The sequence below is a fragment of the Hydrocarboniphaga daqingensis genome, from assembly GCF_900129825.1.
GTDB classification, from domain to species: domain Bacteria; phylum Pseudomonadota; class Gammaproteobacteria; order Nevskiales; family Nevskiaceae; genus Hydrocarboniphaga; species Hydrocarboniphaga daqingensis.
Map to the genome: position 1 here is coordinate 171,588 of NZ_FQWZ01000002.1, position 56,143 is coordinate 227,730.

The following is a 56,143-nucleotide window of genomic DNA, read 5'->3' on the forward strand; positions in this document are numbered from 1 at the left end:
CCGAGCTGGCCTGCGCGGCCGGTGGCTGCGATCAACTGGTCGGCCGCGTCGAGCACAGCGACTACCCGGAGTCGGTGCGCGCGCTGCCAAGCGTCGGCGATGCCTTCGCCATCAATGCCGAGCGCTTGCTGGCGCTGCGGCCGAGCCTGGTGCTGAGCTGGACCGGCGGCACCGCGCCCGCGACGGTCGCGCAGCTGCGACGTCTTGGCATGCGCGTCGTGGAGATCGACATCCGCAAGCTGGCCGATATCGAAGCGGCGCTGCGCCAGCTTGGCCGTGAGTTGGGCCACGAGGCGACGGCGGAAGCCGAAGCCCAGCGCTTCCACGATCGACTCGCGCAACTGGCCGTGCAGTATCGCGACCGCAAGCGGCTGCGCGTGTTCTTCCAGATCGAGGCCGAGCCGATGTTTACCGTCAACCGCGACAGCCCGATCAGCGAGGCGATCACGCTGTGCGGCGGCGACAACGTATTCGCCGATCTACCGCAGCTGTCCGGTGCGCTCGGCCGCGAAGCCGTGCTGGCGCGCGATCCCGATGTCGTCGTCTGGGGCCGGCAGGATCATTCCGAAGGCATCGAAGCGTTCTGGCGTCGCTGGCCGTCGATGCGCGCCACGCGCGGCGGCCATCTGTACGCGATCGACGCCGACACACTGAGCCGCGCGACACCACGGATGGCCAACGGCATCGCCGAGCTGTGTGCCGCAATGGACCGCGCCCGCCAGCAGCCGCCGTTCTGACGAGATTCAGCCCGTTGCGGCAAGCTGGGGACCCGCTTCCCCGGTCCCTGTCCAACGCATGGAAGGCTCGCTTCCGCTGACCACTTTCAAGGTGCTGACGCTGAACACCCATAAGGGGTTCACCGTCTTCAACCGCCGCTTCATGCTGCACGACTTGCGCGAGGCGGTACGCGGCGTCGGCGCCGACGTGGTGTTCCTGCAGGAAGTGCTGGGCCAGCACGAGCTGCATTCGTCGCGGCAACGTGACTGGCCGCAGTCGCCGCAGTACGAGTTCCTGGCCGACACGATCTGGGGCCATTACAGCTACGGTCGCAACGCGATCTACCCCGACGGCCATCATGGCAACGCGGTGTTGTCGAAGTTCCCGATTACCAGTTGGCAAAACCGCGACGTGTCGATCGCCGGGCCGGAACGGCGCGGCCTGCTGCATTGCGTGCTGCGCGTGCCGCAGCGCGACCTCGATGTGCACGTGATCTGCGCGCACCTGGGGCTGATGGAACAGCACCGGCGTCAGCAGCTGCAGCTGATGTGCAAGATGATCCATCAGCATGTGCCGGCGACCGCACCGCTGGTGATTGCCGGCGACTTCAACGACTGGCGCGTCCGTGCCGGCGACCTGCTGCGCGATTGTGGCCTGGTCGAAGCCTTCGCCTCGCACCACGGACGCGAAGCGCGCACGTTCCCGGCGCGCTGGCCGCTGCTGCGGCTCGACCGCATTTACACGCGTAACGTGCACACTGCGAAGCCCGTCGTGCTGCATCACAAGCCGTGGTCGCATCTATCGGACCACGCGGCGCTGGCACTGGACATCAGCGTGTGAGCACCGGCCGATGAGATCCGGTCACGCACAGCGCTGGGTCGACGGCAATCGCGTCGAGTTGCTCGAAAATGGCGAGGCCTACTATCCGCGCGTGCTCGATGCGATCATCGCGGCGCGCAAGGAAATCTTCGTCGAGACCTTCATCTTGTTCGACGACAAGATCGGGCAGCCGTTCCAGCAGGCGCTGATCGCCGCCGCGCAGCGCGGTGTCCGCATCGAGCTGACCGTCGACGGCTACGGATCCGCCGACTTGAGCGCCGCGTTCATCGGCGAGATGACCGCCGTGGGGATCGGCTTTCATGTCTATCGACCGCAACCGAAAGTGCTCGGCGTGCGCACCAACCTGTTTCGGCGCTTGCACCGCAAGCTGGTGGTGATCGACGGCGAGCTCGCGTTCGTCGGCGGCATCAATATCTCGCACGATCATGTTGCCGACTTTGGCCCAAGCTCGAAACAGGATTACGCGGTCGAAGTACAGGGCCCAGTGGTGCGCGACATCCATCGCTTCTGCGAGCTGTCGGTGGCCAAGCACGCGCTGAAGACCCACACGCGACACCATTGGTGGCGCCGCCATCGCAAGGCGCCGGTGGCGCCCGCGTTGGCGGCCGTCGGTCCGGTGCGCGCGCGCTTCGTCGTGCGCGACAACGATCGACATCCGGACGACATCGAGCGCGAGTATCGGCTGGCGATCAAGGCCGCGCGGCGGCGCATCATCATCGCCAATGCATACTTCTTCCCGGGATTCCGCTTGCTGCGCAACTTGCGCGACGCGGCGCGGCGCGGCGTCGACGTCACGCTGATTCTTCAGGGAAAGCCCGACATGTGGTACGTCAAATGGGTCGCCGAGAATCTGTACGAGTATCTGATGAAGGCCGGCGTCACGATCCACGAGTATTGCGAGCGACCGCTGCACGCCAAGGTCGCCGTCATCGACGATGACTGGGCCACAGTCGGGTCAAGCAATCTGGACCCGCTGAGCTTGTACTTGAACCTGGAATCAAACCTGCTGTTTCTTGACGGCGACTTCAACCATCACTTGGCGTCGCGCTTGCGCGAGCTGATGCAGAGCCGCTGCCGCCGCGTCGAATGGACGGCCTTGCCCAAGCGCGATCTGCGCCGGCAGCTGTTCAACTTCGTCATCTACCACTTGGGCCGACGCTTCCCGGCCTGGGTCGGCTGGCAGCCGGCCCATGCACCGCTGTCTTCACCCGACGCGGCATCGTCGATCGCCGAGTCAGCGGAGAATCCGCGCCCGCGATGAGCGGGGCTTAGCGTCGCGATCCGACGCCGCGCGCTAGCCGTGGCCGCTGTGTTCGGCGGCGATGGCGACAGCCGAGTCCAGCGTGCGGAACACGCGGCCATCTTCCATCTCGGCCATGCGGTCGGCGTAGCGGTAGATGCGGCTGTCGTGCGTGACGATGATCACCGTGCGGTCGGCGCTGCGGGCGACGTCGCGCAGTAGCTGCATCACCAGCGTGCCGTTTTCGCGGTCGAGTGCCGACGTCGGCTCGTCGCAGATCAGCAGCCGCGGCTCGTGTACCAGCGCGCGCGCGATGGCGACACGCTGCTGCTGGCCGCCCGACAGCTTGCTCGGCCTCTCGCCCGCCTTGTGGCCCAGGCCGACGCGTTCGAGCACGTCGCGCGCGCGCTTCAGCGCCACCGCATTGGACTTGCCCTGGATCAGCAGCGGGACGGACACGTTCTCGGCAGCGGTCAACGTCGGGATCAAGTTGAACTGCTGGAAGATGAAGCCGATGTTCTGCGCGCGGAAGCGCGTCAGCGCGGCAGGCTTCATCTGGTCGATGCGCTCGCCAAACACGCTGACCTGCCCACCGTCGGCATTCAGCGTGCCGGCCAGTACCGACAGCAGCGTGGTCTTGCCGCAGCCGGACGGGCCGACCAGCATCACCAGCTCGCCCAGCGGCGCGTCGAAGTCGGTGGTCTTGAGCACGTGCGTGCGGGCATCGCCCTCGCCGAAGTATTTGTCGACGCCGCGCATCTGCACCGCATCGCGAGTGACGGTGCTCATGCGCGGAACACGATCGCCGGCTCAAGCCGCGCGATTCTCAGGATGCCGCCCAGCGCGGCCACCGAACTGATCAGCAATACGATGCCGAGCACAATCGCCGGCACCTGCCACGGCATTGCGTACGGGATCTGCCGCGTGCTCAAGGCCATGCGGCCGAACGCGACCGTGATGCCGATGCCGATGCCGTAGCCGATCAAGCCCACCGCCACCGACTGGAACAGCAGCATCTTGCACAGCACCGGCGTCGGCGTGCCCATGGCCTTGAGCGCGCCGAGAAAGCGCGTGTTTTCGAGCACGAACGAATAGAACGTCTGCGCCGAGATCGCCATGCCGACGACCAAGCCGATGAACACGGTGATGCCCATCACCATCGGAATGCCGGTGTTGCGGAAGAACCAGCGGATCGTCGACCAGCGGAACTCTTCGCGCGTGAACGCCTTGAGCCCGGTGCCGGCTTCGATGCGGCGCGCCACGTCGGTGGGGCTCAGCCCAGCGGCCGGCTCGGCGAGCACGAAGGTCAGCATCTTGCGCGACTTGTAGGCGTAGGTGGACACCGCGCGGTCGTACGTGGTGTAGACGAAAGGCCCGCCGATGAACGGCCGCTGCACGTCGCAGATGCCGACGACTTCGACCTGGTTGTCGTTGATCTCCAGCAGATCGCCGACGCCGATCGGCTGGTCGCGGCCTTCGCTGAAACGCTCCACGGCGAACTCGTCGATGATCGCCGTGCCGGGCCGGCGCAGGTCATCGAGCGTGCCTTGAACGATGCGCCCCGGCGCGCCGGCCAGCGTGGTCGCGTCGAGGCCGACCAGCGTGATGAACTTGAAGTTGCTGTTGGTCGGGTCGCGCGCGACGACGATGCCCTGGTACAGCGGCGCGGCCCAGGCGACGCCGTCGACCGAGCGGATGCGGTCGGCGTCGGTGTCGCGCATTGGCTTGTTTTCGTTGACCTGCTCGACCTTGCTGTCGGCCACCCAGATGCTGGCGCTGATGTTGACCAGCGGCGAGTAGGTCCAGCTCATCAGTCCGCAGAACAGCGCCGACTGCTGCGCCATCAGCAAGGTGGCGAACGCCATGCCGCTGACCAGCATCATGTACTTGGACTGGTCGCCGAACAGCATTTTGAGTGCGACGAGGTACAAGGGACTCCGATTCCGCTGGTGCGGTGGTCTGGCAAAGGGAACAAGGCGACGGTGCCGCGTGTCGGCTCAGCAGCGCAAGCAAAAATCACGCGCGGCGGCACGGCCACGGCCACGACGCCGAGGAATATCGGCCCGCCGGCAGCGGCATCGACCGGCGGACTTGACGCTCGCCATTCGCTTCCCGTACGTTAATTGAACGGTCGATTAACAGACCGACGCCATGGACCATGCCCTTTGGAGAGGACCACCTCATGAGCACGTCGAGCATCTCGCTGAACACCTGGACCGACCGCAAGCGCCCGCTGTGGCTGCTCGGCGCCGTCATCGTCGGCTTTCCGCTGTATTCGTTCGCAGCCTACTGGGCCACCGGCTGGGGCCTGGTCTGGTGGCTGGCGCCGTTGTTCATCTATGGCCTGATCCCGGTGCTCGACCTGCTGATCGGCACCGATGTCGAGAATCCGCCGGAATCGCGCGTCGCCAGCCTGTCGCAGGAGCGCTACTACCGCTGGGCGATCTACGCCGCGGTGCCGATCCAGTACGGCAGCTTCATCGCCGGCACCTGGGTCGCCGTGACCCAGCCGCTGGCCTGGTGGGAGCTGACCGGCCTGGTGTTCAGTTGCGGCGCGATATCGGGCGCGGCGATCAACATCGGCCATGAACTCGGCCATGCGACTGACCCGCTCGACCGCTGGCTGGCCAAGATTGCGCTGGCGCCGGTGCTGTACGGGCACTTCTACACCGAGCACAACCGGGGCCATCACGTGCGCGTGGCCACGCCGGAAGACCCGGCATCGGCCCGCTTCGGCGAGACGTTCTGGGAATTCCTGCCGCGCTGCGTCGTCGGCTCGATCGCCTCGGCCTGGCGCATCGAAAAGCAGCGTCTGGAACGCCAGGGCAAGTCGGTCTGGCACTACAGCAACGACAACCTGCAGTCGTGGGCGATCAGCCTGGTGCTGTTCGCGGCGATGACCGCGTGGCTCGGCGTCTGGGCGCTGCCGTTCATGATCGCCCAGGCCGCCTACGGCGGCAGCCTGCTGGAAGTCGTCAACTACCTGGAGCACTACGGCCTGTGCCGGCAGAAGGGCGCCGACGGCCGCTACGAGCGCTGCCAGCCGCGCCACAGCTGGAACAGCAACCACATCGTCACCAATGTGTTCCTGTACCACCTGCAGCGTCATTCCGACCATCACGCCAACCCGACGCGTCCGTACCAGTCGCTGCGGCATTTCCCGGAAGCGCCGCAGCTGCCGTCGGGCTATGCCTCGATGGTGTTGCTGGCCTACTTCCCGCCGATCTGGTTCCGGCTGATGAACCCCAAGGTCGTCGCCCACTACAAGGGCGACATGCGCCTGGCCAACATCAAGCCGTCGATCCGCGACGAGGTGATCGCCCGCTACACGCCCGAGGTTTCGACAAAAGCCACCGCCGCAGCCTAGTCAGGCATAATCGCGACAGGGCGGCGCGACACCGCGCCGCCCTTTTTGCTGTCTCCCATCCTGTTCAACTACCTGTTTCCTATCATGAAGAAGTGGCGCTGCCTGGTTTGCGATTTCGTTTACGACGAAGAAAAAGGTCTGCCGTTCGAAGGCATTCCGGCGGGTACCCGCTGGGAAGACGTGCCGGATGACTGGACCTGCCCGGACTGCGGCGCCGGCAAGCTCGACTTTGTGATGGAAGAAATCTGATGACGACGGCCAGCTTGGCCAATGTCACGGTGCAGACACAGGCCAACGTCTACTTCGACGGCAAGTGCGTCAGCCACACGGTGTTGCTGGCTGACGGCACGCGCAAGTCGGTCGGCGTGATCCTGCCGTCGTCGCTGCTGTTCACGACCGGCGCACCCGAGACGATGGAGCTGATCGCCGGCCGCTGCCGCGTGCGGCTCAAGGGCCGCGAGACCTGGGTTGAATACCAGGGCGGCCAGTCGTTCGACGTGCCCGGCGACTCGGCGTTCGACATCGAAACGCTCGATACGCTGCACTACATCTGCCACTTCGGCTGATCCGGTGAACCAGCCGGCTGCAAGCTGGGTCGAGCGGCTCGGCCTGCAGCCGCATCCCGAAGGCGGGTACTTCCGCCGCATCTTTACCGACGCACGCACCGTTGCCACACCCGGTGGCGAACGCGCCGCCGCCTCGTCGATCCATTACCTGCTCGACACCGCGTCGCCACAGGGGCGTCTGCACCGCAACCGGTCGCGCATCCTGCATTACCTGCAGCACGGCGGCCCGGTGCGCTACTGGCTGCTGACCGCTGACGGCGTGCTGACGTCGACAACGCTGGGCGTGGCGGCCGGCGAGGCGCTGTTTCTCGATGTACCCGGCGGCGTCTGGAAGGCCAGCGAACTGGTCGACGGCGCCGATCACGCGCTGGTGTCCGAAGTCGTGCTGCCGGGTTTCGACTACGCCGACCACGAATTCATGAGCCTGTCGCAATTGGCAGGCGACCATGCAGCGCATCTGCCGACGCTGCGCCACCTGGTGCGACCGGCCGATTGACGGCGGCCCCGCGTGCCTATCAGTTGCGGAATGCTGTCGCTACAATGCGCGGCCATCCGTGCATCCGCATGCGCGGATCATCCTCATACCTGTTGCCTGCACCCGTTCCTGGAGTCCGTTGATGTCCGAATACCTGTTCACGTCCGAGTCCGTTTCCGAAGGTCATCCCGACAAGGTCGCCGACCAGATTTCTGACGCGGTGCTCGATGCGATCCTGGTCCAGGACAAGGCCGCCCGCGTCGCTTGCGAAACGCTGGTCAAGACCGGCGTCGCGATCGTCGCCGGCGAGATCACGACCAGTGCTTGGGTCGACCTCGAAGCGCTGGTGCGCAAGGTCATCACCGACATCGGCTACACCAGCAGTGACGTCGGCTTCGACGGCGCCACCTGCGGCGTGCTCAACCTGATCGGCAAGCAGTCGCCGGACATCGCGATGGGCGTGGACCGCAAGAACCCCGAGGAACAGGGCGCCGGCGACCAGGGCCTGATGTTCGGCTACGCCTGCGACGAGACCAAGGAGCTGATGCCGGCGCCGATCTACTACAGCCATCGCATCGTCGAGCAGCAGTCCAAGATCCGCAAAGCCAAGAAGTCCAAGCTGCCGTGGCTGCGCCCCGACGCCAAGAGCCAGGTCACGCTGCGCTACAAGGACGGCGTTGCCGTCGGCCTCGACGCGGTGGTGCTGTCGACGCAGCACGACCCGAGCGTGAAGCTCAAGGACCTGCGCGAAGGCGTGATGGAAGAAATCCTCAAGCCGGTGCTGCCGGCCAAGTGGATCAGCAAGAACACCAAGTTCCACATCAACCCGACCGGCAACTTCGTCATCGGCGGTCCGGTCGGTGACTGCGGCCTGACCGGCCGCAAGATCATCGTCGACAGCTACGGTGGCTGGGCACGTCACGGTGGCGGCGCGTTCTCGGGCAAGGACCCGTCCAAGGTCGACCGCAGCGCCGCTTACGCCGCGCGTTACGTCGCCAAGAACATCGTGGCCGCCGGCCTGGCCGAGAAGTGCGAAGTGCAGGTCAGCTACGCGATCGGCGTGGCCGAGCCGACGTCGATCTTCGTCACCAGCTTCGGTACCGGCAAGGTCAGCGACGCGAGCCTCGAAAAGCTGGTGCGCCAGCACTTCGATCTGCGTCCGTATGGCATCGTCAAGATGCTCGACCTGATCCACCCGATGTACCAGCTGACCGCGAGCTACGGCCACTTCGGCCGCAAGCCGTTCGAGATGACGGTCAACGGCGAAACCTTCACCGCGTTCTCGTGGGAAAAGACCGACCGTGCCGACGCGCTCAAGCAGGACGCCAAGGGCATGAAGTAAGGCCGGGCTCGCCCGACCGATCGCACGAAGGCCGCCCATGAGGCGGCCTTCGTCGTTTTGCGGCACGCGTCAGCGGTCTTCGACGTCGCGGCAACTGGCGCCCTTGCAGCCCTTGAGCGCATCAAGATCGCGCTTCATCGCCGCCATCGCGTCGGCGGCGCGGCGATAGTCGGCGTCTTGCAGCAGCGGCACCAGATTGACGCTCTGATACGGGTCGCGATCGAGGTCGTACAGCTCTTCGAAGTCGACATGCCAGCGCGCATCGTCGAGCACTTGCGGCCGGTTGCTGCGCTCGCGATACCACTGCACGTACAGCCAGTTGTCGCCGGGTGCCTGACGACGCACCGCCTTGTAGGCCGGATAGCTCAGGTTGCCGAGCGCGCCCAACTCAAAGCCAGCGAGCTTGCCGAGAAACTGCGTGGCCACTTCGGACAGCTGGTCATACAGCGGAAAGTCGGCCGCCAGCTCCATCGTCGTGGCTTCGATGTAGTGCTCGACCATGAACTGCCGACGTGACGCGGCATGCGCCGCATTGCCGTCGCCATCGATCAAAGCGCGCAAGCTGCGACCGTCGAATACATCGCTGTCGCGCAGCGGCCGGGCGCCGGCATAGTCGGCCAAGGTCGGCGCTAGGTCGTTGTTCAATGCGATCGCCGTTTGCTGCGCGGCCGTGCGGTAGCCACGCGGCGGGCGCGCCAACAAGGGCACGCGGATCGATTCTTCATACGGCAGCAGCTTGGAGTTCAATCCGTGCTCGCCGAAGAAGTAGCCGTTGTCGGACGTGAACAGCACCAGGCTGTCATCGAGCTGACCGTTGTCGCGTAACGCGTCGATCACGCGGCCGACGACATCATCGACGGCCAGCATCGCCGCCATGCGCATCTGGTGCTGGCGTTGCAGTGCACCGATATCGCCGTTGGCCACGCTCAGCGGCTGCAGCACTTTGACCAGGCGCGGATGCTTGTCGTCATCGATGCGGTTGAACGACGGTCGCGTCGCCAGGTACGCCAGCGTGTCGGGCAAACGGCGGTCGCACCAGGGGCCGGGCTGCACAGGCGCGACGTACTGCGGCAGATATGCACGCACCAGGCATTCATGGCGTGGTGCCGGGCGGATGTATTCGCGAAACGTCGCGCGATAACCCAGGGCCGGATCGTCGCGAAAGCTCTGCGTTTCGATATGCGGCGCCACTGGCTTGAGCGTCAGATAGAACGGCTTGCCGCTGCCGCGCGCATCGCGCAGAAACTGCAGCGCCCAGTCGCCGAGTTGATCGGTCTGATAGCCGGCGCCGGTGCGAGGGTCGGCGTGGATCTCGCGCAACTCGGTGCGGCCGCTGGCGGCGATCGACTGGTTCACCCGGTAGTCGAACAGGTCGTAGGTGCTCGGATCGAGCAGGCCGTACCACTGGTCATAGCCTCGCGGCACGTGCGCCGCGTCGGAGAACATGCCGTAGCCGTTTAAATACTTGCCGATATGGCCAGTGAAGTAGCCGGCTTGCTGCATCAGCACGCCGAGCGCGCGGTCCTCACGGTTTTCGGCCGCCAGATACCAGTACGCGACGCCCTTGGTGACGCTGAGGATGCCGTGATTCTGCGGATACTGGCCGGTGAAGTACGTCGCGCGCGACGGGCAGCACACCGCGTCGCTGACATAGCTGTTGTCGAAGCGCACGCCCGCGTCGGCGATGTGGCGCTGGATGTTCGGCAGCCAGCCGCTGCGCAGCATCAAGTCGAACGTGGGCTGGTCGAGGTCGTCGACCATGATCACCAGCAGATTCGGCCGCACCCCGGCCGGCGTCGCCGCGACCGGCGACAGCGCCGGCTGGTGCAGCGGGTGCGGTCCGGTCTTGATGAACACTGCGGCAGCAACCAGCAGCGACAGCAAGCTCAGCAGCAGCACCGTCCCGCGCCGCCGCCGAGGTTGGCGCTGCGGGCCGTGTCGGGTTTCTTCCATGAATCACCTCCGTTGCCTGCCACGCTACAAGCAACATCCCGACCAGCACCGCAGCGCCGAGCCGTCAGCAGCGCACCCAGGTCACTTCGCTGCCGCCGCCGTCGCGCGCCAGCGTGCGCGCGATGACGAACAGCAGGTCGGACAAACGGTTCAAGTAGCGCGGTGTCGCCGGGTTCAGTGGATCACGCTGATGCAGCGCCCACACCTGGCGCTCGGCACGACGCGCGACGGCACGTGCGACATGGCAGTGCGCCGCTGCCGCGTTGCCGCCTGGCAGCACGAATTCCTTCAGCGGCGGCAGATCGGCGTTGAACGACTCCAGCGCCGCATCGAGCCGCGCCAGATCCTCGTCGTGCACCAGCACGCTACCTGGAATCGCCAGCTCACCGCCGAGGTTGAACAGCGTGTGCTGCTCGCGCTGCAGCGTGCTGCGCACGGCCGCGGGTAAGGCCTGCGTCAGCAACACGCCGATCTGCGAATTCAGCTCGTCGATGTCGCCCATCGCGTGAACGCGCGCATCGCTCTTGTCGATGCGATCGCCGTTGGCCAAGCCGGTGCTGCCCTGGTCGCCGGTGCGGGTGACGATCTTGCTCAGTCGGTTGCCCATGTTCGCTCCGTTGCGCGGCGGCGCGTGTCAGTACGCATAACGCAGCGTCGCATAGTAGCTACGCTCCGGCTGACGATAGGTGTCGGCCGTTTCGTAGTCTTTGTCGAACAGGTTTTCGACACGTAGCTGCAGCGAGCAGCGACGCGTCAGCTCGGCGCCGGCCGTCAGATTCAGCAGCGTGTAGCCGCCGAGCCGCACGCCGCCGAAGTCCTGACGCGCGCCACTGGCCAGCACGTCGACCCCGGCCTGATAGCGGCCCATGCGACGGCTCAGCTTCAGCGCCGCCGAGCGGCGCGCGCGGCGCAGCAAGGTGTCGCCGGTGGCGCGGTCTTCCGGGTCTTGGTGAATGCCGCTCAAGTACGCCGACCACTGCTGCAGCGTCAGCTGATAGCTCAGCTCGACGCCGGTGTTGCGATAGCGGTCGACATTGACTGACGTGCAATTGAAGTCGGCGTCGCACAGCGTGTTGATCAAGTCGTCGACGTCGCTGCGAAACACGCGCAGATCGGCACGCTGATGCGCGCCCAGGCGCTGCTGCACACCCAGCTCGTAGTTGCGCGCTTTTTCAGGGTCCAGATCGGGGTTGCCACCGAAGCCGAAGCGGTCGGTCGCATCGGGCGCGCGAAAGCCGGTGCCGGCCGACGCCAGCAAGCGCGTGCCGTCACGCCAGTCATAGCCGTAGTCGAGGCTGCCATCGACGCGGCCGCCAAAGCCTTCGTAGTCGGTGAGGCTGCCGCCGATCACCGCACGATGACGGCCCGCCTGCCATTCGTCTTGCGCGCGCAGCGCAACGATGTCTCGACGCTGGTCGATCGCCGTGCCGAAGTTCAGCGCTTCGACGTCTTCGCGCGCGAGGTTGAGGCCGGTGCTGATCCGATGCGCATCGAGTGCGTAGACCAGCGCGGCATCGAGCGCGTGACGGCGCGTCTCGACGCGATCGTCGCTCTGCTTCTGGTCGATGCGGTCGAGCGTGCGCGTCGCTTGCAGCGTGCTGCTGACGCGCTCGCCCAGCGGCAGCGTCACGTCTAGGGCGCCGGTCTGATTGCGGTACTGCTGCGACACGACGGCGCGGTTGAAGTCGGCGTCGAAGCCGTAGTACTCGACGTCGCCGCGCGCATCCCACCAGCGCGCACCGAGCGTCGCCGCACCGAGCTGATAACGCGCATCGGCGTTGACGCTGTCGCGCTGATAGCCAGTGTCGTCGTCAAAGCCTTTTAGCGCCGGGAAGCCGTCGACCTTTTCATGCTCGGCCTGCAGCGTGGCGCTGAGGCGCTCGCCGTTGTAGCGGCCGCGCGCGGCGCCGGCGATCGTGCCGAAGCTGCCGCCGCGCAGGGTGCCGCCAACGCTGCTGCCATCGGCCGCAGCGCTGCCGCGCGTGATCACGTTGATCACGCCGCCGATCGCATCGGAGCCATACAGCGTCGCGCGCGGCCCTTTGACCACTTCGATGCGCTCGATGCTCTCGGGCGCGATGTTCTGCAAGGCCGCGCCGCCCGACGTCGCCGGGTTGACGCGCACGCCGTCGACCAGCACCAGCGTGTGATTGGACTCGCCACCACGAATGAACACCGACGTCACTTGGCCCGGACCGCCGTTGCGGCCGAGTTCCACGCCGGCAAAAAACCGCAGCAGCTCGGCCAGATCACCGGCCTGGGCCAGCTCGATCTGGTCACGCGTGATGATCTGCACCGGCGCCAGCACATCGCCGAGCGCGGTGGGCTGGCCGGTGGCGGTGACGACGACGGTGTCGAGCAGCGTCGGCGGCGCGTCGGGATCGGCGGCGCTGGCAGGCGACCAAGGCAGAACGGACAGCAGCGCGGCGCAAACCGCAGGCACAACGACAGCGGCCCCGTTTCGGCGGGGCAGTTTGAACATCTTCATATTGGATAAAACTCCCAACGGCGCACGTCCCCGCGCGCCGTCAATGGCGGATGACTCGACCGCGAAGTCGAGGCTGCACAGGCCGGTCTCCGGACTCGTGGGCCATGCCATCGGCACCTTCCCAGGCCGCGATCCGGCCCAGTGGCGTGTACGCCGTGGCTTCCCACTTACCGTTGCGGGGGCAGTGTTCGCTTTGCACGAACTTCCCGTTTCACCCTTCGGCTGATCGGCCGTTGGACACCTGCGCCGCCATTCTACGCAGCCGCGCCGGGGCCGTGCGGATCAGCGGGTATCATGCGCAGCGCCGCTCCCGCCCCATCCAGCCGACTCATGCCGACCATAAGCCCCCAATTGCAAGCCGCGCTCGCGGCAGCCGAAGCCGCCAACGACATCATTCGCCGCGCGTATCGAGGCAACTTCGCTGTCGAATACAAGGCCGACGCCAGCCCGGTGACCGAAGTCGACGTCGCGGCCGAAAAGGCGATCCGCAGCGTGCTGTCGGCGCGCTTCCCCGACTACGGCTTCTACGGCGAGGAAACCGGCCGCGACCGTGCCGACGCCGACGAGCTGTGGCTGGTCGACCCGATCGACGGCACCAAGAGCTTCGTTCGCGGCTACCCGATGTTCTCGGTGCAGATCGCACTGATGCGGCGCGGCGAGCTGGTGCTGGGCGTGTCGAGCGCGCCGTGCTGGAACGACGGACGCGGCGAGCTGCTGTACGCCGAGAAGGGCCAGGGCGCCTGGCTCGACGGTGAGCGGCTCAAGGTGTCGGCCACGCAGGCGATCGAAAAGACCACGCTGTCGACCGGCAACCTGGCCAGCCTGGCGCGCAAGCCGGCGGCCTGGGCGCAGCTCGGCGCGCTGATCCCAAGGCTGCACCGCATCCGCGGCTATGGCGACTTTCTGCATTACCACTTGCTGGCCACCGGCCGCATCGACGCCGTGGTCGAGTCCGACGTGAACATCCTGGACATCGCCGCGCTGACGGTGATCGTGCGCGAGGCCGGCGGGGTTTTCACCGACCTGAGCGGCGCGCCAGTCGGGCTTGCGACCACCAGCGTCATGGCCGCCACACCGGCGTTACATGCGCCTGTTATCGAACTACTTGGTTTTTGAGTGGCTTAGGCCTGATGATTAAGGTTGATCCTTGCATCCGACTCTGACCATGAGCCGATTCCGCCTGCCCTTGGCCGTCACTGCCCTTGCCACCGTGTGGCTGCTGGCACTGGCGCCCGCGTCCGCCCGAGCCGGCGACGACTGGTCACTGAAGTCCAACGCGGCGCTGGTGGTGGACCAGGACACCGGCGAGGCGCTGGTGTCGAAGAACGCCGACGTGAAGATGCCGATCGCGTCGCTGACCAAGCTGATGACGGCGCTGGTGGTGGTCGAGTCGCGGCTGCCGATGGACGAGATGCTGGAGATCGGCAACGAAGACGTGGACCGCGAGAAGCACACGCGCTCGCGGCTCAAGGTCGGCACCAAGCTCAAGCGCAGCGACATGCTGCTGCTGGCGCTGATGGCGTCGGAGAACCGCGCGGCAATGGCGCTGAGCCGCCACTATCCGGGCGGGCGTACCGCATTCATCGCGCACATGAACGTGGTCGCGCGCTCGCTGGGTATGACATCGACGCAGTTCGCCGACCCGGCCGGCCTGTCGGACCGGTCGATCTCCACGGCCCGCGACCTGCACCGACTGATGAGCGCCGTCGACCTGCAGCCGGTGATCCGCCGTTATTCCACGCAGGCCGAAGCGCAGATCAAGGTCGGCCGCCAGACGCTGACCTTCGTCAACACCAACCGCCTGGTGCGCAGCACCAGCGGCGGCCGTGACTGGGACATTGCGTTGCAGAAGACCGGCTTCACCAACGAGGCGGGCCGCTGCCTGGTGATGCGCGCCACGACGCTGAACCACCATCTGTCGATGGTGTTTCTGAACAGCGAAGGCACGCTGACGCGCTTCGCCGACGCCGCCCGCGTGCGCCAGGTGCTGGCCAAGCGCGCCAAACAACCCAAGCCGGCGCGCGGCCAGTTGATCGCCAGCGAGAGCAAGGCGGCGTCGTAGCGTCTGGTGCAGCAGAGCATTTCAGGTCGAGTAAGCTCGATTCCGACGGACGCTATTTGAAATCGTCCCGTAGCCGATCGATCTGATGCATTCGCTTATGCAGGATCGTCACGATGCCGACGTCGCCATTCGATAGTCGACGCCAGTAGAAGTCGCCAAGACGCAGCTTCCTGAATGCGCACGACACCCACAATCGAGACCGGTTATCAGGCCTTATTGCGCGCGATCACATCGGCAGCGGTCAGCGGCTTATAGGCCGACTCAGGAGCCGCATAAGCCTGCGCAAGTTCCGCCTTGAGGCGGTCGAAAGCCTCCCGCTCGACCCGCTCTTTGTCGCGACGAATCAGGTCGCGCATGTACTCGCTGACGTTCTCATAGGCCCCGCGCTCGCCTACATTGGCCGCAACGAATTCGCTGAGCGTCTCATTCAGTCGGACTGTCATCGTCGTCTGGGCCATTGGGCGCCTTCAAGGGTGATTTACGTATTCAACATAATCAAAAAACAACACGCCGATAAGCATCGGCAAGCCGCGCCTAGCTGCTGAGCAAACCGGTCAGCGCACCGCGCCAGCCGAGGCTCGCGAGCACACCCAGCGTCAGCAATAGCCGCAACCTCATGTAACCCGGCAGCGGCGCGACCGCGCGTTCGCGCCACAGCTCGGCGACGAACAGCAGCGCAAAGATCGCGGCCAGTGCGGCCATCGACGCGCCGAAGTCCAGCTGCATCGCCACCCAGGTCGCCAGCATCAAGCCGTTGGACAGCAGCATCGCCGCCGTACGCGCAGCACTGCGCGCCGCCACCAGCGCCATGCCCCAGAACGTGCCGGCCATGAAGCTCGCGATCAGCGCCGCATAGTTCAGCCACAGATAGTCCAGCGACTGCGGCACCGTGCCCGGCGATACCGTCAGCCAGAACGGCGCGGCAAAAAACGGAATCAGTCCGAGCAAACCAAGCCGATACGCCATCACGCGCGTCGCCTCGTCGGCAGCGGCATCGACTTGCGGTGACGGTGTCGGCGACGACGACACAGCGCCGCTCACTGCAAACGCCCCACGACGACGAACAACAACACGATTTGCAACAAGCTGATCGCGATCGTGCTGCCGTGCAGCCAAGCAAACGCACGGCGGTTACCGGCGTCGGTCGCGCGGTTGGTCGCCGGCGTCAGCACCCACAGCGACAACGCAAACAGCACCGCGCACAGGCCGAGCAACATACCCGCGACATCACCCAGCCCGCACAAGCCGGCCGCGACCGCCGTCACCACACCGAGCACGAAGTAATAGCGCGGAAAGAAGGCCCGCACATATCGCCCCGCATGCTCGGCCGGCAACACCTTGAACACCGTCGGCGCCACGGCGATCGAGAAGAACAACATCACGCCGAGCACGCCGGCGGTCAGCAATAGAGGCAGGTGGTTCATGGGCAAAGCCAATGGGCAGAGATGCCATGATTACGCGCGGGGCGGGGAAGTAGATTCGTTGCCGGTAGTCGCCCTGTGTTCCGCGCAACGGCCAGCCCGTGTGCAGTCACAGCCGGCGGCACCAAGTTGCATCGATTGCCGGCGATAGGAGCAACTGCGGCCCGCTCAGACCCTTAGCCGACCGCGTTCTGTAGGCGGGCGCATCGCTTACACGAGTGGGTACGGCCCAGCGTCGCAGTCGATCAGAATGCCGAGCGGCTGCAGCCGTGCATAAGACGGTCCTCGGCTTCATCCGGCATAGACGACCGACTTGGCGAACACCGGTTCCACCTCACCCCCAAGCCAACGCCCCACCGGTCTGATACTCCGTCACTCGGGTTTCGAAGAAGTTCTTTTCTTTCTTCAAATCGATCAGCTCGCTCATCCATGGGAACGGGTTGGTGGCGCCGGGGTATAGCGGATCGAGGCCGATTTGGGTGCAGCGGCGGTTGGCGATGTAGCGCAGGTATTCGGAGAACATCGGCGCGTTCAGTCCCAGTACGCCGCGTGGCATTGTGTCGACGGCGTAGCGGTATTCAAGCTCCACCGCTTGATCGATCATCGCGCGGATCTGCTGGCGAAATTCATCGGTCCACAGCTGCGGGTTTTCGAGTTTGATCTGGTTGATCAGGTCGATGCCGAAGTTCAGGTGCATCGATTCGTCGCGCAGGATGTATTGATACTGCTCGGCCGCGCCGACCATTTTGTTGCGTCGGCCGAAGGCGAGGATCTGCACGAAGCCCACATAGAAGAACAGACCTTCCATGATGCAGGCGAAGGCGATCAGCGATCGCAGCAGCGCCTGGTCCGATTCCAGCGTGCCGGTGTGGAAGTTCGGGTTGGTCAGCGTGTCGATGTAAGGCAGCAGAAAACTGGCCTTGTCATGCAGGCTCGGCACCTCGTGATACATGTTGAAGATTTCACCTTCGTCCAAACCCAGGCTTTCAACGATGTACTGATACGCGTGCGTGTGCAGCGCTTCTTCAAACGCTTGACGCAACAAGTAGCGACGGCATTCCGGGCTGGTGATGTGCCGGTAAGTACCGAGCACGATGTTGTTGGCCGCCAATGAATCGGCGGACGCAAAGAAGCCGAGGCTACGCTTGATGATGCGACGCTCGTCGTCGCTCAAACCATTCGGGTCATTCCATAGCGCGATGTCGGCGGCCATGCCGATCTCTTGCGGCGTCCAGTGATTGGCGCAGCCCTGCAGGTACTTGTCCCAGGCCCAGCGATAGCGTGGCCGTAGGCCGTGCGCAGCACTTTGCTCGTCGCCGTTGATGATGCCGCCGGGTCCAGTGTCGAAGTCCAGCACGTGATCAAACGCCCGGTCAGCACCGTTCATGCCGCTGCTCCGATCACGGTAGTCGATGACGTCGTCGCTGTCGGCCGACCATCGAAGTCAGTCCACTGCTGACGATCAAAGTCGTAGAGCTTGCAGGCTTTCGCCGTCTTGAAGTACCAGCGCCACGTGAAGTCCTGCACGACGATGCGCCCCGGCATGCGTTGCTCCAACAGCTGTTGCGCGTGGCGCAAGCGATACAGCGGGATGCGCATATCCACGTGGTGGGCCGTGTGTTCCATGATGTGATGCAGCGCCGCGCCGATGTCGACGCCCAGCCAACGGCGAAAGCGCAGATGCACTGTGGTGGTCACGAACGGTTGCGCCGCCAGCCATTGCGCCTTGCTTTGATGCCAAGCGATGTCGCGATGCGTGTGATGCACGTAGACGACAAATCCAATCAAGGAATTCCACACCAGTTGCGGCAAGACGAACCCCGCGACCAGCAACAGCGCCGGTGATTGCTCAGTGAGCCGTGCCGTGCTCAGCAGCAGTGCAATCCACAGCAGTGCGAACGCGAGCACCGCGGCACTGTCGCGCGTGAACACCGCACGCCGCGTGGGCATATAGCGTGCGCTTGGGAAGAACAGCCGCTTCCACCAGATCTCCACGCCGTAGTACAGGCCCGGCGCCCAGCCACTGCGATACACGCGCTCGCGCCAGCGCGCCGTCGGGCTCAGTGCTTGATACTCGTCGCGTGACAGCGGTGCCCAGACGAAGTCGGTACCGCGCAGATTGGTGTAGCCATGGTGGATCACGTTATGCCCGGTTTCCCACAGGCTGTACGGCGTCAGCGACGGCAGAAACACCGCGCGACCGACGATGGTGTTGAATCGCGAACGCGAGGTGAGGCTTTGATGGCAAGCGTCGTGGCCGATGATGAACAAGCGGCCGATGACCAGCCCGCTCAGCACGCCGAGCAACAGCTTGAGCCACAGCGACGGCACGACGACGACCGCGCTCGTGATGGCGGCGAACAACAGGGTGTCGGTCAGCACCAGCGCCACGGCACGCGCGGTGCTGCGCTGCACGTGCGGCAGCAGCCAGCTGCGCATGGTTTTACGGCTCGGCGGCTCGGCCGCGGCGGGGGCAGGCAGGTCGGGGCTCATCGCGGCAGCACTCGTCACAAGGCGAGTCGCGATGATGACCAGCGGCATCGACGGCGCACTTGATCGCCGTCAATGCGAACCCTCAGCGGTGGTGCTGTGGCGCTAGCTCGCGTTGATGCCGAGCAGCGCTTCGAGTTCCACCAGCGCTTCGCCGGTGTACACCGCCATGCGCTGCATGTGCGGCAAGGTGTCGCGGCAACCGGTGTAGCCGACGTTGAACTGGCCCGCGTAGCTGACCACGGTGATGTTGATCGCCTGGCCGTGGCTGAGCAGCGACACGGGGTACATCTGGTCCATCCGCGCGCCGTTGAAGTACAGCGTCTGGTCCGGGCCGGGCACGTTGGAAATGGTGACGTTGAACATCGGCCGCATCAGGCCACCCATGCCAGTCATCAGCTGCAGCATGAACGGCGCCATGAACAGGCTGGTGTACGCGGTGATGGCTTCCTTGGGCAGCGTCTGGAAACGCGCCTTGGCCTTTTGCGTGGAGTCGCGGATCAGCGCGAGGCGCTCCAGCGGGTCGGCGATGTGCGTGTGCAGGTTGGCGATGATGAAGCTGATCGCATTGCCGGCGCCGGGGTCACCGGCCGGGCGCACCGACACCGGCAGGCCGGCGGTCAGCGGCTCGCTCGGCAGCGCGTTGAGTTCGAGCAGGTAGCGGCGCAGCGCCATTGCGCACAAGCCGAGAAACACGTCGTTGAGCGTGACCTTGGCGCGCTTGGCCAGCGTGCGCATCCGCGCCAGATCGTAGTACTGCGTGGCGAAGCGGCGCTGTGCCGACACCTTGCGGTTGAGGATCGAGCGCGGCGCGCGGAACGGCACGCCCAGTTCGGGATGGGTGTTCTGCAGCGTTTCCTTCCAGCTGTCGGCGATCGCGCGGCCAATGCTCGGCACGTGACGCGCTTGTTCGCGGGCCTGATCGGCCAACTGCTGCCAGCTCGGTCCGGCGTCGCGGGCGATGCGCTTTTTCTCGCCGGTGCCGACGGCCCACGGCGGCGGCAGGTTCATCGCGGTGTCGTCCGGCGACAGCAGGCGGCTGAGCATGCGCATGCCGCCCACACCATCGACCAGCGAGTGGTGCATCTTCATGTACAGCGCGAAGCGGCTGTTGGCCAGGCCTTCGATGATGTGGCATTCCCACAGCGGCCGGGCAAAGTCGAGCGGGTGCGAGTGCAGCCGCGACACCAGCACGCCCAGCTCGCGCTCGCCGCCGGGCTGCGGCAGCGCCGAGTGGCGCAGGTGGTAGTCGAGGTCGATGTTCGGATCTTCTTCCCAGCTCGGCATCAAGCGGCTGCTGATCAGCTTGAGCCGCGGCTGCTTCAAGCGCAGGTTGAACGGCGGCACGAAGCCAGCCGGGCTGCGCAGATGCAGGAACAAGTTCTTGATGAAGTCGGGGCTGACGTCGTCGGGCAGCGAGAAAATCGCCAGCGCGCCCACGTGCATCGGCGTGCGCTGGGAGTCCACGAACAGCCACGAGGCGTCCAGTGGATTCATCTTTCTCGTCATTACCGCACTCCCTTCGCTTTCTTCGTTTTAGTTGTAAGGCGTTCGCATGGGTAGTACCCGCTGCGGAGCCGACGTTCTAGCATTGCGGGCGCTCTGGTCACAATAGCGGCCAGTCGTCGCGGGCTATACTCCTTTACTACTGACCGATCGTTTGATTTTCGGAGGCAAAATGTCGACTTCCACCGCCAACGTGTCCTATCTGCCGGGTGCCCGTCCGGCAGCGTCTGCGGATGCCGCCCAGCACTCCGAAATCCAGCGTGTTTTCGCACGCCAGCGCGAGACCGCGCTGCGGCTGCGCAGTTCCACGCGTGAAGAGCGCGCCGCCAAGATCCGCAAGCTGAAAGCCGCGGTTCTGGCCGCCAAAAACGACTTCTACGAAGCCGGCATGCGCGACTTCAAGAAACCGGCCGCCGAAGTCGACCTGACCGAAATCCTGCCGATCGTCGCCGAAGCCAACGATGCGCTGCGCCATCTGCGCCGCTGGATGAAGCCGCAGCGCGTCTACCCGACGATGATGATGTTTGGCACCCAGGCCTGGGTGCAGCACGAGCCGCGCGGCCGCTGCTTGATCATCTCGCCATGGAATTACCCGGCGAACCTGACGTTCGGCCCGCTGGTGTCGGCGCTGGCCGCTGGCAACACGGTGATCCTCAAGCCCAGCGAAATGACGCCGCACACGACGGCGGTCATGGTGCGCCTGGTGCGCGAGCTGTTCTCCGAAGACGAAGTGGCGATCTTCGACGGCGACGCCAGCGTGTCGACCGCGCTGCTGGAGCTGCCGTTCGACCACATCTTCTTCACCGGCAGCCCGGCGATCGGCAAGGTGGTGATGGCCGCCGCGGCCAAGCACCTGACCAGCGTGACGCTGGAGCTGGGCGGCAAGTCGCCGACCATCGTCGACGAAACCGCCGACTTGAAGGCTGCCGCCAAGAACATTCTGTGGGGCAAGTACACCAACAACGGCCAGACCTGCATCGCGCCCGACCACATCTACGTGCACGAGTCGGTCAAGGCCGAGTTCATCGCGCAGTGTCGCGAAGTGCTGCACAGCTCCTACGGTGAAACCCAGCAGGCGCAGATGGCGTCGCCGTACCTGGCGCGCGTGGTCAATACGCGCCATACGCAGCGCGTCGCCGGCCTGCTGAACGACGCCACCGCGCGCGGCGCCAAGGTGATCAGCGGCGGCGGCATCAGCGAGCAGGACTGCTTCGTGGCACCGACGCTGCTGACCGACATCCCGGCCGACGCGAAGATCATGAGCGAGGAAATCTTCGGGCCGCTGCTGCCGATCTTCGGCTACACGCAGATCGACCAGGTGATCGCCGACATCAACGCACAGCCCAAGCCGCTGGCGCTGTACATCTGGAGCCGCAAGGAAGCCAACATTGAAACGCTGCTCAAGCGCACCAGCGCCGGCGGCACTTGCATCAACCATTCGGTGGTGCAGTTCATTCATGGCCGGCTGCCGTTCGGCGGCGTCAACAATTCCGGCATCGGCAACGCGCACGGCTTGTACGGCTTCAAGGCGTTTTCGCACGAGCGCGCCGTGGTCCGTAACCGCTACCAGATCGCGTCGCTGTTCTACCCGCCGTACACCAACTTCACGCGCCGCATCGGCGCGCTGTTGCTCAAGCTGGTGTAACCCCGCCGCCGCGGTCCGTTGGCGGTGATGGTGGCGGCGGCAGCGATGCCGCTGCTGCCGCATCGCCGACCAGCGCGGCCATGCAGCGGGCGATCTCGCGCTCGCCGATCACGATCTGATCGGCGCCGCTTTTACGCAAATGCTTTTCTTCGGCCTCGGACTGTGCCCGCGCGATGATCTCGATGCGCGGGTTATCGGCGCGCGCCAGTTCGATCACGCGGCCGGCTTCCAGCGCATTGGGGATCGCCACCAGCAGCCGCGCGGCGCGCTTGATACCGGCGGCGCGCAGCAGGTCTTGCGTCGCCGCATTACCGAACACCAGGGGCAGGCCTAGAGCGCGTGCGGCATCGGCCGGGTCGTCCTGGGTTTCGATGACGACCAGCGCGCGGTGCTCGCGCATCAACCGCTGCCCGATCTGCGAGCCGACGCGGCCGAAGCCGACCAGGATGTTGTGATCGGCAAAGCCCAGCGCAACCGGCTCCATCGTGCGCCGACTGCGGGCGCGCGCTTCGACGCGGTCGAGCAGCACGAACAACAGCGGATTGAGCAGGATCGACAGAATCGCGCCAGCCAGCACCAGATCGCGCGCCGCCGCCGGCAGCAGCTGCAGGTCGGTGCCCATCGTCACCAGGATGAATGAGAACTCGCCGATCTGAGCGAGGCTGGCGGCGATCGTCGCGGCCGTCGGCATCGCGTGGCCAAACGCGCGGACGATCAACAACGCGGCAATCGATTTGCCGACGACGATGATGCCCAGCGTGGCCAGCACCTGCAGCGGCTCGCGCAGCACAATGCTCGGGTCGAACAACATGCCGACCGACACGAAGAACAACACCGCAAAGGCATCGCGCAGCGGCAGCGTGTCTTGAGCCGCTTCGTGCGACAGCTCGGACTCGTTCAACACCATGCCGGCGAAAAACGCACCGAGCGCGAACGACACGCCGAACAAGGCGGCCGAGCCGAACGCCACGCCCAGCGCGATCGACAGCACCGTCAGCGTGAACAACTCCTTGGACCCGCTCAGCGCCGCGCGTTCGAGCATCTTCGGGATCACGCGGCGACCGACGACCAGCATCAGCGCGACGAACACCGCCACCTGGCCCAGCGTCAGCGCCACGGTGCCGAGCAAGGCGCCGACACCGGCACTCTGACCGCGTTGCGCTTCGACGAACACCGGCAGCAACACCAGCACCAGCACCATCGCCAGGTCTTCGACGATCAGCCAACCGACGGCGATCTTGCCGCGCGGGGTTTCGGTCAAGCGCCGCTCTTCGAGCGCGCGCAGCAGCACCACGGTGCTGGCCACCGACAGCGCCAGGCCGAACACCAGCCCGGCCGCCAGGCCCCAGCCGAGCAGCATCGCCAGGCCAACGCCCATCGCGGTGGCGACCACGATCTGCGCCAGCGCGCCGGGGATCGCGATGTGCCTCACCGCCAGCAGGTCGCCGAGCGAGAAATGCAGGCCGACACCGAACATCAGCAAGATCACGCCGATTTCGGCCAGCTGCGGGATCAGCGTCTGGTCTGCGACGAAGCCGGGCGTAAACGGCCCGACCAGCACGCCAGCCAGCAGATAGCCCACCAGTGGCGACAGCCGCAGGCGGTTGGCGACGGCGCCGAGCACTGTGGCCAGCACGATTCCGGCGACGATGGCGGCGATCAATGGCGCGTGATGCGGCATGGTCCTCCCTGACCTGGGGTCTTGCGATGGCGATGGTGGCGACGTTGCCACCCGGTCTGACCCGCGCAGCGGCGAATCATTCCCCTGACGGCCGGCCTCGCGCCGGCACGGGATACCGCTGCGCTACGGCGCGACGGCCGGCGGCACCTGCGTCAGCAGCAGGCGAATCACCGGGTCGTCGTCGCGCTGCTGTTCGGCTTTGACGACGATGTAGCCGTGCTGCGGCGACAGCCAGAATTGCGTGCGCCGGTTCTTGCTGTCGGTGCGGTCCAGCCGCGTGGTGTCGAACGTGCCGGCCGGCGTCTCGACGCGCTCGTGCGCCTTGATCTGGAACGTGTAGCTGTCGATGCGTTTGCGGTCGGCAAAGATCACTTCGTGTTCGCCGGTCGGCTCTTTGCCGGTCGCCGCGCGCTCGCTAAGCAGCCAGTCGCGCAGCGCCAGCTGCAGGCTCAGGCGGTCGAGCGTGCCGTCGGTAACCGGCCGCACGTCGCCGTTCTGGTAGATCGCCTGCTGCTTGGGCCAGTCGAAGCGCAGCGAAAAGTTTTCTTTCGACGAGCCGACGCCGTCGCGGCTGAAGCGATAGGCCACCGGCCGGATCTTGCCGTCCAGAATGCAGAAATGGCTCTGTTCGAGCACATCGCCCGACACCAGCTTGAGCCAGCCCTTGGGCGTGGCTTCCTGGCTGAAGAACCAGCAGTCGGGCGTTGCGCCTGCCTTGAGCGTGATGTGCCCTGCGCCGAGCAACGAGCCGCCGCGGTAGACGTTGTACGGCAAGGAGCTGGGGACCAGCAGGTCGGGCGAGACGGCGACAGCCGGCCCGGCGGTCAGCAGTGCCAGCAGCGCGGCGGCAGCGGGCCGGCACAAAGAATGAAGGCGGGTCTGGAGCGTCATGGCCGAAGGCTACCGGGTTTCAGCGTGTGGGAGAACGTTGTCGGCCTTGGACAGCAAAAAGGCCGGGTCATCCCCGGCCTTTTTGCTTGACGCTGGCTTCGACGCTGACGCGCGTCAGATCATGCGACGCGGGCCAGGCTGCCGGTGAATGCCAGGATGTCGGCGCGCGAACCGGCCGTCGGCACGCTGAAGTCACCCTTGATGTACTCCGGCGTGAAGTCGTCGGTCAGGATCGCGTCGTAGCGCACCTTGTCGTACTCGGCCACCAGCTGCGCTTCCTCGGCATTGAGAATGCCGCGTGTCACCGCGTCGGCCAGACGCGACGCCGTGTCGGTGCCGGCCAACTCGCCCTTGGACATCGCCTTGAAGTACTTCACGTACGGCACTTCGGCCTTCAGCAGCAGGTTGAACGCATGCTCCAGACGGCCGGTTGCCTCGTTCGGGCCGCCGTTGACGAACACCAGGCTCGTCAGCCGGTTGCGCAAGTCGGTGGCCTCCATGATCTGATCGGCGAGACGGGCATTGAGCTGGTCGGACACCGGCTTGTAGCGGTTGCCGAACGGGAACACGGCCAGACGCAGCACCTTGGCGACCGGCTTGACCGGGAAGTTGTCGAAGAAGCCTTCGAAGGCCTTGGCGATCTCAAACAGGCACTGGTCCAGCGCCCAGCGTGCGTGGTCGAGCTCTTCGGCCTTCTGGCCGTTCTCGATGTAGAACTTCATCACGCAGCAGCCGATGTACAGCTGCGACAGCACGTCACCGAGCCGTGCCGACAGCCGCTCCTTGCGCTTGAGCTCGCCACCGAGCACGCCCATCGTCACGTCGCTGGTGAACGCCAGCGCGGCCGAGAAGCGCTCGAACTGCTTGAAGTAGGTCGCCATCGGGCCGTCGACCGGCGAGCGCGCCAGCGCCGAGCCGGTCAAGCCGAGCGTCAGCGCGCGGATGCCGCGGTTGATCGAAAAGCCGACGTGGCCAAACAGCAGCTTGTCGAACGCCGCGAGGTTGTTCTCGCGCGCCGCTTCCATTTCCGGGAACACGTACTCGTGGCAGCGGATCGCACCCTGGCCGAAGATCATCAGGTTGCGGGTCAGGATGTTGGCGCCTTCGACCGTGATCGCGATCGGCGTGGCCTTGTAGGCCGGCGCCAGCGCATTGCGCGGGCCCTGCTGCACGCCGCGGCCGGCCATCACGTCCATCGAGTCGATGACGATCTTCCGCATCATCTCGGTCATGTGGTACTTGGCGATCGCCGTCACCACCGACGGTGCGCAGTGGTCAACGGCCGAGGCCGTCAGCACGCGCATCGCTTCGAGCGTGTACGCATTGCCGGCGATGCGGCCGGTGGCTTCCTGCACGCCTTCGAACTTGCCGACCGACATGCGGAACTGGCGGCGGATGCGGCCATAGGCGCCCACCAGGCGATACGCCGCCTGACCGGCTGCGGTGCCCAGCGCCGGCAGCGACACGCCACGGCCGGCCGACAGGCACTCGACCAGCATGCGCCAGCCCTTGCCGGCCATCGCCGGGCCACCAATGATCCACTCGACCGGAATGAACACGTCCTTGCCGAAGATCGGGCCGTTCATGAACGCGGCGCCCGGATAGTGGCGGCGGCCGATGTGCACACCCTCGTGCTTGGCCGGGATCAGCGCGCAGGTGATGCCGTACTCGCTCTTGCTGCGATCGCCGAGCAGGCCTTCGGGGTCACGCAGGTTGAACGCCAGGCCCACGACGGTCGCCACCGGCGCCAGCGTGATCCAGCGCTTGGAGAAATTCAGACGGATGCCGAGCGTCTTCTTGCCGTGGTAGTCGCCGTAGCAGACCACGCCGGAATCGGGCATCGCGGTGGCGTCGGAACCGACTTCCGGACCGGTCAGGCCGAAGCACGGGATTTCCTTGCCGGAGATCAGGCCCGGCAGCCACTGCTTCTTCTGCTCGTCGGTGCCGTAGTGCATCAGCAGTTCGCCCGGACCGAGCGAGTTGGGCACCATCACCGTCACCGCCAGCGCGATCGACTTGGTCGCCAGCTTGGTGACGACGGCCGACTGCGCCGCGGCCGAAAAGCCCAGGCCGCCGTACTCCTTCTTGATCAGCATCGCGAAGAAGCCCTTGTCCTTGATGTACTGCCAGGCCGCGGGCGGAAGATCCTTGTCTTCGAATTCGATCTTCCAGTCGTCGACGAGCTGGCACAGCGCTTCGACTTCATTGTCGAGGAAGCGCTGCTCTTCAGCGGTCAGCTCGGTGTAGCGGAACGTCAGCAACTTGGACCAGTCGGGACGGCCGCGGAACATTTCGGCCTCAAGCCAGACATCACCGGCTTCCAGCGCTTCGCGCTCGGTCGACGACATCTCGGGCAGCACTTTCTTGAACGTCGCAAACACCGGGCGCGTGATCAGCGCGCGGCGCAGCGGCACCACGTTCAACAGCGCCAGCAACACCAGCGGCACGCCGAGCACGACGCTCGCCACCGCACCCAAACCGCCGGTCACGACGCCAGCGGCATACGCCAGTGCCGAGGCCAGCGTCCAGACCCACAAAGGCGCGCCGACGTAGGCCAGTACCCAGGCTACGGCGACGACGCCGATCACAGAGATAGCAAAGGACATGAGGAGCTCCAGTTGAGAACAGACAAAAAGCGGTGAGCCGATCCGGTCAGGCCGACAGGCGCGCTCCGGTGGCGCGCGCGGCGCCGAGCAGATCGGCCGCGTCGCGGTTGCCCGCCACGCTGCCGACGCCGCCCGGAATCAGCGTCTTGATCAAAAAGCGCAGGTAGTCGTTGAAGTCGCTGCCGGTGGGCAGCGCATCGGGGTTGTCGCGGCGCATGCGCACGGTGCCGATGTACGTGGAGTAGGCCAGCGTCGCCCAGTGACGTGCTTCGGTCGCGTCCATGCCCATGGCCCGATAGCCAACTTCGACGTAGGAGCGCCAGCATTCGGTAACGCGCTGCACGCAGCTGCGGGCAGCCGTGTTGTCCGAGCCCGACAGCGCCAGCAAGATGCGCTCGGAGCGCTGGTCGGTGTTGGCCAGCTGGCGGAACAGCGAGTGCATCCGCTCGCGCGGGTCGGACGAGCTTTCGGCGCGGGCGATCGTGTCGGCGGTTTCGTAGCGTTCCCACAGCTCGAGCGCGGCGTGCAGCAGCGCTTCTCGATGCGTGAAGTGCCAATAAAAGCTGCCCTTGGTGACGCCCAAGCGACGTGCCAGCGGCTCGACGGCCACGGCTTCGATGCCGTTCTCGGCGATCGCGTCCAACGCCGCCTCCGCCCAGTTGGCAGCGGTCAGCGTGATGCGTTGAGCAGAGCGAGCGATGCTTTGAGCGTCAGTCATTATGGTGTCCGTACGGAAGCGTATTGAGGCGAATGTTATCGATGCGGCGGAGTATGGGACAAGCGATACAAGTGTTCACTTGCCGCCGCGCCAACCCCGCCCGCCCAATGGCAAATGCGTGCAAATGCCGGCTGCAACGGCCCGACTTGAACCGGAACGGAGCCCCGCGGTCTGTGTGCTATCGTCGTTTTCCCTGCGCGTTCCTTCTCCTCCTGTTCGCTTCGGAGTTTCGAGTTCATGCCTAATCGGCTTCGTGTTCCACTGGCCTTGGCGGCCGGTGTTTTTCTGGGCACCTGCGTCACCGTCACCACCGGTGTGTTTGCCGAGCGCAGCGCGCCGTCGGCGCTCGGAACGCTGCCGGTCAAGGACCTGCAGAACTTCGTCCGCGTGATGGAGATGATCAAACAGGGCTACGTCGAGCCGGTCGACGACAAGAAGCTGCTCGACGACGCGTTGCGCGGCATGCTCGCCGGCCTCGATCCGCATTCGGCCTACATGGCCGGCGAGGAGTACACGAGCTTCGAAACCAGCATCAAGGGCGAATTCGGCGGCCTGGGCATCGAAGTGCAAATGCAGGACGGCCTGGTGCGCGTGATCTCGCCGATCGACGACACGCCAGCCGCCAAGGCGGGCATCCAGCCCGGCGACTTCATCGTCAAGATCGACGACACGCCGGTGAAGGGTCTGTCGCTGACCGACGCGGTCAGCAAGATGCGCGGCACGCCAGGCAGCAAGATCGTGCTGACCGTGGCGCGCGAAGGCGCAACCGGGCCGATGATCTTCGACCTCAAGCGCGACAACATCAAACTGGTGTCAGTGCGTAGCCGCATGCTCGAGCCGCAGTTCGGCTACGTGCGAATCAGCAGCTTCAATCAGAAGACCGGCGAGTCGTTCGAGAACGAGATCAAGAAGCTGATCAAGGACGCCAAGGACAAGCCGCTGAAGGGCTTGGTGCTCGACATGCGCAACAACCCGGGCGGCGCACTCGACGAAGCGATTCGCGTGTCCGACGCGCTGCTCGACAAGGGTCCGATCGTGTCGGTGCGCTCGCGTGAAGCCGACGAGAACCGCGAGTTCGACGCCCACTCCGGTGACCTGCTCGACGGCAAGCCGGTGATCGTGCTGATCAACGGCGGCTCGGCATCGGCCGCCGAAATCGTCGCGGGTGCGCTGCAGGACCAGAAGCGCGCCATCCTGCTCGGAACCAAGAGCTTCGGCAAAGGCAGCGTGCAGACCATCATGCGGCTGACCGACGAGTCGGCGATCAAGCTGACGACGGCGCGCTACTACACGCCGGCGGGCCGCTCGATCCAGGCCGAAGGCATCGACCCCGACGTGACCGTCAAGCCGCTGAAGGTCACCAAGGATGAAAACGCGCCCGACTTCGAAGCGATCAAGGAAGCCGACCTGAAAGGCAGCCTGGTCAACGAGAAGGAAAAGAAGGTCGACCAGGCCGAGATCGATGCGCAGAAGAAGATCGACGAAGACGTGCAGAAGCTGGCCACGACCGACTACCAGCTGTTCCAAGCGCTGACGCTGCTCAAGGGTCTGGCGGTGGTCGCCAGCCGCTGATGTCGTAGCGGCATCGCAGCTGCAAACAAAAAGGCCGGTCTGATGACCGGCCTTTTTTGTGGCGGCGCTGCGATGGCGTCAACTGCGACCCGCGCGCCACCAGACGACGACGCCTGCCAGCAGGCTGAGCACCGGCAGCACCGGACCGAACTGCGGCTCGATGATGTGAGTGCACCACATCAACATGCCACCGACGAACAGCGCAGCGCCGATCAGATTGCGGCGCTGACGCTGCTGCTGTTCGCGCAGCTCCTTGCGCAGCGCATCGATCGAACGACGCGAGCCGGCGTCCAAGCCGTCGCCGCGCTCGAGGCCGCGCACCACTTGCTGCACCAGCACCGGCAGTGATTCGGCCAGCGCCGGAATATCGCGCCGCGCCTGACTCAGCCAACGCGCCGGACCGATGCGGTTGCGCATCCATTCTTCGAGAATCGGCTTGGCGGTCTTCCACAAATCCAGCTCGGGATACAGCTGACGTCCGAGGCCTTCGATATTCAGCAGCGTCTTCTGCAGCAACACCAGCTGCGGCTGTACTTGATAGTTGAAGCGCCGTGCGACCTGGAACAGACGCAGCAGGAAGAAGCCGAACGAAATCTCGCTGAGCGGCTTCTGGAAGATCGGCTCGCATACGGTGCGGATCGCGGCTTCGAAATCTTCGAGTCGCGTGTCGCCCGGCACCCATTCACTTTCCAGATGCAGCTCGGCAACACGCTTGTAGTCGCGGTTGAAGAACGCAAGCAGGTTTTCAGCGAGGTAGCGCTGGTCCATCGCCGACAGCTGACCGACGATGCCGAAGTCGACCGCGATGTAGCTCGGGTCCTTGACGTTGGTGGCGTCGACGAAGATGTTGCCGGGGTGCATGTCCGCGTGGAAGAAGTTGTCGCGGAACGTCTGCTTGAAAAAGATTTCGACGCCGCGCTCGCCCAGCACCTTGAAGTCGACGCCGAGCCGGCGCAGCCGGTCCAGCTCGCGGATCGAGATGCCGTGGATGCGCTCCATCACCAGCACGTTGGGCCGTGTGTAGTCGAAGAACACGGCCGGGTGATAGATCAGCGGCGAGCCCAGCCAGTTGCGGCGCAGCTGCGCTGCATTGCCACCTTCGCGCATCAGGTCGAGTTCGTCGAACACGATGCGCTCGTATTCCTGCACGATCGCGCGCGGCCGTACGCGGCGTGCGGCGGCGCTGAACTTCTCGGCCAACTCGGCGCACAGGTACATCAGCTGCACGTCGTCATGGATCGTCTTCTCGATGCCGGGGCGCAGCACTTTGACGACCACTTCGAAGCCCGGATCGTTCGGCGACGTCGGCTTCAGACGCGCCGTGTGCACCTGCGCCACCGACGCCGACGCGAGCGGCACCGGGTCGAATTCCAGAAAGATGTCGCCGATCGGCTTGCCCAAGGCTTCTTCGATCTGCGCGATCGCCTGCTCGCTCGGGAACGGCGGCACGCGGTCCTGCAGCTTGGACAGCTCAAGCGCCAGATCCGGCGGCAGCACATCGGGCCGCGTCGAAAGGGCCTGACCGAGCTTGATGAACACCGGGCCAAGTTCTTCGAGCGCCAGACGCAGGCGTTCGCCACGCGGACGCGGGTCGTGATGACGCGGCGGCTTGTTGCCGAAGAATTCCTGCAGCCGGTAGCGCTGCACGACGCGCAGGATCGTCCACAGGCGGGGAATGCGGCTGGGGCTGATCGAACTCATTCGGAGCGGGGCTCTGCAGTGCGCTGACGTTCGAGACGCGCCAGCCGCGCCTCGATGCGATCGCTGCGCTCGCGCAGCCGATCGACTTGATCCATCCATTCTTCGACATCGATGCCACGCGCCAAGTCGCGCGTTTCTTCGACCAGATATTCAGCGGTGTTCTGCGCCAGCGTGCGGCTGCTGTCACGGCCCCAGCCGAGCAAGGCCTTGAGGCCTTGTGCTGCACGATGCGCAGCGGCGCCGCCAATCAGCGGCGCAATCCATTCTTCGATATCGAAGCCGACACGGCCCAGCAAGCGACGAAACGCCTGCAGCACATCGGCGTCACCGTCGACGCGCAAACCCGGCGGCAAGCTGCTGTCGCCCGATGCGAGCTTGACGGCGAGGCCGGCGAATGCGGGCGGTGCGCCAGCAAGCGTGACGCTGGCCGGCTGCGGTCGCTCGCCGATCACGCGCACGCCGCGTGCGTTGAACTCGATGAACAAGCACCAGTCGAAACCATCGACGAGCAGGCCGACGCTGTGCCGCGCCAGAGCCGCGCAATCGTCGAGTGCAGCCGGTTCGAGTTGCAGATAGCGATTGAGCGCGACTTCTAAGCCGGCGCAGATCAGCGCCGGTGCCGGACGTGCGCTCATGCGGTCAGGCGAAAACCGCGGTGCACGGCGACGATGCCGCCGGTCAGGTTGTAGACCTGGCAGCGTTCGAAGCCGGCAGCTTCCATCATGCCCTTGAGCGTGCCCTGGTCGGGATGCATGCGGATCGATTCAGCCAGATAGCGATAGCTGTCGGCGTCGTTGGCAACGAAGCGGCCCATCAGCGGCAGCAGCTTGAACGAGTACTGGTCGTAGATCTTCGACAGGCCGGCGTTCAACGGCTTGGAGAATTCCAGCACCAGCAGCCGGCCGCCCGGCTTGAGCACGCGCAGCATCGAACGCAGTGCTGCGTCTTTGTCGGTGACGTTGCGCAAGCCGAAGCCGATCGTCACGCAGTCGAAGCTGCGGTCGGCAAACGGCAGCTTTTCGGCATTGGCCTGCAGCACCGGCAAGCCGACGACGCCTTCGTCGATCAAGCGGCGGCGGCCTTCGCCGAGCATCGCGGCATTGATGTCCGACAGCACCACTTGCCCGCGCGGGCCGACTTGCTTGGCGAACTCGCGCGTCAGGTCGCCGGTACCGCCGGCCACGTCGAGCACGCGCTCGCCAGGGCGTACGCCGGCCAGGTCGATCACGAAGCGTTTCCACAGCCGGTGGACGCCCATCGACATCAGGTCGTTCATCACGTCATAGCGACGCGCGACCGACGAAAACACTTCGGCGACACGTTTCTGCTTCTCGGCGACCGGGACCTGCTGAAAACCGAAATGCGTCGTCGAGGCGGACTTGGGGTCGGTGGGATCGTGGCTCACGGCTTGGCCGGGTGGTGCTTCTTGGGTAGGGCGGCCAGTTTAACGATGTCGCTGTCGCGGGACATGCCCAACGCCTTCAGTCGCTCCAGATAGTGCGACCAGTACGCATCATGATTCGTCGCCAGGTCGTGCAGCACGGCCCAGGAATACAAACCGCTGGCGTGGCCGTCGTCGAAGCGCAGCCGGATCGCATACTGACCGACCGGCTCGGCGGCGCTGACACCGACATTGCGTTTGCCACCGATCAAGTTCGGCTCTGCCTGCCCGTGGCCCCAGACTTCGGCCGAGGGGCTGAACACCCGCAGGTATTCGAACGGCAGCGCGTGGACACTGCCGTCGCTGTAGCGCAGCTCCAGCACGCGGGACTGCTGGCGCAGGCGCAGGTCGGTGGGTCGGGGTACGGTCATGGCAGCATGATACGGCAGCGTCGATCGCGCTCCGGTGTCGCTCGACGGCAACGCGGTTTGAGTATGCTGCAAAGCCACAGATCGCTGACGCCGCGCGGCCGTCACGATCGCAAGCAGGGGAACGCCAATGCTGGAATTCAAGGTCAACAGCCAATCACAGTCGGTCGATGTCGACCCCACGACCCCGCTGCTATGGGTGCTGCGCGACAACCTGGGCCTGACCGGCACCAAGTTCGGTTGCGGCATGGCGCAGTGCGGCGCCTGCACCGTGCACATGGACGGCATGCCGATGCGCTCGTGTTCGCTGCCAGTGTCGGTGGTCGCCGGCAAGCAGATCACGACGATCGAAGGCTTGCAGTCCAAGACCGCGCAAGCGGTGCAGAAGGCTTGGGTCGATCTCGACGTCGTGCAGTGCGGCTACTGCCAGAGCGGGCAGATCATGAGCGCCGTGGCGCTGCTCGAATCCAAGCCCAAGCCGAGCGACGAGGACATCGATCAAGCGATGGGCGGCAACATCTGCCGCTGCGCGACCTATGTGCGGATTCGCGCAGCGATTCACGCCGCCGCAGCGCAGCTGTCGGCCTGACCGGAGAACGCCATGCGCATGATCGATCCTGCAACGGCCGCTGCGATCTTCGCGGCCGACGACTCCGCAACGGCCGGCCTGAGCCGCCGTGATTTTCTGAAGAACACGGCCGCGGTCGGCCTGGTGTTCGGCCTGCAGCTGGCCGCGAACAAGAAAGCCGCGGCCGCCGACGTCGGTGAGGTGGCACCGGGGGCGTTTGCGCCCAATGCATTCGTCCGCATCGCACCCGACAACGTCGTGACGCTGGTGATCAAGCACCACGAGATGGGCCAGGGCGCCACCACCGGCCTTGCGACGATCCTGGCCGAAGAACTGGACGCCGAGCTCGCCGCCGTCAACATCGAATACGCGCCCGCCAATGCGGCGCTGTACAAGAACCTTGCGTTCGGCAGTCAGGGCACTGGCGGTTCGACCGCAATCGCCAACAGCTTCGAGCAGATGCGCCAAGCCGGCGCGACCGCGCGCTCGATGCTGGTTTCAGCCGCGGCGCAGCGCTGGAAAGTGCCGGCTTCCAGCATCGGTGTCAGCAACGGCGTGCTCCGCAGCGGCGCGCATCGCGCCACGTTCGGCGAGCTGGCCGTGGCGGCTTCGCAACAGCCGGTGCCGCAGAGCGTGACGTTGAAGGACCCGTCGCAGTTCAAGCTGATCGGCAAGCAGCAGACGCGGCGCGTCGATTCGCTGGCCAAGTGCACCGGCAAGGCGACGTACACGATCGACGTGAAACTGCCGGGCTTGCTGACCGCCGTCATCGAACGGCCACCGGCGTTCGGCGCCAAGCTGATCTCGTTCGACGCCCGCGCCGCCAAGGCGATCAAGGGCGTGACCGACGTTGTGCAGGTGGCCGAAGGCGTGGCCGTGGTCGCGACCGGCATGTGGCCGGCGATCCAGGGCCGACGCGCGTTGAAAGTGCAGTGGGACGGCGGCGCCAGCGGCCTGAACACCGCCGCGCTGTATCAGGACTATCGCCAGCGGGCGGCAGGCGCCGGCGGCGCCACGGTAACGCGCGATCCGCAGACGGCGGCGGCGCTGGCTTCGGCCGCGAGCCGCGTCGAAGCGGTCTACGAATTCCCGTACTTGGCGCATGCACCGATGGAGCCGCTGAACTGCGTCGCCTGGCTGCACGACGGCATGCTCGAAACCTGGGGCGCGCACCAGTTCCCGGCATTCGACCACGCGCTGGCGGCCAAGGCCGCCGGCTTGCCGATGGACAAGGTCAAGCTGCATTCGCTGATCTCGGGCGGCAGCTTTGGGCGCCGCGCCAATGCCGCGTCGGACTTCGTCGTCGAAGCGGTCAACGTCGCCAAGGCGATCGGCCGACCGGTGCCGGTGCGCGTGCAGCGCACCCGCGAAGACGACATGCGTGCCGGCTGGTACCGCCCGCTGTACGTGCACGCGGTGAAAGCGGGGCTCGACGCGCAAGGCGACGTCGTGGGTTGGCAACACGCCATCGTCGGCCAGTCGATCATGGCCGCCACGCCGATGGCGGCGGGCATCAAGGACGGCAACGATTCCAGCTCCACCGAAGGCGTGTGGCCAACGCCATACAAAATCCCGGCGATGACCGCCGAGCTGCATTCACCGACGCAGGCGGTGCCGCCGTTGTGGTGGCGGTCGGTCGGCCATACGCACACGGCGTTCGTGATGGAAACGATGCTCGACGAGCTGGCTCACGCCGCTCGCCAGGACCCGGTCGCGTTCCGCCTGAAACTGCTGAAGGACCAGCCGCGCTTGGCGGGCGTAATCCGGATGGCGGCCGACAAGGCCGGCTGGAGCTCGCCGATGCCGGCGGGCAAGGCGCGCGGTTTTGCCTCGCATTACTCGTTCGATACCTACGTTGCCCAAGTCGCCGAAGTCAGCTTGAAGCCGGACGGCTCGGTACGCGTCGAACGCGTCGTTGTCGCCGTCGACTGCGGCGTGTCGGTCAACCCGGACCAGATCGTCGCGCAGATGGAAGGTGGCGTCGGCTTTGCGCTGGCCGCTGCGCTGTATGGCCAGATCGACATCGCCAAGGGCACGGTCACGCAGAGCAACTTCCACGACTACCGCGTGCTGCGCATCGACGAAATGCCCAAGGTCGACGTGCACATCGTCAACAGCACGCAGGCGCCGACCGGCGTCGGCGAGCCGGGCGTGCCCCCGCTGGCGCCCGCCGTGGCCAATGCGATCGCAAGCCTGACCGGGCATCGCGTACGCCGTCTGCCGCTGGCCGGGCAGACGTTCACGCGCGCCTGACACGTCGATGGCAGCCGACGACGCAAGCGCGATCGCCTGGCCCGGTGGTTGGCCGGCGTGGCCGACCTACGCACTGGTCGACGACCTGCTGCCGACGCTGGAGCGTTGGGCGGCAGCGGGCCGCCGCTATGCACTGGCCACGCTGGTCGAGGTCGTCGGCTCGTCGCCACGGCCGGTCGGCTCGGAAATGGCGATCGCCGACGACGGCGAAATCGCCGGCTACGTGTCCGGCGGCTGCGTCGAAGCAGCCGTGGCCACCGAGGCGCGCGCCGCATTGGCCGACGGTCACCCGAGGTTGCTCGACTACGGCGCCGGCAGCCCGGTGCTGGACGTGCAGCTGTCCTGCGGCGGCCGCATCCGGATTCTGGTTCGCGTCGTCGTCGACGGTGACGGTTATGCGCGGCAACTGCGCCGCGCGCGCACCGAGCGACGCACGCTGTCGATCAGCAGCGATCCGGAGACTGGGCGGATAGACGTCGCCGACGCCGCGCCGAATGCGGTCGAGGGCTGGTGCGATGGTCGCTATCAGCGACTGCAGCGTCCTCCGCTGCAATTGATCCTGGTCGGCGGCGATCCGATCGTGCTGGCCTTGATGCAGTTGGCGCCAACGTTCAGCGTCGAGATCCGGCTGCTGCGGCCGCGCGGGCCGGTCGCCGACGCCGTCCTGCCGTTGGCGACGGAACACTACGATCGCCGCCGCATCGACGAGGCGCTGGCGGCGCTGTCGATTGATACGCGTTGCGCGATCTACACGCTGTCGCACGACGCCGACACCGATCACGCGGTACTGGCCGCTGCGTTGCGCTCGCCGGCGTATTGCATCGGCGCGCTCGGCAGTCGTCGCAAGGCAGCGCTGCGCGTTGAGCGCTTGCGCGCCGACGGCTTTGGTGACGCAGACCTGTCGCGATTGCGCACACCGGCCGGGCTCGACATCGGCGCGCGCACGCCGCAGGAAATCGCGCTGGCGATTCTGGCCGAAGTCATCGCGGCGCGATCGCGCGCGTGAGCGTTCGCATCGGCTGCATCGTGCTGGCCGCCGGACGGTCGCGCCGCTTCGGCCGCACCCGCCGCAACAAACTGTTGGCCGGGCTCGGTAACACGCGCGTGATCGAATGCGTGCTGCAAGCGGTGGCCGCGTCGGCCGTTGGGCCGACCGTCGTTGTCACCGGCCACCAGCAGCACGCGGTGCGAGCGATCGCGCAGCCACGTCGCGGACGGCGCTGGCCATGCCGCTACAACCGCCATCATCGGCAGGGCATGGCCCGCTCGCTGCAAGCCGGCTTGCTTGCGTTGCCGGCCGGTCTCGACGGCGTGGTGGTCTGTCTGGGCGACATGCCCGGCGTGCGCCACGATGTCATCGACGCACTACTGGCCGCGTTCACACGCGGCGACGACGCGGTGCTGCCGGTGTGCGATGGGCGGCGGGGTAATCCGGTTTTACTGGCGCGCTCGCTGTTTCCGGCCCTTATGATGCTGACCGGGGATCAAGGTGCACGTCGCATCTTGGCCCAGCCCGGCTGGACGCTGCGCTACGTCACGACTGACGACAGCGTGCTCCACGACATCGACCGCCGCCGCGACTGGTTGCGTGCGCAACGTCGTCCGCCACGCCGCCGGGCCTCGACCCTTCGCCGCCACGGACCGCCAACATACGATGACCCGGCTCAATCGCTTTGACACGCTGCGCACCGTTTCGCTGGGCCTGACGGCTGCACTGACGGCGCTGACATTGGCCAGCTGCGGCAGCGGCAGCAGCGGCGCCAACTCGCCGGATGTCGGCTCTGGCGGACCTGCGCCCGTGCCGACCGCCGCGCGAGACGTGCTGGTGGTCAGCAACAACTGGGAAGGCACGGCCGACTTCATCGACCCGCAAAGCTTCCAGCGACTGCTGCGCTTGAACATCGTGCCGGACCGCGAGCAGCGCGTGGCCGAGATTCGCGCCAACCCCGTGCGCTATGCCGAATATCTCGGCGTGCGGCAGTTGATCGGCGAAGGCAACGACCAGCTGGTCGATGATGGCTTCACGTCGGCTGACGGGCGTTTCCTGTACGTGTCGCGGCCGAGTTTTTCCGACGTGGTCGCCTTTGACCTGAGCACGCGCAACATCGTCTGGCGCACGCCGGTCGACGGCTATCGCTCCGATCACATGGCCCTGTCGCCAGACGGCAAGGAACTGGCCGTGTCGGCATCGACCGAGCGCAAAGTCATGGTGCTCGACACCGCGACCGGCGCCGTCGTCGGCAGCTTTGCATCCGGCGATCAGCCGCATGAAAACAATTATTCGAAGGACGGCAGCCGCATCTTCCACGCCAGCATCGGCACCGTGTTCACGCCGCTGGATGTGCCCTTGTTCGACACGACCAAGGGCGAACGCGTGTTCGAAGTGGTCGATGCGCGCACGCGCACGGTGCTGAAGAAAGTCGATATCGGCGCCAAGCTCGCCGAGGCGGGTTATCCCAATTTCAGCTCGGCCGTGCGTCCCATGGCGATCGCGCCCGATGAGCGTCTGTTCTACTTCCAGCTGTCGTTCTTCCACGGCGTGGTCGAGTACGACCTGGAGCAGGACAAAGTACTGCGCGTGGCCACGCTACCGAACGCGGTGCCGGACAAGCCGCTGGCACTGTACCCGCTCGACAGCGCACACCATGGACTGGCGATCAGTCCCGATGGCACGCAGTTGTGCGCCGCCGGCACGGTCGACAACTACATTGCGCTGATCAATCGCCAGACGCTGCAGTACAAGATCTTCCCGACCGGCGCCACGCCGTACTGGTCGACGACGAGCACCGACGGTCGCTACTGCTTCGTATCGATTGCAGGCGCCGACCAGATTGCGGTGATCGACTACGCTCGCCAGGAACAGGTCGCAACGATCCCGGTCGGCAATCATCCGCAGCGTTCGCGCATGGGTCGCTTGCTGAGCAGCGCGGTCGACACGGCACGCTGAGGTGTCGCGCGGTGCGGCGGCTTACTTGCCGATGCAGAACCGCGAAAAAATGCTGCCGAGCAAATCATCGCTGCTGACCTGGCCGGTGATCTCACCGAGCTGCTGATGCGCCAGCCGCAATTCTTCGGCAATGGTTTCAGCCGGGGCTTGATGCAGCAGACCTTGGTAAGCGGTGTCGACATGCGCGGCGGCTGCCTGCAGCGCCACCAAGTGGCGCGTACGTGCGGTGAAGATCGTCTGCTTGTCGCTGGCAGCCGGATTCCAGCCAGCGAGTTCGCGTAGCTGCTGGCGCAGCAGCTCGATGCCGTCACCGGTAGCGGCACTCAGCCTCAGCTCGATGCCGCGTGGCGTGCGCAACACTTGTGTGGGCGCACCGCTGAGATCGCTCTTGTTGCGAATGTGCAGCACCGGGATCTGCAACGGCAGTTGCTGCAGCAGGCGCTGATCTTCAGCCGAGTCGGCATCGCGGTCGTCGCTGACATACAGCACCGCTTCGGCCTTGTGCATCACATCCCAGGCGCGCCGTATGCCTTCGCGCTCGATGGCATCGTCGGTGTCACGCAACCCGGCCGTGTCGATCACCGTCAACGGCATGCCGTCGATGATTAAGTGTTCGCGCAACAGATCGCGCGTGGTGCCGGGGCGGTCGCTGACGATGGCCGCTTCAACGCCGGCGAGTCGGTTCAGCAGCGTGCTCTTGCCGACGTTCGGCTGGCCAGCGATCGCGATCGTCATGCCATCACGCAAGCGGCGGCCCTGAGAGGTCTGCGCTTGCAGAAGCGCTAGCTCGCCACGCCATTGCTGCAAGCGCTGGTGCAGGCGCGCATCAGCGAGCCAGTCGACATCCTCGTCGGAAAAATCCAGCGCGCCTTCGACCCAGACGCGGATTTCGAGCAGCGCTTCGGCCAGCTGCGTCAGCTGTCGCGAGAACTCGCCATCGAGCGAACGCTGCGCTGCGGTGACCGCTTCGCGGCTGGCGGCGTCGATCAAGTCAGCGACGGCTTCGGCTTGGGCCAGATCGAGCTTGCCGTTGACGAACGCACGCTCCGAAAACTCACCAGGGCGAGCAACACGAGCGCCGGCCGCACAAGCGGCCTGCAGCAGACAGTCGAGCAGCACCGGGCCGCCATGCGCCTGCAGCTCGACCAGATCTTCGCCGGTGTATGAATGCGGTGCGACGAAATGCAGTACCAAGCCGCGATCGAGAATCGCGCCGGTCACGTCGCGAAACGCGCGCAGACCGGCGGTGCGCGGCGCCGGCAGCGTGCCACACAGCGCGGTTGCGATGGTCTGCGCTTGCGGCCCGCTGAGCCGCAGCAGTCCGATGGCGCCGCGACCCGGCGCCGTGGCGATGGCGGCGATGGTATCGTTCGTCGCCATCCGCTGTGCTTACTTGCCGGCTTTGGGTGCCTTGATCAGCGGCTTGCCGTTCTTCTCGTCACGCTCGATCTTCGCCGTGATGTAGGCCTGCTGCGCAATGCTGATCAGGTTGGACACGCACCAGTACAGCACCAGACCGGCCGGGAAGAAGGCGAAGAAGCCGGTCAGCGCGATCGGCATCACGTTCATCATCTTCTGCTGCATCGGATCCATCGTGGCCGTTTGGCCCGACATGCGCTGCATCGCAAACATGCTGACGCCATAGATCACCGGCAGCACGAAGAACGGGTCCGGCGAGGTCAGGTCGTTGATCCACAGCGCGAAGTCCGCCTGGCGCAATTCGACGCTTTCAAGGAACACCCAGTACAGCGCGAAGAACACCGGCATCTGCACCAGCAGAGGCCAGCAACCTGCGAGCGGGTTGAAGCCTTCCTTCTTGTACAGGTCCATCATCGCCTTGGACATGCGCTCGCGATCACCCGCATAGCGCTCCTTCATCTCCGCAATACGCGGCGCGAACTTGCGCATCTTGGCGGTCGAGCGGTACTGCGCGGCGGCCAGCGGATAGAACACGGTTTTGACGATCAGCGTCAGCAGGATGATCGCCACGCCCCAGTTGCCGGTCAGCTTGTGCAGCTTTTCCATGACGACGAACAGCAGCTCCGAGATCGACGTCAGGAAGCCGTAGTCGACCGTCAGCTCGAGACCGGCAGCGGCTTTGCCGATCGAATCCTGCAGCTTCGGGCCCAAGTACAGTTTGGTGCTGAACGTCTGCTCGCCGGCCGGCGCGATGCTCGCCGTTGCGCCCAAGTACTGCGCGACATAGCGCTGGTCCGTGGCCGCCTTGCCATCGAACTTATGAACTTCGTCCTGCGGCGGCAGGATCGCGGCGACGAAGTAATGCTGCAGCATCGCCAACCAGCCACCCTGCTGCTCGACGGCGTATGCACCATCATCGATGTCGTCGAACGACAGTTTGTGGAAGCGGTACTTGTCCGAGTTCGGCTTGCGCTCGTAGACACCGACGCCGGTGAACGTGTGGACGAAGCGCGGCTCTTCAGCGATCGGAACCGGCGTGCGCACCATGCGCACATAAGGGCTGGCCGTCAGCGGCTCGGCGCTACCGTTGCGCACCTGCTGGATCAACTCGACTTCGTAGCGACCGCGATAGAAGCGGTAGGTCTTGGTCACCTGATTGCCCGCTGCATCGATGCGCGTCAGCGGCACGTCGAGCGTGTCAGCGCCGTCCGCCATGCGGTACTCGGTCTGCGCGGCGACGAACTCGTCCAGATGGCTGCCCAGCGCCTTGTCCGAGCCCGCGACACCGCTCTGCAGCACGAAGTAGTGGCCGTCGCGATCGTTCAGCAGCGGCACGTTCTTGTCGGGCTGGTCCTTGGACAACGGGTAGCCGATCAGTTCGAGGCGGCGCAGATCACCGCCGGTGGTCGACACTTCGCCGACGAACAGGTCGGTGACGATCGCGATTCGTGCGTTGCGTGCCATCACCGGCGTGTTGCCGGGTACTGCTTCGGCGGGCCCGCCGATGGTCGGTACGTCAGCGTCGATCCGCGCTTGCGTTGCTTCGGCCGCCACGGTGTCCGGCGGCGTCAGTACCGGCTTGGGGCCGTGCTCGGTCTGCCAGGACTGGTAGATGAAAAAGATCAGCACGCCAAGAACGGCGAGCAAGATGAAACGGCGGTTTTCCATGGGGACTTAAGTTCAGAGCGACAGCAGTCTGCCCGGTCAGCGCGACCGGGGTGGCGGCACGGGATCGTATCCGCCCGGGTTCAAGGGATGACAGCGCACGATGCGGCGGGCCGCTAGCGTAGCGCCTCGCGCAAGACCGTGCTGTTGCAAGGCCTCGACGGTGTAATGCGAGCAAGTCGGATGAAAGCGACAGCGCGGCGGTAGGAACCGGCTGATGCAGCGCTGATAGAAGCGAATCAGGATGACGAGGAAGCGGACCATCGTTGGGCGATGCGGATCCAGAGCTTCTGCAGATCGGCGTCGAAGTCGGCCCGTGGGCGACTCCGAGCGGCGGGTTTTGCCATCACGACAATGTCGCAGGCCGGTAATCGAGCTTGCGCTTCGCGGAAGCTGGCGCGGATTTGCCGCTTGAGGCGATTACGGTCGACCGCCAGTGCCGCTTGCTTGCGGGAGATGGCCAGGCCCAGCCGAGGCTGGTCGAGGCTGCCGGCGCAGACCACGGCGGTCAGCAGCGGCGTGGTTTCACGCCGGCCGCTTTTGAACACCCGCTCGAAGTCGGCGGGGTTCAGCAGGCGCGCACGACGGGTGAAGCGCAAAGGCGCTCAGCCGGCCGCGCGCTGCCGGCTTCAGACCGGCGTCAGGCGAGCGCGGCCCTTGGCACGACGGCGGGCCAGCACCTTGCGGCCACCGACGGTTGCCATGCGGGCGCGGAAACCATGGGTGCGCTTACGGCGCAGCGAATGCGGCTGGAAGGTGCGTTTCATGGCGAGTCATCATCAACAGCAAAAAAGGGCGCGGATTGTAGCGGCAACACGGGCCCGGGAACAAGCTGGGCGATCGAGGCGCTTAGCGACACTCGCTGTGGATAACTACGGGTGCCGCGGTTAGACTCTGAGGCTTACCCGTGCTGCCTGGTGTCGAGCCCCGAGCTCGAGCGCGCCGTCGTCGGCGCCTGCATTCGCGGGCAGCCCTTTTCTAAGGAAGACCGCTGCTTTACCCCATGTTGCGTCCTCTTTCTCCAACCGAGCACAGCGGCCGATGAGCATTCCAGAGTTCGATACATGGGCTCGCTGCGTCGACTGGCTGGAAGGCGAGCTCAGCGGCCAAGACGTCAGCACCTGGATCCGGCCGTTATCGGTCAAGCGCCTACCGGATCGGCTGTTGGTGACCGCTCCGAACCGCATGGTGATGGAGCGGGTTCGCGCGGATTTCGTTCTGTCGATCCAACGCGCCTGGCTGGCCTGCGACGGCGCTGATTTGCCCGTCGAAGTCAGCACCGCGACCGAGGCGCGCAGCTTGAGCGGCGCTGGTAGCTCCCCGACCAGCGGCCCGATCGAGCCGGAACGCTGGACGCAGAACGGCAAGCTCGATCCACGTTACACGTTCGACAGCTTCATTCAAGGCAAGTCGAACTCCCAGGCTCGCGCCGCTTGCCAGCATGTCGCCGAGTCACCGGGCGTGGCCTACAACCCGTTGCTGATCTACGGAGCGTCGGGTCTGGGCAAGACTCATTTAATGCATGCCATCGGCAATGCACTGCTCGCACGCTCGGCCAGGGCGCGTGTCGTTTATGTAGGGGCCGAACAATGGGTCAACCAGTTCGTCGCCGCGCTTCGTCACAACAACACGGAAGAGTTCAAGAGCTTCTATCGGTCCGCCGACGCGCTGCTGATCGATGATATTCACTTCTTTGCCGGCAAGGCCGTCAATCAAGAAGAGTTCTTCCACACGTTCAACACCTTGATGGACGGGCGCAAGCAGATCGTGCTGACTTGCGACCGCTTCCCGAAGGAGCTGGACCGGCTCGACGATCGTCTCAAGTCGCGTTTCAGCTGGGGTTTGACCGTATCGGTCGAGCCACCGGACCTCGAAACCCGGGTTGCGATCCTGCTGGCCAAAGCCGAGCAGTTCCATCTGAGCCTGTCGACCGAGGTCGCGTTCTTCGTGGCCCAGCACATCCGGTCCAATGTCCGCGAACTGGAAGGCTCGCTACTGCGATTGGCGGCCGGTGTACGCCTGCAGGGCGAGACGATCAGCATCGAGTTCGCCCGGCATTCGCTGCGCGACATGCTGGCGCATTACGAGCGCTTGGTGACCATCGACAACATCATGGGAACCGTCAGCAAGTACTACAACATTCAAATGAAAGAGCTGCGCTCGCCTCGGCGGAACCGCTCCCTGGCTCGACCGCGACAGATCGCGATGAGCTTGGCCCGGGAACTGACGCAGCACAGCTTGCCGGAGATCGGTGCTGCGTTTGAAAAGGACCATACGACGGTGCTGCATGCTTGTCGCACCATCGCCAAGCTCAGAGAAGAGGACCAGCGTGTCCGTGAAGACTACGAGAATCTGCTGCGTCAGCTGAGCTTCTAGGCCGGCTGCACAAGCTGTGAAACGGTGGGGGTGGCAAGTTGTGGATAAGCTTGTGGGGTTTTGGGAGCGCAATTGATGCAGCGCTTATCCACAGTTTGAGCGATGCTCGTCAAACAGCTCCACGAGTGCTGCCAAGGTCTTTCAAGTATCTGGATTTAAAAGGATTGTGGGAAGTTATCCCAAGCGGGAACGTCGCTCTACTATTGTTGATTTTGAATAAAGAACACCGAGAAAGGTGATGACATGAAGATCCAAGTCGGCCGAAACGAGTTGTTGAGTGCGCTGCAGTCCGTCATCGGTGTCGTCGAACGTCGCCAGACGTTGCCGGTACTCGGCAATTTCCTGCTGGATGTTGCCGACGACGTGCTGACGGTCACCGGCACCGACCTTGAAATGGAATTGATCGGCCGGGCCCGCGTCCAGAACCTTGCACCGGGTCGGACGACCGTACCGGCCCGCAAGCTGTTCGATATCTGCCGCGGTTTGCCCGAAGGCGCTGAGCTGACGCTGGAGGCGGCGGCCGACAAGGTCACGGTGCGCTCCGGCAAGAGCCGGTTCACGCTGTCGTCGCTGCGCGCCGATGAGTTCCCGTCGATGGGTGCGGCGGCAGGCGGCGTAGCGGTGACGCTGAAGCGGGCCGAGTTGAAGTTGCTGCTGGAGCGAACCCAGTTCGCGATGGCACAGCAGGATGTCCGCTACTACCTCAACGGCTTGCTGATCGATGTCTCGCCCAAGCGCTTGCGCGCTGTTGCGACCGACGGCCACCGTCTGGCGTTCAGCGAGTTGGTTCGCGACATCGGCGTGACCGAGTCCATGCAGGCGATCTTGCCGCGCAAGTCGATCATCGAACTGAGCCGTTTGCTCGACAACACCGACGAAGAAGTGTCGTTGGTGATCGCGCCGGGCCAGGCGATGGTGGATATCGACAGCGTCAAGTTGACGACGAAGACGATCGACGGTCGCTTCCCTGACTATGAGCGCGTGATCCCGGAAAACGGCGACAAGCGGGTCACCGCTGATCGCGAAACCCTGCGTCGTGCATTGGCGCGGACGGCGATTCTGTCGAACGAGAAGTTCCGCGGCGTTCGTCTGTTGCTCGACGAGGGTGTGCTCAAACTCCAGACGCACAACCCGGAGCACGAAGAGGCCGAGGAAGAAATCGAGGTCTCGTACAGCGGGGCAGCGATGGAGATCGGCTTCAACGTTAACTACCTGCTCGACGCGCTGGGCGTTATGGCGGCTCAGGAAGTGGCGTTGGAACTGAAGAACGCGGAATCCAGCGGGCTGCTGCATGAAGCGGGTGATGCGTCGAGCAAGTACGTCATCATGCCGATGCGGCTCTGATCGAGGATGCACATCCGTCAGGCGCGAGGGCAGAACCTGCGCCTGTATTCGAGGTTCGAGCTGGAGCCTTCGCCGTCGCTGAATCTGATCGTCGGCGCCAATGCAGCGGGCAAGACCAGCTTGTTGGAAGGACTGTATTTGCTCGGTAGGGCTCGCAGCTTTCGCAGTTCTGAAGCGGCTGAGCTGCTGGGCCCGAGTGGATCAGGTTGGAGCTTGTACGCCGATATCGAGCATGAGGCCCAGCATGATCGGCTTGGCATCGGTTGGATGGATGGCGAGCAGGAACAGCGTCTGAACGGCGAGAAGGTTCGAGCTTCAGCGCTTCCGCGAACCTTGCCGTTGCAGCTGATCGATCCGATCGGACATCGATTGGTTGAGGAGGGCCCTGGCTACCGCCGGAGCTACCTCGACTGGGGTGTGTTCCACGTGGAACCTTCGTTTTACGCGACCTGGCAGCGTTACCAGCGTTGCTTGAAGCAGCGCAATCAGGCGTTGAGATTGGGGTCGAGTGATCGCGCGATCTCGGCATGGGACGAGGAGCTGAGCCTCGCCGCTGAGTCCGTGACCGCGATGCGCAAAGCCCATGCGGCCGCGTTGAGCTCGGTGGCAGCCGACTGGGTCGCCGAACTGCTCGACATCGCGGGCGCCCGAATCGACTTCATGCAGGGCTGGAATGCTGAGACGCCTTATCGCGAAGTGCTGGAGCAACAGCTGCCTCAGCACCGGCGTTTGGCCACGACGGCGCAGGGTCCGCATCGCGCGGAACTGAAGCTGTCGTTGGCGGGGCAGCGAGCCAAGGGACGTGTATCGAGAGGGCAGCAGAAGCTGCTCGTGGCGGCGCTGGTGCTGGCACAATGTGCGATTCTGATCGCCCACGGTCGGCCGGCTCCGGTGATCTTGATTGATGATTTCGGGGCCGAGTTGTCGGCGGCTTTTCAAGAACGATTTGCGCGGGCTCTATTCCGATACCCCGGCCAGATCTTCATAACGGCTTTTGAGTTACCGACGGCGTTTAAGCAGCAGGATGTGCGGATGTTCCACGTGGAACATGGCCAGCTCAGCCTGACAGCTGCGCCTTGATACGAGTACCGATTGATGACAACGCCAGAAAACGAGCAGGTTTACGACGCGACCAGTATCCGTGTGCTGAAGGGTTTGGAGGCGGTACGCCAACGGCCTGGCATGTATATCGGCGATACCGATGACGGCACCGGCCTGCATCACATGGTGTTCGAAGTCGTCGACAACGCGATCGATGAAGCGCTGGCCGGCTACTGCACCGAGGTCTCGGTGATTCTCCACGGAGACGGCAGCGTCGGCGTGCACGACAACGGCCGCGGTATTCCGACCGAAATCATGCCGGAAGAGGGCCGGTCCGCAGCCGAAGTGATCATGACGATCCTGCATGCCGGCGGTAAGTTCGGCGGCAGCGGCTACAAGGTGTCAGGCGGCCTGCATGGCGTCGGCGTGTCGGTCGTCAATGCCTTGTCCGAAAAGCTGTTGCTCGACATCTACCGTCAGGGCAAGCACTTCCAGCAGGAATACCGGATGGGCGAGCCGCAGGCGCCGCTCGCTGAAACGGGCACGACCGAAAAGCGGGGCACCAGCGTCCGCTTCTACCCAAGCGCGACCGTTTTCACCAAGCTGGAACTGCACTACGACATTCTTGCCAAGCGACTCCGCGAGCTGTCATTCCTGAATTCGGGCGTCCGCATCGTGCTGCGTGAAGAAGCGACCGCGCGCGAAGACGTGTTCGAATATAAGGGCGGCATCGGCGCATTCGTCGAGTACCTGAACAAGAGCAAGGCGCCAATTCACGACCAGGTGCTGTACCTGCAGGCTGAGCAGGACGGCGTCGTCGTCGAAGCAGCGCTGCAGTGGAACGACTCGTATACCGAGAACGTGTTCTGCTTCACCAATAACATTCCGCAGCGCGACGGCGGCACGCATATGACGGGCTTCCGCAATGCGTTGACGCGGACGCTGGGCGACTTCCTCGAAACCCAGGGTCTGATCAAGAAAGAAAAGATTCAGATGACCGGCGAAGACACGCGCGAAGGCTTGACCGCGGTGCTGTCGGTCAAGGTGCGCGATCCGAAGTTCTCGTCGCAGACCAAGGAAAAGCTGGTCTCGTCGGAGGTTACGCCGGTTGTTTCGACCGTCGTCGGCGACAAGCTGCGCGACTTCCTGCTGGAGCAGCCCAAAGCCGCTCGTGGTATCGCCGAGAAAGTCGTCGAGGCGGCGCGTGCTCGCGAAGCCGCGCGCAAGGCCAAGGAACTCAACCGCCGTAAATCAGTGCTCGATATTGCGGGCCTGCCGGGCAAGCTCGCCGATTGCCAGGAGAAGGATCCTGCCAAGTCGGAACTGTTTCTGGTCGAGGGTGACTCCGCAGGCGGCTCGGCCAAGCAGGGTCGCGATCGCCACTTCCAGGCGATCCTGCCGCTGAAGGGCAAGATTCTGAACGTCGAGAAGGCGCGCATCGAGAAGATGCTGTCGTCGGCCGAAGTGGGCACGCTGATCACGGCGCTGGGTTGCGGCATCGGCCGCGACGAGCTCAAGCCCGAAAAGCTGCGCTATCACCGCATCATCATCATGACCGACGCCGACGTCGACGGCGCTCACATCCGCACGCTGCTGCTGACGTTCTTCTATCGGCACATGTACGTGCTGATCGAGCGTGGCTACATCTATATCGCGCAGCCGCCGCTGTACAAGCTCAAGGCCGGCAAGCACGAAACCTACGTCAAAGACGACGTCGAGATGGCGCGCTGGCTGCAAACCACGGCGCTCAGCGATGCGCGGTTGGTGCTGGCCGACGGTTCCGCATGGCCGGAGGATCGGCTGCGCCAGACGGTGCGCGACTACAGCGACGTCGAATTGACGATGGACCGCCTCGCACGCCGTTATGACCGCCACGTGCTGCAAACCCTATGGATGCAGCCGTCGGCGCCGTTCGACTCAAGCTCGATGGAGGCCTGGTCGGCGCAGTTCGAGGCGGCGTTGAATGCCGACGTGCGCGAAGGCCAGCACCGTGTCGAGCCGCGCGTTGTCGAAGAGGGCCGCTCGGTGCTGGTGCGCCGTCGTCTGCACGGGCTCGAATACAGCTTCTTGCTGGGTACCGACTTCTTTGAAAGCGCCGACTACCAGCGGATGTCGAGCCTGCGTGACCGCCTGATCGCGCAGGATTTGAGCGGTGCCACGGTCGGTCGCGGCGAACGCTCGTCAGCTGTCCGCAATTTCGACGCCGCTTACGCCTGGCTGTTGTCGGAAGCTCGCCGCGGCCTGGGCGTGCAACGCTACAAAGGTCTGGGCGAAATGAACCCGGGCCAGTTGTGGGAAACCACACTCGATCCGACGCAGCGCCGGTTGGTTCAGGTGCGTGTCGAAGATGCGATCGGCGCCGACCAGATGTTCACGACGCTGATGGGCGAACAGGTTGAACCACGGCGTGAGTTCATCGAAAAGCACGCACTGATGGCCGGCAATCTCGACGTCTGAGTGATAAAAATGACGTGACAAACGTCAAAGCTAAGGCTTTGTCACGTCATAACGGGTCGGCAGTGCGATCTGCCAGCGCATCCGTGCGCCAAGCGGGCGCTGCGCGGCTCTGCCAGACCTGACTGAACAGCGCCCTGAACTCGGCTTCCGAACGGCCCTTGGCGTCCGCTGACGCCGCGGCGCGATACAGGGCGACACGGTCGGCATTGTCCTCGGCGACCCATTCGCGGACCTCGATCCGCTGATCCGGTGGGATTCGCTCGGCGTCGGTCAGCAGCAGATAGCCTTCCGCATCCAATCCAACCGCGCCCAGGTCCAGCCAGGGCCGCAGCCAAGCGAGCCGCGCTTCCATCGTCGAGGCTATGTGACGCAGCTCCGGCGTCGGCAGGCTGCTGCGCAAACGGGCATCGGATATCGCCGGGTCGCGCCAGATTTCGTCGACGATCGCTTCCGGTTCGATCACCGCGCTGCCGGGTCGCAGCGCGGTGCATGCGGCCAGCGTGGCCAGCAACAAGCCGGCCAGCGCCAAGCGGCATCGCGCGCTGGCGCCGCTCACGGCAGCCGCGCCAGCAGAAACTCGCGAATGGCGTCCACCTCGTCGTCGCAGACTTCATGTTGCATCGGATAGTCGTTCCAGCCGACGCCGTAGCCCGCCGCGCGTAGTCGGTCGCGACTCCAGAGCCCTAAGTGCAGCGGCAGAATCGAGTCGTACTGGCCGTGCTGCATCAGGATCGGCAGCGCCCGGTTCGCGGTCGACGTCTCGGCGTCCAGCGTCGACTCCATCGGCAAATAGGTCGACAGTGCCAGCAGCCCGCCCAATGGCGACGGATAGCGCAGCGCCGTGTGCAAAGCGAGCGCGCCGCCTTGCGAGAAGCCGGCGATGATGATCCGCCGGCTTGGGATGCCCGAGGCAATCTGTTCGTCGATCAAGCCGGCAATGCGCTGCTGCGAGCGCCGAATACCCTCGACGTCCTGACGTCCTTGCCGGTCCAGCGACAGGATGTCGAACCAGCTGCGCATCGGCATGCCACCGTTGAGGCTCACTGGCATGACCGAGGCATGCGGGAATACGAAGCGCCAAGCCTGAGCGGGCTGCAAGCGCAGCGACGCCACCAGCGGCACGAAGTCGTGTCCATCGGCGCCGAGCCCATGCAGCCAGATGATCGCGGCGGTTGCCGGTGTGGCCGGCTCTAGCGTCACCCGGTCAGCAGATTCGGTCTTGGTCATCAGGTGCTCCGGCGAAGTTGACGCGATTGTCGAAGCGCCCTGAGGGACAGGCAAGCGCTGCGTAGCGGCTGCAGCCGTTAAACTGCCGTCACTTCCGCCGACGTAACCGCCATGGCCGCTATTTTGATGTCCCGACGCGCGATCATTGCCGGTCTGAGCCTGGTCGCAACCGTTCAGATCACCGCTTGCGGCCAGACCGGCGACTTGGTGCTGCCCAAGCGCAAACCGCCGGCGTCCCAAGTGCCGGTTGCACCACCACCGGCACCGATGCCGGCGTCGACCACCGAGCCAGCGCCGACCGACGCTGACGATCCTCGCCAGCCCAAGCCGTCCGTGCCGGGCACCGATCGCTGACGCGACCTCAACAACCGATCCAAACCAGACCAACGTGGACCATTTCCAATATCGCGACGGCGCCCTGTACGCCGAGCAGGTGTCGCTGACCCATCTGGCCGCCGAGCATGGCACGCCAACTTACGTTTACTCGCGGGCAACGCTGGAGCGCCACTACCGGGCGTTCGACGACGCGCTGTCCAGCGTGCCGCATCAGGTCTGCTTCGCGGTCAAGGCCAATTCGAACATCGCCGTGCTTCAAGTGCTCGCCGCGCTCGGCAGTGGCTTCGACATCGTCTCGGGTGGCGAACTGCGCCGCGTGCTGCGCGCTGGCGGTGACCCGGCCAAAGTCGTGTTCAGCGGCGTTGGCAAAACGGAGGCCGAGTTGCGCTTGGCGCTCGAGCATGGCGTCGGTTGCTTCAACGTCGAGTCCGAGTACGAATTGCTGCAGCTCGACGCGTTGGCGCAGCAAGTTGGGCGCGTCGCCAGTATTGCCTTGCGGGTCAATCCCGATGTCGACGCCAAGACGCACCCGTACATTTCAACGGGCCTGAAGCAGAACAAGTTCGGCGTCGACCTGATCACGGCCGAGCGGCTGTATCGTCACGCGGCGACCTGCAAGGGATTGAAGGTTGTCGGCATCGCCAGCCACATCGGATCGCAGTTGCTCGACGTGTCGCCGTATCTGGACGCACTCGACCGCGTGCTGGCGCTGGTCGATCGTCTGGCCGCTGCCGGCATCGTGCTGCAGCATCTCGATGTCGGTGGTGGCTTGGGCGTGCGTTATCGCGACGAACAACCGACCGAACCGGCCGACTGGGCTGCGGCCTTTCTGCCCAAGCTCGCTGGCCGCAAGCTGACGATCTTCACCGAGCCTGGCCGTGCGATCGCCGGCAATGCTGGCGTGCTGCTGACGCGCGTGCTGCTGCTCAAGCCGGGCGAAGCCAAGCAGTTCGCGGTCGTCGATGCGGCGATGAACGACTTGCTGCGGCCGGCGCTGTACCAAGCCTGGATGGACATCGTTCCGGTGCAGCCGCAGGACCGCGCCAGCGCGGTCTACGACGTGGTCGGGCCGGTTTGCGAAACCGGCGACTGGATCGGCCGCGACCGCGAGCTGTCGATCGCACCCGGCGACTTGCTGGCGGTGCGCACCGCGGGCGCCTACGGCTTCGTGATGAGCAGCAACTACAACTCGCGCGGCCGCGCGGCCGAGATCATCGTCGACGGTAATCGTGCCGTCGTCGTCCGCGAACGCGAAAGTTTCGACGACCTGATCGCCAACGAGCGCCTGCTCGATCCGCGCTAAGCCCATCACTGAATCCTGCCGCTGGTAACCGCCGCCCGTGACCGCCCCCACCACGCACCCCTTGGTGCTGATCGATGGATCGAGCTGGCTGTTCCGCGCGTTTCACGCGCTGCCGCCGCTGAGCAATTCGCGCGGCGAGCCGACCGGCGCCGTCTACGGCATGGCCAACATGCTCAAGCGGCTGCAGCGTGAATATCAGCCGCAGCGGATCTGCGTCGTGTTCGATCCCAAGGGGCCGACGTTCCGCAACGAGCTGTACGACCAGTACAAGGCCAATCGCACTGAAACGCCGCCCGAACTGTCGATGCAGTACGGCGATGTGCTGGCGCTGATCAAGGGGCTGGGCCTGCCGATGATCACCGTAGCCGGCGTTGAGGCCGACGATGTGATCGGCACGCTGGCCTTGGCCGGTCGCCAGCAAGGCTTGCACGTGCTGTTGGTCACCGGCGACAAGGACATGGCGCAGCTGGTCGACGAGCAGACGCACATGCTCGACACGATGAAAAACCAGCGCATCGACCGCCAGGGCGTCATCGACAAGTTCGGCGTGCCGCCGGAACGGATCGTCGACTACCTGGCACTGGTTGGCGACTCGTCCGACAACATTCCCGGCGTGCCCGGCTGCGGGCCCAAGACGGCCGCGAAATGGATCGCCGAGTTCGGCTCGGTCGACGACATCATCCGCCGCGCCGATGAAGTCAAAGGCAAGATCGGCGAAAAGCTGCGCGCCGCGCTGCCGATCCTGCCGCTGGCGTATCAGCTGGCGACGATCCGCTGCGACGTGCCGCTGCCGCTGTCGATCGACGAACTGGTGCCCGGTGCGCGCGACGATGCGGCGCTGATCGCGCTGTTCCGCAAGCTCGAATTCCATCGCTGGCGCGAAGAATTGGAAGGCGTGGCCGCGACGCCGTCCGCTGACCTGTCCATCACCGCGCAGTCCGACGCGCCCGAAGCCGCTGCTTTTGCGGCATCGGGCACCAACGAGATCGCCGACGTCACGGTGGCTTCGCCCGCCACGCAGGTCGAGATCGTGATGGATGCCGACTCACTCGACCGGCTCGTCGATGAGCTGACGCAAGCCGAGCTGATCTGCTTCGACACCGAAACCGACAGCCTCGATGCCAACCAGGCCGGCTTGGTGGGCCTGGCGTTCGCAACGCGCAGCGGCACCGGCTGGTACGTGCCGCTGGCGCACAATTATCTGGGCGCGCCCGACCAGTTGCCGATGGACCTGGTCATTACGCGGCTCAAGCCGCTGCTCGAAGACCCGCAGCGGCCCAAGTTGGCGCAGCACGGCAAGTACGACATCAACGTGCTGGCGCGACACGGTATCGACGTCGCGGGCCTGGCCTACGACACGATGCTCGAAAGCTACGTGCTCGATGCGGCCGGCAACCGCCACGACATGGACACGATGGCCGAGAAGTATCTGAACCATCGCACGATCCATTTCGAAGACGTGGCGGGCAAAGGCAAGGGCCAGATCACGTTCAACCAAGTGTCGATCGACAAGGCCGCGCCCTACTCGGCCGAAGACGCCGATATCACGCTGCGGCTGCACCAGACGCTGTATCCGCGACTGGCACAAGTCGAGCCGCTGGAGCGCGTGTTCCGCACGATCGAGATGCCGCTGGTGCCGGTGCTGGCGACGATCGAGCGCAACGGTGTTCATGTCGACGTGCCGCTGCTACGGCGCATCAGCGTCGAGTTGGCCGGGCGCATGGACGAGCTGCAAAAGCAGGCCTTCGTGCTGGCCGAAACCGAGTTCAATCTCGGCTCGCCCAAGCAGCTGCAAGTGCTGCTGTACGACAAGTTCAAGCTGCCGGTGCTGGCCAAGACCCCCAAGGGCGACCCGTCGACCGCCGAAGAAACGCTGGAAGAACTGGCCGCGCAGCACCCGCTGCCGAGGCTGATCCTCGACTGGCGCGCGATGCAGAAACTGCGATCGACCTACGCCGAGCAGCTGCCGGCGGCGGTCAACCCGCGCACGCAGCGTATCCACACCAGCTACCACCAGGCGGTCGCGGCGACCGGGCGTCTGTCGTCGTCCGACCCCAACCTGCAGAACATTCCGGTACGGACCGCCGAAGGCCGCCGCATCCGCCAGGCCTTCGTCGCCGAGCCCGGCAATGCGCTGCTGTCGATCGACTATTCGCAGATCGAGCTGCGGCTGATGGCGCACTTTTCCGGCGACGAGCGTCTGCAGCAGGCGTTCCGCAGCGGCCTGGACGTGCACCAGGCCACCGCGGCCGAGGTGTTCGGCCTGCCGCTGGACCAAGTCGGTAGCGACCAGCGCCGCGCCGCCAAGGCGATCAATTTCGGCTTGATCTACGGTATGTCGGCGTTTGGTCTGGCGCGTCAGCTGGGCATCGGCCGCAATGAAGCCGCCGACTACATCGACCGGTTCTTCGGCCGCTATCCCGGCGTCAAACGCTTCATGGACGGCACGCGCGAATCCGCGCGCGTCCAGGGCTACGTCGAAACGCTGTTCGGCCGGCGCCTGTACCTGCCCAACATCAACGCGCGCAATCAGGGCTTGCGTCAGTACGCCGAACGCACCGCGATCAACGCGCCGCTGCAAGGCACGGCTGCCGATCTGATCAAGACCACAATGATCGACCTGCACCACTGGCTGGCCTCGGCCGCGCCGGCGCTGCGGATGATCATGCAGGTGCACGACGAACTGGTGTTCGAAGGGCCCGAGGCGCTGATCCGTGACATGGCGCCGGCGATCGCCGACCGCATGTGCCGCGCGGCGCCGCTGGCCGTGCCGCTGGTGGCCGACTTCGGCGTGGCCCGCGACTGGGATCAAGCCCACCAGGCGATCGGGCACGCGCGCTCGGCCTGAGCGCGGCCGGGCTGCTGCCGCTGGTCGCCCAGAACGCACCGTCTAGATGGTGCCCAAGCTGGGGTGCTTCAGCGATTATCTTTGTATATCAATGGCTTGATGCGCCGGGCCAGCCCGTGCGGGCAACCGGGCGCGGTGCTGCGGCGAACTTATCGGGCGGTGCCGACTCCAAGACTGCGAGCGTGGTTCTCTCCCTTATCACGCTCCCCGCCTCACTCCCTGGGCGGGTCCGGCCTCCCCCAAGCCGGAACCAGTTGCCCCATGGACCACCCCCCGGGTCCATGGGGCTTTTTCTTGGGCGCGGCTTTTTCTGCGGTGGTGTTACGCGGCCTTCAGGCCACCAGCTCGACGCCGGCCTCCGACGCGAGCAACTCGGTCAGCTTGGCGCGCGCCTCGTCCAGACCCTGGTGGCTGCTCGACGAGAACAGCTGCACCGACGCCGAACTGCCCATGTCCTTGAGCCCCTTGCGCGTGTTCAGCAGCGTCGTCTTCGACGCGCCGTAGCCGAGCTTGTCGGCCTTGGTCAGCAGAATGTGGCAGTTGCGCCGCGCGGTGACGGCCCAGGCCAGCATCTGCTTGTCGTAGTCGGTCAGCGGATGCCGGCAGTCCATGATCAGAAACAAGCCGCGCAGATTGGTCCGCTGCTCGACGTAGCCGCCGACCAGCCGGCCCCAACTCTTACGCATCGGCTCGGGCACGGCCGCATAACCGTAGCCGGGCAAGTCGGCCAAGCGCGCGCTGCTGGCCAGCGAAAACAGGTTGATCAGCTGCGTGCGGCCCGGCGTCTTCGACACGCGGGCCAAGCCGTGGCGGCCGCAGATCGCGTTGAGCGCGCTCGACTTCCCGGCGTTGGAGCGGCCCGCGAAGGCGACTTCCGGCGCGTCGTCAGCGGGCAGCTGGGTCAATTGGGCGCAGGACAGCAGAAACTGCGCCTGGGAAAAGGGATTCTGCATATACCAACCGGAGTGTAGAATTGCGACGCCAAATTATCTGGTTAGCGCCCCTGCCGCCAGCGGACCCGGGGGCCGACGAGCCAGCCGCAACAAGCACCGGGAGACCTGTTCGATGAAACGCCTTTTTCTGGCGGTGATGTTCGCCGCACCTGCGATGGTGTCGTTTGCTGCGTCGGCGCAGACCGCCGCGCCGGCAAAAGACCCGTTCACGCAGGGCGACGCCGCAGCCGGCGCCACCAAGGCGGCGGTTTGCGCGGCCTGCCACGGCGCGGGCGGCAATAGCGCGATGCCGGAATGGCCGAATCTGGCCGGCCAG

At 65.2% G+C, this 56,143-nt stretch carries 52 protein-coding genes, 1 pseudogene and 1 riboswitch (2 of these 54 only partly in view); of the genes and pseudogenes, 25 read left to right on the plus strand and 28 right to left on the minus strand.

Going from position 1 to position 56,143, the window contains the following annotated elements:
- The 3 genes in view from BUB09_RS03815 to clsB are tightly spaced (at most 58 nt apart) and all read left to right on the plus strand, a layout consistent with a single transcriptional unit that may run on beyond the window.
- On the plus strand, window positions 1-737 hold the 3' portion of the coding sequence (locus tag BUB09_RS03815) for a cobalamin-binding protein (protein WP_084083142.1). Its footprint begins 109 nt before the window's first position; 737 of the gene's 846 nt are visible here — the last part of the coding sequence; its start codon lies off the left edge, out of view; its stop codon occupies window positions 735-737.
- 58 nt (window positions 738-795) lie between these two features.
- Window positions 796-1,557, plus strand: a complete 762-nt coding sequence (locus BUB09_RS03820) for an endonuclease/exonuclease/phosphatase family protein (RefSeq protein WP_072894440.1) — start codon at window positions 796-798, stop codon at window positions 1,555-1,557.
- 10 nt (window positions 1,558-1,567) lie between these two features.
- Entirely contained in the window at window positions 1,568-2,818 is a 1,251-nt protein-coding gene (clsB, locus tag BUB09_RS03825; protein WP_072894442.1) for a cardiolipin synthase ClsB, read from the plus strand.
- Between the two features lie 33 nt (window positions 2,819-2,851).
- Here the strand turns inward: clsB and BUB09_RS03830 are convergent, their stop codons facing one another.
- Window positions 2,852-3,586 carry an ABC transporter ATP-binding protein gene (locus BUB09_RS03830; RefSeq protein ID WP_072894445.1) on the minus strand — a complete coding sequence of 245 codons (735 nt, stop codon included), beginning with the start codon at window positions 3,584-3,586 and terminating at the stop codon, window positions 2,852-2,854.
- A complete protein-coding gene (locus tag BUB09_RS03835) occupies window positions 3,583-4,728 on the minus strand; it encodes an ABC transporter permease (RefSeq protein ID WP_084083143.1) in 1,146 nt (381 codons plus the stop codon). The genes BUB09_RS03830 and BUB09_RS03835 overlap by 4 nt, the downstream gene beginning before the upstream one ends.
- Window positions 4,729-4,979: 251 nt before the next feature.
- Here BUB09_RS03835 and BUB09_RS03840 point away from each other — a divergent pair, with 251 nt between their 5' ends.
- From BUB09_RS03840 to metK, 5 genes are all read left to right on the plus strand, one after another.
- Window positions 4,980-6,164 carry an alkane 1-monooxygenase gene (locus BUB09_RS03840; RefSeq protein ID WP_072894447.1) on the plus strand — a complete coding sequence of 395 codons (1,185 nt, stop codon included), beginning with the start codon at window positions 4,980-4,982 and terminating at the stop codon, window positions 6,162-6,164.
- Between the two features lie 84 nt (window positions 6,165-6,248).
- Entirely contained in the window at window positions 6,249-6,413 is a 165-nt protein-coding gene (locus tag BUB09_RS03845) for a rubredoxin (RefSeq protein WP_072894450.1), read from the plus strand.
- Window positions 6,413-6,730 carry a pyrimidine/purine nucleoside phosphorylase gene (gene ppnP, locus BUB09_RS03850; protein ID WP_072894453.1) on the plus strand — a complete coding sequence of 106 codons (318 nt, stop codon included), beginning with the start codon at window positions 6,413-6,415 and terminating at the stop codon, window positions 6,728-6,730. The genes BUB09_RS03845 and ppnP overlap by 1 nt, the downstream gene beginning before the upstream one ends.
- Window positions 6,731-6,734: 4 nt before the next feature.
- The gene (locus BUB09_RS03855; protein WP_072894456.1) at window positions 6,735-7,226 is read left to right on the plus strand and encodes a cupin domain-containing protein; all 492 of its coding nucleotides are present in this window, start codon (window positions 6,735-6,737) and stop codon (window positions 7,224-7,226) included.
- Window positions 7,227-7,347: 121 nt separating this feature from the next.
- On the plus strand, window positions 7,348-8,547 hold the full coding sequence (gene metK, locus BUB09_RS03860) for a methionine adenosyltransferase (protein WP_072894459.1): 1,200 nt from the start codon (window positions 7,348-7,350) through the stop codon (window positions 8,545-8,547).
- Between the two features lie 69 nt (window positions 8,548-8,616).
- On the opposite strand, the gene BUB09_RS03865 is transcribed toward metK, so the two are convergent.
- The 3 genes from BUB09_RS03865 to BUB09_RS03875 all read right to left on the minus strand — a co-directional run bounded on the left by BUB09_RS03865 (window position 8,617) and on the right by BUB09_RS03875 (window position 12,982).
- The gene (locus BUB09_RS03865; RefSeq protein ID WP_072894462.1) at window positions 8,617-10,500 is read right to left on the minus strand and encodes a sulfatase family protein; all 1,884 of its coding nucleotides are present in this window, start codon (window positions 10,498-10,500) and stop codon (window positions 8,617-8,619) included.
- A 64-nt stretch (window positions 10,501-10,564) separates the two neighbouring features.
- Window positions 10,565-11,107, minus strand: coding sequence for a cob(I)yrinic acid a,c-diamide adenosyltransferase (locus BUB09_RS03870; protein WP_072894464.1), 543 nt, complete (start codon window positions 11,105-11,107; stop codon window positions 10,565-10,567).
- A 27-nt stretch (window positions 11,108-11,134) separates the two neighbouring features.
- Window positions 11,135-12,982, minus strand: a complete 1,848-nt coding sequence (locus BUB09_RS03875) for a TonB-dependent receptor domain-containing protein (protein ID WP_217650229.1) — start codon at window positions 12,980-12,982, stop codon at window positions 11,135-11,137.
- Window positions 12,983-13,051: 69 nt separating this feature from the next.
- Window positions 13,052-13,248, minus strand: a riboswitch (cobalamin riboswitch).
- A gap of 70 nt (window positions 13,249-13,318) precedes the next feature.
- Here BUB09_RS03875 and BUB09_RS03880 point away from each other — a divergent pair.
- Both BUB09_RS03880 and BUB09_RS03885 read left to right on the plus strand, forming a co-directional pair.
- Complete coding sequence (locus tag BUB09_RS03880; RefSeq protein ID WP_072894471.1) at window positions 13,319-14,104, plus strand: inositol monophosphatase family protein; 786 nt, start codon at window positions 13,319-13,321, stop codon at window positions 14,102-14,104.
- Between the two features lie 49 nt (window positions 14,105-14,153).
- Window positions 14,154-15,050 (plus strand): serine hydrolase, encoded by an 897-nt coding sequence (locus tag BUB09_RS03885; protein WP_072894473.1) that lies wholly within the window; start codon window positions 14,154-14,156, stop codon window positions 15,048-15,050.
- A 52-nt stretch (window positions 15,051-15,102) separates the two neighbouring features.
- On the opposite strand, the pseudogene BUB09_RS17620 reads toward BUB09_RS03885, so the two are convergent.
- The 7 genes and pseudogenes from BUB09_RS17620 to BUB09_RS03920 form a co-directional block, all read right to left on the minus strand.
- Window positions 15,103-15,198 (minus strand): annotated as a pseudogene (locus BUB09_RS17620) (type II toxin-antitoxin system RelE/ParE family toxin); the annotation flags it as partial.
- A 58-nt stretch (window positions 15,199-15,256) separates the two neighbouring features.
- Window positions 15,257-15,508, minus strand: a complete 252-nt coding sequence (locus BUB09_RS03895; RefSeq protein ID WP_072894475.1) for a ribbon-helix-helix domain-containing protein — start codon at window positions 15,506-15,508, stop codon at window positions 15,257-15,259.
- Window positions 15,509-15,584: 76 nt separating this feature from the next.
- The gene (locus BUB09_RS03900) at window positions 15,585-16,079 is read right to left on the minus strand and encodes a DUF3429 domain-containing protein (protein WP_139250109.1); all 495 of its coding nucleotides are present in this window, start codon (window positions 16,077-16,079) and stop codon (window positions 15,585-15,587) included.
- Between the two features lie 8 nt (window positions 16,080-16,087).
- Window positions 16,088-16,474, minus strand: coding sequence for a DUF4149 domain-containing protein (locus BUB09_RS03905; protein WP_072894481.1), 387 nt, complete (start codon window positions 16,472-16,474; stop codon window positions 16,088-16,090).
- Between the two features lie 331 nt (window positions 16,475-16,805).
- The gene (locus BUB09_RS03910; RefSeq protein ID WP_072894483.1) at window positions 16,806-17,858 is read right to left on the minus strand and encodes a ribonucleotide-diphosphate reductase subunit beta; all 1,053 of its coding nucleotides are present in this window, start codon (window positions 17,856-17,858) and stop codon (window positions 16,806-16,808) included.
- Window positions 17,855-18,964, minus strand: a complete 1,110-nt coding sequence (locus BUB09_RS03915; RefSeq protein WP_072895415.1) for a fatty acid desaturase — start codon at window positions 18,962-18,964, stop codon at window positions 17,855-17,857. Before BUB09_RS03915 ends, BUB09_RS03910 begins: the two co-directional genes overlap by 4 nt.
- Window positions 18,965-19,066: 102 nt before the next feature.
- Window positions 19,067-20,458 carry a WS/DGAT/MGAT family O-acyltransferase gene (locus BUB09_RS03920; RefSeq protein ID WP_245793116.1) on the minus strand — a complete coding sequence of 464 codons (1,392 nt, stop codon included), beginning with the start codon at window positions 20,456-20,458 and terminating at the stop codon, window positions 19,067-19,069.
- Window positions 20,459-20,639: 181 nt separating this feature from the next.
- Here BUB09_RS03920 and BUB09_RS03925 point away from each other — a divergent pair, with 181 nt between their 5' ends.
- Window positions 20,640-22,112, plus strand: a complete 1,473-nt coding sequence (locus BUB09_RS03925; protein ID WP_084083146.1) for an aldehyde dehydrogenase family protein — start codon at window positions 20,640-20,642, stop codon at window positions 22,110-22,112.
- Here BUB09_RS03925 and ybaL read toward each other — a convergent pair.
- The 4 genes from ybaL to BUB09_RS03945 all read right to left on the minus strand — a co-directional run bounded on the left by ybaL (window position 22,099) and on the right by BUB09_RS03945 (window position 28,008).
- On the minus strand, window positions 22,099-23,793 hold the full coding sequence (gene ybaL, locus BUB09_RS03930) for a YbaL family putative K(+) efflux transporter (protein ID WP_084083147.1): 1,695 nt from the start codon (window positions 23,791-23,793) through the stop codon (window positions 22,099-22,101). The genes BUB09_RS03925 and ybaL overlap by 14 nt on opposite strands.
- 123 nt (window positions 23,794-23,916) lie before the next feature.
- Entirely contained in the window at window positions 23,917-24,684 is a 768-nt protein-coding gene (locus tag BUB09_RS03935; RefSeq protein ID WP_084083148.1) for a DUF3108 domain-containing protein, read from the minus strand.
- 119 nt (window positions 24,685-24,803) lie between these two features.
- Window positions 24,804-27,290: an acyl-CoA dehydrogenase gene (locus tag BUB09_RS03940; RefSeq protein WP_072894491.1), complete on the minus strand. Its 2,487-nt coding sequence runs from the start codon at window positions 27,288-27,290 to the stop codon at window positions 24,804-24,806.
- A gap of 46 nt (window positions 27,291-27,336) precedes the next feature.
- Complete coding sequence (locus BUB09_RS03945) at window positions 27,337-28,008, minus strand: TetR/AcrR family transcriptional regulator (protein WP_072894493.1); 672 nt, start codon at window positions 28,006-28,008, stop codon at window positions 27,337-27,339.
- A 237-nt stretch (window positions 28,009-28,245) separates the two neighbouring features.
- Between BUB09_RS03945 and BUB09_RS03950 the strand changes: the two genes are divergently transcribed.
- Complete coding sequence (locus tag BUB09_RS03950) at window positions 28,246-29,580, plus strand: S41 family peptidase (RefSeq protein ID WP_072894495.1); 1,335 nt, start codon at window positions 28,246-28,248, stop codon at window positions 29,578-29,580.
- A 78-nt stretch (window positions 29,581-29,658) separates the two neighbouring features.
- Here the strand turns inward: BUB09_RS03950 and ubiB are convergent, their stop codons facing one another.
- The 4 genes from ubiB to BUB09_RS03970 are packed head-to-tail and all read right to left on the minus strand — an operon-like array spanning window position 29,659 to window position 33,093.
- Window positions 29,659-31,281, minus strand: coding sequence for a ubiquinone biosynthesis regulatory protein kinase UbiB (gene ubiB, locus BUB09_RS03955; RefSeq protein ID WP_072894497.1), 1,623 nt, complete (start codon window positions 31,279-31,281; stop codon window positions 29,659-29,661).
- Complete coding sequence (locus tag BUB09_RS03960; protein ID WP_072894498.1) at window positions 31,278-31,916, minus strand: ubiquinone biosynthesis accessory factor UbiJ; 639 nt, start codon at window positions 31,914-31,916, stop codon at window positions 31,278-31,280. Before BUB09_RS03960 ends, ubiB begins: the two co-directional genes overlap by 4 nt.
- A complete protein-coding gene (gene ubiE, locus BUB09_RS03965; protein WP_072894501.1) occupies window positions 31,913-32,686 on the minus strand; it encodes a bifunctional demethylmenaquinone methyltransferase/2-methoxy-6-polyprenyl-1,4-benzoquinol methylase UbiE in 774 nt (257 codons plus the stop codon). The genes BUB09_RS03960 and ubiE overlap by 4 nt, the downstream gene beginning before the upstream one ends.
- Window positions 32,683-33,093, minus strand: coding sequence for a gamma-butyrobetaine hydroxylase family protein (locus tag BUB09_RS03970; RefSeq protein WP_072894504.1), 411 nt, complete (start codon window positions 33,091-33,093; stop codon window positions 32,683-32,685). The genes ubiE and BUB09_RS03970 overlap by 4 nt, the downstream gene beginning before the upstream one ends.
- 127 nt (window positions 33,094-33,220) lie before the next feature.
- Between BUB09_RS03970 and BUB09_RS03975 the strand changes: the two genes are divergently transcribed.
- Genes BUB09_RS03975 through BUB09_RS03995 form a run of 5 tightly spaced genes read left to right on the plus strand, consistent with a single transcriptional unit; the run spans window position 33,221 to window position 38,858 of the window.
- A complete protein-coding gene (locus BUB09_RS03975) occupies window positions 33,221-33,679 on the plus strand; it encodes a (2Fe-2S)-binding protein (protein WP_072894507.1) in 459 nt (152 codons plus the stop codon).
- 12 nt (window positions 33,680-33,691) lie between these two features.
- On the plus strand, window positions 33,692-35,911 hold the full coding sequence (locus BUB09_RS03980) for a xanthine dehydrogenase family protein molybdopterin-binding subunit (RefSeq protein ID WP_084083149.1): 2,220 nt from the start codon (window positions 33,692-33,694) through the stop codon (window positions 35,909-35,911).
- Window positions 35,912-35,918: 7 nt separating this feature from the next.
- On the plus strand, window positions 35,919-36,917 hold the full coding sequence (locus BUB09_RS03985; protein ID WP_072894508.1) for an XdhC family protein: 999 nt from the start codon (window positions 35,919-35,921) through the stop codon (window positions 36,915-36,917).
- A complete protein-coding gene (locus tag BUB09_RS03990; protein ID WP_072894511.1) occupies window positions 36,914-37,588 on the plus strand; it encodes a nucleotidyltransferase family protein in 675 nt (224 codons plus the stop codon). The genes BUB09_RS03985 and BUB09_RS03990 overlap by 4 nt, the downstream gene beginning before the upstream one ends.
- Complete coding sequence (locus BUB09_RS03995) at window positions 37,566-38,858, plus strand: YncE family protein (RefSeq protein WP_139250110.1); 1,293 nt, start codon at window positions 37,566-37,568, stop codon at window positions 38,856-38,858. The genes BUB09_RS03990 and BUB09_RS03995 overlap by 23 nt, the downstream gene beginning before the upstream one ends.
- Window positions 38,859-38,879: 21 nt before the next feature.
- Here the strand turns inward: BUB09_RS03995 and mnmE are convergent, their stop codons facing one another.
- From mnmE to rpmH, 5 genes are read right to left on the minus strand one after another with little or no spacing between them, the layout of a single operon-like run.
- Entirely contained in the window at window positions 38,880-40,238 is a 1,359-nt protein-coding gene (mnmE, locus tag BUB09_RS04000) for a tRNA uridine-5-carboxymethylaminomethyl(34) synthesis GTPase MnmE (protein ID WP_072894513.1), read from the minus strand.
- A 9-nt stretch (window positions 40,239-40,247) separates the two neighbouring features.
- The gene (yidC, locus tag BUB09_RS04005) at window positions 40,248-41,945 is read right to left on the minus strand and encodes a membrane protein insertase YidC (RefSeq protein ID WP_072894516.1); all 1,698 of its coding nucleotides are present in this window, start codon (window positions 41,943-41,945) and stop codon (window positions 40,248-40,250) included.
- 36 nt (window positions 41,946-41,981) lie between these two features.
- A complete protein-coding gene (gene yidD, locus BUB09_RS04010) occupies window positions 41,982-42,206 on the minus strand; it encodes a membrane protein insertion efficiency factor YidD (protein WP_072894517.1) in 225 nt (74 codons plus the stop codon).
- Window positions 42,182-42,541 (minus strand): ribonuclease P protein component, encoded by a 360-nt coding sequence (gene rnpA / locus BUB09_RS04015; RefSeq protein ID WP_072894519.1) that lies wholly within the window; start codon window positions 42,539-42,541, stop codon window positions 42,182-42,184. Before rnpA ends, yidD begins: the two co-directional genes overlap by 25 nt.
- Before the next feature lie 30 nt (window positions 42,542-42,571).
- A complete protein-coding gene (gene rpmH / locus BUB09_RS04020) occupies window positions 42,572-42,709 on the minus strand; it encodes a 50S ribosomal protein L34 (RefSeq protein WP_072894522.1) in 138 nt (45 codons plus the stop codon).
- A gap of 274 nt (window positions 42,710-42,983) precedes the next feature.
- On the opposite strand from rpmH, the gene dnaA reads away from it, so the two are divergent.
- The 4 genes from dnaA to gyrB all read left to right on the plus strand — a co-directional run bounded on the left by dnaA (window position 42,984) and on the right by gyrB (window position 49,160).
- Window positions 42,984-44,318, plus strand: coding sequence for a chromosomal replication initiator protein DnaA (gene dnaA, locus BUB09_RS04025; RefSeq protein ID WP_072894524.1), 1,335 nt, complete (start codon window positions 42,984-42,986; stop codon window positions 44,316-44,318).
- 243 nt (window positions 44,319-44,561) lie between these two features.
- Window positions 44,562-45,662 carry a DNA polymerase III subunit beta gene (gene dnaN, locus BUB09_RS04030; RefSeq protein WP_072894527.1) on the plus strand — a complete coding sequence of 367 codons (1,101 nt, stop codon included), beginning with the start codon at window positions 44,562-44,564 and terminating at the stop codon, window positions 45,660-45,662.
- Window positions 45,663-45,668: 6 nt separating this feature from the next.
- Window positions 45,669-46,742 (plus strand): DNA replication/repair protein RecF, encoded by a 1,074-nt coding sequence (gene recF, locus BUB09_RS04035; RefSeq protein WP_072894530.1) that lies wholly within the window; start codon window positions 45,669-45,671, stop codon window positions 46,740-46,742.
- Window positions 46,743-46,757: 15 nt separating this feature from the next.
- On the plus strand, window positions 46,758-49,160 hold the full coding sequence (gene gyrB, locus BUB09_RS04040) for a DNA topoisomerase (ATP-hydrolyzing) subunit B (RefSeq protein ID WP_072894533.1): 2,403 nt from the start codon (window positions 46,758-46,760) through the stop codon (window positions 49,158-49,160).
- 46 nt (window positions 49,161-49,206) lie between these two features.
- Here the strand turns inward: gyrB and BUB09_RS04045 are convergent, their stop codons facing one another.
- On the minus strand, window positions 49,207-49,716 hold the full coding sequence (locus tag BUB09_RS04045; protein WP_072894535.1) for a DUF1318 domain-containing protein: 510 nt from the start codon (window positions 49,714-49,716) through the stop codon (window positions 49,207-49,209).
- Complete coding sequence (locus BUB09_RS04050; protein ID WP_072894538.1) at window positions 49,713-50,387, minus strand: alpha/beta hydrolase; 675 nt, start codon at window positions 50,385-50,387, stop codon at window positions 49,713-49,715. Before BUB09_RS04050 ends, BUB09_RS04045 begins: the two co-directional genes overlap by 4 nt.
- Window positions 50,388-50,498: 111 nt before the next feature.
- On the opposite strand from BUB09_RS04050, the gene lptM reads away from it, so the two are divergent.
- From lptM to polA, 3 genes are read left to right on the plus strand one after another with little or no spacing between them, the layout of a single operon-like run.
- A complete protein-coding gene (gene lptM / locus BUB09_RS04055) occupies window positions 50,499-50,741 on the plus strand; it encodes an LPS translocon maturation chaperone LptM (protein WP_084083151.1) in 243 nt (80 codons plus the stop codon).
- 34 nt (window positions 50,742-50,775) lie between these two features.
- Window positions 50,776-52,026: a diaminopimelate decarboxylase gene (gene lysA / locus BUB09_RS04060; RefSeq protein WP_072894541.1), complete on the plus strand. Its 1,251-nt coding sequence runs from the start codon at window positions 50,776-50,778 to the stop codon at window positions 52,024-52,026.
- Between the two features lie 37 nt (window positions 52,027-52,063).
- Window positions 52,064-54,874, plus strand: a complete 2,811-nt coding sequence (gene polA / locus BUB09_RS04065; protein WP_072894543.1) for a DNA polymerase I — start codon at window positions 52,064-52,066, stop codon at window positions 54,872-54,874.
- 332 nt (window positions 54,875-55,206) lie between these two features.
- Here the strand turns inward: polA and yihA are convergent, their stop codons facing one another.
- On the minus strand, window positions 55,207-55,827 hold the full coding sequence (gene yihA / locus BUB09_RS04070; protein WP_072894546.1) for a ribosome biogenesis GTP-binding protein YihA/YsxC: 621 nt from the start codon (window positions 55,825-55,827) through the stop codon (window positions 55,207-55,209).
- A 112-nt stretch (window positions 55,828-55,939) separates the two neighbouring features.
- Here yihA and BUB09_RS04075 point away from each other — a divergent pair, with 112 nt between their 5' ends.
- On the plus strand, window positions 55,940-56,143 hold the 5' portion of the coding sequence (locus tag BUB09_RS04075) for a c-type cytochrome (protein ID WP_072894548.1). 441 nt of this gene lie beyond the right edge of the window; the window shows 204 of its 645 coding nt (coding positions 1-204); the start codon lies at window positions 55,940-55,942; its stop codon lies beyond the right edge, outside the window.

Excerpts from the sequence above, each read along its gene's own strand:
- BUB09_RS03820 (WP_072894440.1), top strand. The coding sequence starts at position 796 with ATGGAAGGCTCGCTTCCGCTGACCACTTTCAAGGTGCTGACGCTGAAC.
- clsB (WP_072894442.1), top strand. The coding sequence starts at position 1,568 with ATGAGATCCGGTCACGCACAGCGCTGGGTCGACGGCAATCGCGTCGAG.
- BUB09_RS03830 (WP_072894445.1), bottom strand. The coding sequence starts at position 3,586 with ATGAGCACCGTCACTCGCGATGCGGTGCAGATGCGCGGCGTCGACAAA.
- BUB09_RS03840 (WP_072894447.1), top strand. The coding sequence starts at position 4,980 with ATGAGCACGTCGAGCATCTCGCTGAACACCTGGACCGACCGCAAGCGC.
- BUB09_RS03845 (WP_072894450.1), top strand. The coding sequence starts at position 6,249 with ATGAAGAAGTGGCGCTGCCTGGTTTGCGATTTCGTTTACGACGAAGAA.
- ppnP (WP_072894453.1), top strand. The coding sequence starts at position 6,413 with ATGACGACGGCCAGCTTGGCCAATGTCACGGTGCAGACACAGGCCAAC.
- metK (WP_072894459.1), top strand. The coding sequence starts at position 7,348 with ATGTCCGAATACCTGTTCACGTCCGAGTCCGTTTCCGAAGGTCATCCC.
- BUB09_RS03865 (WP_072894462.1), bottom strand. The coding sequence starts at position 10,500 with ATGGAAGAAACCCGACACGGCCCGCAGCGCCAACCTCGGCGGCGGCGC.
- BUB09_RS03870 (WP_072894464.1), bottom strand. The coding sequence starts at position 11,107 with ATGGGCAACCGACTGAGCAAGATCGTCACCCGCACCGGCGACCAGGGC.
- BUB09_RS03875 (WP_217650229.1), bottom strand. The coding sequence starts at position 12,982 with ATGTTCAAACTGCCCCGCCGAAACGGGGCCGCTGTCGTTGTGCCTGCG.
- BUB09_RS03880 (WP_072894471.1), top strand. The coding sequence starts at position 13,319 with ATGCCGACCATAAGCCCCCAATTGCAAGCCGCGCTCGCGGCAGCCGAA.
- BUB09_RS03885 (WP_072894473.1), top strand. The coding sequence starts at position 14,154 with ATGAGCCGATTCCGCCTGCCCTTGGCCGTCACTGCCCTTGCCACCGTG.
- BUB09_RS03895 (WP_072894475.1), bottom strand. The coding sequence starts at position 15,508 with ATGGCCCAGACGACGATGACAGTCCGACTGAATGAGACGCTCAGCGAA.
- BUB09_RS03905 (WP_072894481.1), bottom strand. The coding sequence starts at position 16,474 with ATGAACCACCTGCCTCTATTGCTGACCGCCGGCGTGCTCGGCGTGATG.
- BUB09_RS03910 (WP_072894483.1), bottom strand. The coding sequence starts at position 17,858 with ATGAACGGTGCTGACCGGGCGTTTGATCACGTGCTGGACTTCGACACT.
- BUB09_RS03915 (WP_072895415.1), bottom strand. The coding sequence starts at position 18,964 with ATGAGCCCCGACCTGCCTGCCCCCGCCGCGGCCGAGCCGCCGAGCCGT.
- BUB09_RS03920 (WP_245793116.1), bottom strand. The coding sequence starts at position 20,458 with ATGAATCCACTGGACGCCTCGTGGCTGTTCGTGGACTCCCAGCGCACG.
- BUB09_RS03925 (WP_084083146.1), top strand. The coding sequence starts at position 20,640 with ATGTCGACTTCCACCGCCAACGTGTCCTATCTGCCGGGTGCCCGTCCG.
- ybaL (WP_084083147.1), bottom strand. The coding sequence starts at position 23,793 with ATGCCGCATCACGCGCCATTGATCGCCGCCATCGTCGCCGGAATCGTG.
- BUB09_RS03935 (WP_084083148.1), bottom strand. The coding sequence starts at position 24,684 with ATGACGCTCCAGACCCGCCTTCATTCTTTGTGCCGGCCCGCTGCCGCC.
- BUB09_RS03940 (WP_072894491.1), bottom strand. The coding sequence starts at position 27,290 with ATGTCCTTTGCTATCTCTGTGATCGGCGTCGTCGCCGTAGCCTGGGTA.
- BUB09_RS03945 (WP_072894493.1), bottom strand. The coding sequence starts at position 28,008 with ATGACTGACGCTCAAAGCATCGCTCGCTCTGCTCAACGCATCACGCTG.
- BUB09_RS03950 (WP_072894495.1), top strand. The coding sequence starts at position 28,246 with ATGCCTAATCGGCTTCGTGTTCCACTGGCCTTGGCGGCCGGTGTTTTT.
- ubiB (WP_072894497.1), bottom strand. The coding sequence starts at position 31,281 with ATGAGTTCGATCAGCCCCAGCCGCATTCCCCGCCTGTGGACGATCCTG.
- BUB09_RS03960 (WP_072894498.1), bottom strand. The coding sequence starts at position 31,916 with ATGAGCGCACGTCCGGCACCGGCGCTGATCTGCGCCGGCTTAGAAGTC.
- BUB09_RS03970 (WP_072894504.1), bottom strand. The coding sequence starts at position 33,093 with ATGACCGTACCCCGACCCACCGACCTGCGCCTGCGCCAGCAGTCCCGC.
- BUB09_RS03975 (WP_072894507.1), top strand. The coding sequence starts at position 33,221 with ATGCTGGAATTCAAGGTCAACAGCCAATCACAGTCGGTCGATGTCGAC.
- BUB09_RS03980 (WP_084083149.1), top strand. The coding sequence starts at position 33,692 with ATGCGCATGATCGATCCTGCAACGGCCGCTGCGATCTTCGCGGCCGAC.
- BUB09_RS03985 (WP_072894508.1), top strand. The coding sequence starts at position 35,919 with ATGGCAGCCGACGACGCAAGCGCGATCGCCTGGCCCGGTGGTTGGCCG.
- BUB09_RS03995 (WP_139250110.1), top strand. The coding sequence starts at position 37,566 with ATGACCCGGCTCAATCGCTTTGACACGCTGCGCACCGTTTCGCTGGGC.
- mnmE (WP_072894513.1), bottom strand. The coding sequence starts at position 40,238 with ATGGCGACGAACGATACCATCGCCGCCATCGCCACGGCGCCGGGTCGC.
- yidC (WP_072894516.1), bottom strand. The coding sequence starts at position 41,945 with ATGGAAAACCGCCGTTTCATCTTGCTCGCCGTTCTTGGCGTGCTGATC.
- yidD (WP_072894517.1), bottom strand. The coding sequence starts at position 42,206 with ATGGTCCGCTTCCTCGTCATCCTGATTCGCTTCTATCAGCGCTGCATC.
- rpmH (WP_072894522.1), bottom strand. The coding sequence starts at position 42,709 with ATGAAACGCACCTTCCAGCCGCATTCGCTGCGCCGTAAGCGCACCCAT.
- dnaA (WP_072894524.1), top strand. The coding sequence starts at position 42,984 with ATGAGCATTCCAGAGTTCGATACATGGGCTCGCTGCGTCGACTGGCTG.
- dnaN (WP_072894527.1), top strand. The coding sequence starts at position 44,562 with ATGAAGATCCAAGTCGGCCGAAACGAGTTGTTGAGTGCGCTGCAGTCC.
- recF (WP_072894530.1), top strand. The coding sequence starts at position 45,669 with ATGCACATCCGTCAGGCGCGAGGGCAGAACCTGCGCCTGTATTCGAGG.
- gyrB (WP_072894533.1), top strand. The coding sequence starts at position 46,758 with ATGACAACGCCAGAAAACGAGCAGGTTTACGACGCGACCAGTATCCGT.
- BUB09_RS04050 (WP_072894538.1), bottom strand. The coding sequence starts at position 50,387 with ATGACCAAGACCGAATCTGCTGACCGGGTGACGCTAGAGCCGGCCACA.
- lptM (WP_084083151.1), top strand. The coding sequence starts at position 50,499 with ATGGCCGCTATTTTGATGTCCCGACGCGCGATCATTGCCGGTCTGAGC.
- yihA (WP_072894546.1), bottom strand. The coding sequence starts at position 55,827 with ATGCAGAATCCCTTTTCCCAGGCGCAGTTTCTGCTGTCCTGCGCCCAA.